The sequence below is a fragment of the Ideonella oryzae genome (assembly GCF_024055665.1).
Taxonomy (GTDB): domain Bacteria; phylum Pseudomonadota; class Gammaproteobacteria; order Burkholderiales; family Burkholderiaceae_C; genus Ideonella; species Ideonella oryzae.
This window is the reverse complement of record NZ_JAMXMC010000005.1, coordinates 113,257-168,125: the sequence shown is the minus strand read 5'-3', so window position 1 is coordinate 168,125 and position 54,869 is coordinate 113,257. Positions and strand designations below refer to the sequence as shown.

General features: G+C 69.9%; 52 protein-coding genes (2 of these 52 only partly in view). 20 read left to right on the top strand and 32 right to left on the bottom strand.

The window, feature by feature from the left end:
• Positions 1-616, bottom strand: partial view of a hypothetical protein gene (locus tag M0L44_RS09615; protein WP_252769506.1) — the 5' portion only. Its footprint begins 590 nt before the window's first position; only the first 616 of its 1,206 coding nucleotides appear in the window; its start codon is at positions 614-616; its stop codon lies beyond the left edge, outside the window.
• Between the two features lie 227 nt (positions 617-843).
• On the opposite strand from M0L44_RS09615, the gene M0L44_RS09610 reads away from it, so the two are divergent.
• Both M0L44_RS09610 and M0L44_RS09605 read left to right on the top strand, forming a co-directional pair.
• Positions 844-1,263, top strand: a complete 420-nt coding sequence (locus M0L44_RS09610; protein ID WP_252769505.1) for a VOC family protein — start codon at positions 844-846, stop codon at positions 1,261-1,263.
• 77 nt (positions 1,264-1,340) lie between these two features.
• A complete protein-coding gene (locus tag M0L44_RS09605; RefSeq protein ID WP_252769504.1) occupies positions 1,341-1,952 on the top strand; it encodes a UPF0149 family protein in 612 nt (203 codons plus the stop codon).
• Positions 1,953-1,985: 33 nt separating this feature from the next.
• On the opposite strand, the gene M0L44_RS09600 is transcribed toward M0L44_RS09605, so the two are convergent.
• Positions 1,986-3,053 (bottom strand): cyanophycinase, encoded by a 1,068-nt coding sequence (locus tag M0L44_RS09600; RefSeq protein WP_252769503.1) that lies wholly within the window; start codon positions 3,051-3,053, stop codon positions 1,986-1,988.
• A gap of 126 nt (positions 3,054-3,179) precedes the next feature.
• Positions 3,180-3,482 (bottom strand): 2Fe-2S iron-sulfur cluster-binding protein, encoded by a 303-nt coding sequence (locus M0L44_RS09595; RefSeq protein ID WP_252769502.1) that lies wholly within the window; start codon positions 3,480-3,482, stop codon positions 3,180-3,182.
• 79 nt (positions 3,483-3,561) lie between these two features.
• Between M0L44_RS09595 and M0L44_RS09590 the strand changes: the two genes are divergently transcribed.
• Complete coding sequence (locus tag M0L44_RS09590) at positions 3,562-5,256, top strand: MBL fold metallo-hydrolase (RefSeq protein WP_252769501.1); 1,695 nt, start codon at positions 3,562-3,564, stop codon at positions 5,254-5,256.
• Positions 5,257-5,358: 102 nt separating this feature from the next.
• Entirely contained in the window at positions 5,359-7,245 is a 1,887-nt protein-coding gene (gene htpG, locus M0L44_RS09585; RefSeq protein ID WP_252769500.1) for a molecular chaperone HtpG, read from the top strand.
• A 21-nt stretch (positions 7,246-7,266) separates the two neighbouring features.
• Here htpG and M0L44_RS09580 read toward each other — a convergent pair whose 3' ends face one another.
• Positions 7,267-7,776: a CZB domain-containing protein gene (locus M0L44_RS09580; RefSeq protein WP_252769499.1), complete on the bottom strand. Its 510-nt coding sequence runs from the start codon at positions 7,774-7,776 to the stop codon at positions 7,267-7,269.
• A gap of 304 nt (positions 7,777-8,080) precedes the next feature.
• Here M0L44_RS09580 and M0L44_RS09575 point away from each other — a divergent pair, with 304 nt between their 5' ends.
• On the top strand, positions 8,081-9,313 hold the full coding sequence (locus tag M0L44_RS09575; RefSeq protein WP_252769498.1) for an outer membrane protein assembly factor BamB family protein: 1,233 nt from the start codon (positions 8,081-8,083) through the stop codon (positions 9,311-9,313).
• A gap of 10 nt (positions 9,314-9,323) precedes the next feature.
• Here the strand turns inward: M0L44_RS09575 and M0L44_RS09570 are convergent, their stop codons facing one another.
• Both M0L44_RS09570 and M0L44_RS09565 read right to left on the bottom strand, forming a co-directional pair.
• On the bottom strand, positions 9,324-10,361 hold the full coding sequence (locus M0L44_RS09570; RefSeq protein ID WP_252769497.1) for a serine/threonine protein kinase: 1,038 nt from the start codon (positions 10,359-10,361) through the stop codon (positions 9,324-9,326).
• A 32-nt stretch (positions 10,362-10,393) separates the two neighbouring features.
• Positions 10,394-11,083: a GNAT family N-acetyltransferase gene (locus tag M0L44_RS09565; RefSeq protein WP_252769496.1), complete on the bottom strand. Its 690-nt coding sequence runs from the start codon at positions 11,081-11,083 to the stop codon at positions 10,394-10,396.
• 337 nt (positions 11,084-11,420) lie between these two features.
• On the opposite strand from M0L44_RS09565, the gene rplM reads away from it, so the two are divergent.
• The 3 genes from rplM (at position 11,421) to erpA (ending at position 12,890) form a co-directional block, all read left to right on the top strand.
• The gene (gene rplM / locus M0L44_RS09560) at positions 11,421-11,849 is read left to right on the top strand and encodes a 50S ribosomal protein L13 (RefSeq protein ID WP_022981447.1); all 429 of its coding nucleotides are present in this window, start codon (positions 11,421-11,423) and stop codon (positions 11,847-11,849) included.
• A 9-nt stretch (positions 11,850-11,858) separates the two neighbouring features.
• Entirely contained in the window at positions 11,859-12,251 is a 393-nt protein-coding gene (rpsI, locus tag M0L44_RS09555) for a 30S ribosomal protein S9 (RefSeq protein ID WP_252769495.1), read from the top strand.
• Between the two features lie 264 nt (positions 12,252-12,515).
• Positions 12,516-12,890, top strand: coding sequence for an iron-sulfur cluster insertion protein ErpA (gene erpA, locus M0L44_RS09550; protein WP_252769494.1), 375 nt, complete (start codon positions 12,516-12,518; stop codon positions 12,888-12,890).
• Positions 12,891-12,945: 55 nt separating this feature from the next.
• Here erpA and M0L44_RS09545 read toward each other — a convergent pair whose 3' ends face one another.
• Positions 12,946-14,067 carry an anhydro-N-acetylmuramic acid kinase gene (locus M0L44_RS09545; RefSeq protein ID WP_252769493.1) on the bottom strand — a complete coding sequence of 374 codons (1,122 nt, stop codon included), beginning with the start codon at positions 14,065-14,067 and terminating at the stop codon, positions 12,946-12,948.
• 16 nt (positions 14,068-14,083) lie between these two features.
• Entirely contained in the window at positions 14,084-15,388 is a 1,305-nt protein-coding gene (locus tag M0L44_RS09540; RefSeq protein WP_252769492.1) for a peptidoglycan DD-metalloendopeptidase family protein, read from the bottom strand.
• Positions 15,389-15,772: 384 nt separating this feature from the next.
• On the opposite strand from M0L44_RS09540, the gene tyrS reads away from it, so the two are divergent.
• The 4 genes from tyrS (at position 15,773) to M0L44_RS09520 (ending at position 18,377) form a co-directional block, all read left to right on the top strand.
• A complete protein-coding gene (tyrS, locus tag M0L44_RS09535; RefSeq protein WP_252769491.1) occupies positions 15,773-17,032 on the top strand; it encodes a tyrosine--tRNA ligase in 1,260 nt (419 codons plus the stop codon).
• Between the two features lie 70 nt (positions 17,033-17,102).
• Positions 17,103-17,522, top strand: a complete 420-nt coding sequence (locus tag M0L44_RS09530) for an FKBP-type peptidyl-prolyl cis-trans isomerase (RefSeq protein ID WP_252769708.1) — start codon at positions 17,103-17,105, stop codon at positions 17,520-17,522.
• Between the two features lie 10 nt (positions 17,523-17,532).
• On the top strand, positions 17,533-17,988 hold the full coding sequence (gene dtd, locus M0L44_RS09525) for a D-aminoacyl-tRNA deacylase (protein ID WP_252769490.1): 456 nt from the start codon (positions 17,533-17,535) through the stop codon (positions 17,986-17,988).
• Between the two features lie 32 nt (positions 17,989-18,020).
• On the top strand, positions 18,021-18,377 hold the full coding sequence (locus M0L44_RS09520) for a cupin domain-containing protein (RefSeq protein WP_252769489.1): 357 nt from the start codon (positions 18,021-18,023) through the stop codon (positions 18,375-18,377).
• On the opposite strand, the gene M0L44_RS09515 is transcribed toward M0L44_RS09520, so the two are convergent.
• From M0L44_RS09515 to mprF, 3 genes are read right to left on the bottom strand one after another with little or no spacing between them, the layout of a single operon-like run.
• Positions 18,378-18,692: a hypothetical protein gene (locus M0L44_RS09515; protein WP_252769488.1), complete on the bottom strand. Its 315-nt coding sequence runs from the start codon at positions 18,690-18,692 to the stop codon at positions 18,378-18,380.
• 15 nt (positions 18,693-18,707) lie between these two features.
• Positions 18,708-20,129, bottom strand: coding sequence for a virulence factor family protein (locus tag M0L44_RS09510; protein ID WP_252769487.1), 1,422 nt, complete (start codon positions 20,127-20,129; stop codon positions 18,708-18,710).
• Positions 20,130-20,143: 14 nt separating this feature from the next.
• Positions 20,144-22,774, bottom strand: a complete 2,631-nt coding sequence (mprF, locus tag M0L44_RS09505) for a bifunctional lysylphosphatidylglycerol flippase/synthetase MprF (protein WP_252769486.1) — start codon at positions 22,772-22,774, stop codon at positions 20,144-20,146.
• 111 nt (positions 22,775-22,885) lie between these two features.
• Here mprF and M0L44_RS09500 point away from each other — a divergent pair, with 111 nt between their 5' ends.
• Positions 22,886-23,575, top strand: coding sequence for a DUF4197 domain-containing protein (locus M0L44_RS09500; RefSeq protein ID WP_435526401.1), 690 nt, complete (start codon positions 22,886-22,888; stop codon positions 23,573-23,575).
• A gap of 38 nt (positions 23,576-23,613) precedes the next feature.
• Here M0L44_RS09500 and yiaY read toward each other — a convergent pair whose 3' ends face one another.
• Together yiaY and M0L44_RS09490 are read right to left on the bottom strand one after the other, a co-directional pair.
• Positions 23,614-24,765 (bottom strand): L-threonine dehydrogenase, encoded by a 1,152-nt coding sequence (gene yiaY / locus M0L44_RS09495; RefSeq protein ID WP_252769484.1) that lies wholly within the window; start codon positions 24,763-24,765, stop codon positions 23,614-23,616.
• A 148-nt stretch (positions 24,766-24,913) separates the two neighbouring features.
• On the bottom strand, positions 24,914-26,428 hold the full coding sequence (locus M0L44_RS09490) for a peptide MFS transporter (protein ID WP_252769483.1): 1,515 nt from the start codon (positions 26,426-26,428) through the stop codon (positions 24,914-24,916).
• 240 nt (positions 26,429-26,668) lie between these two features.
• Here M0L44_RS09490 and M0L44_RS09485 point away from each other — a divergent pair, with 240 nt between their 5' ends.
• Complete coding sequence (locus tag M0L44_RS09485; RefSeq protein ID WP_252769482.1) at positions 26,669-27,205, top strand: hypothetical protein; 537 nt, start codon at positions 26,669-26,671, stop codon at positions 27,203-27,205.
• A gap of 16 nt (positions 27,206-27,221) precedes the next feature.
• Here M0L44_RS09485 and M0L44_RS09480 read toward each other — a convergent pair whose 3' ends face one another.
• From M0L44_RS09480 to M0L44_RS09470, 3 genes are read right to left on the bottom strand one after another with little or no spacing between them, the layout of a single operon-like run.
• Entirely contained in the window at positions 27,222-28,121 is a 900-nt protein-coding gene (locus tag M0L44_RS09480; RefSeq protein WP_252769481.1) for a 5'-nucleotidase, read from the bottom strand.
• Positions 28,122-28,151: 30 nt separating this feature from the next.
• Entirely contained in the window at positions 28,152-29,072 is a 921-nt protein-coding gene (locus M0L44_RS09475; RefSeq protein ID WP_252769480.1) for an SPFH domain-containing protein, read from the bottom strand.
• 31 nt (positions 29,073-29,103) lie between these two features.
• A complete protein-coding gene (locus M0L44_RS09470; protein ID WP_252769479.1) occupies positions 29,104-29,547 on the bottom strand; it encodes an NfeD family protein in 444 nt (147 codons plus the stop codon).
• Positions 29,548-29,684: 137 nt separating this feature from the next.
• Between M0L44_RS09470 and M0L44_RS09465 the strand changes: the two genes are divergently transcribed.
• On the top strand, positions 29,685-30,440 hold the full coding sequence (locus tag M0L44_RS09465) for an MgtC/SapB family protein (RefSeq protein WP_252769478.1): 756 nt from the start codon (positions 29,685-29,687) through the stop codon (positions 30,438-30,440).
• A 37-nt stretch (positions 30,441-30,477) separates the two neighbouring features.
• Here M0L44_RS09465 and M0L44_RS09460 read toward each other — a convergent pair whose 3' ends face one another.
• Positions 30,478-31,476, bottom strand: a complete 999-nt coding sequence (locus tag M0L44_RS09460) for an AAA family ATPase (RefSeq protein WP_252769477.1) — start codon at positions 31,474-31,476, stop codon at positions 30,478-30,480.
• 238 nt (positions 31,477-31,714) lie between these two features.
• Here M0L44_RS09460 and M0L44_RS09455 point away from each other — a divergent pair, with 238 nt between their 5' ends.
• Positions 31,715-33,265, top strand: coding sequence for a methyl-accepting chemotaxis protein (locus M0L44_RS09455; protein ID WP_252769474.1), 1,551 nt, complete (start codon positions 31,715-31,717; stop codon positions 33,263-33,265).
• Between the two features lie 95 nt (positions 33,266-33,360).
• Positions 33,361-34,212 carry a hypothetical protein gene (locus tag M0L44_RS09450; protein ID WP_252769473.1) on the top strand — a complete coding sequence of 284 codons (852 nt, stop codon included), beginning with the start codon at positions 33,361-33,363 and terminating at the stop codon, positions 34,210-34,212.
• Between the two features lie 30 nt (positions 34,213-34,242).
• Here the strand turns inward: M0L44_RS09450 and gspF are convergent, their stop codons facing one another.
• The 11 genes from gspF to gspG all read right to left on the bottom strand — a co-directional run bounded on the left by gspF (position 34,243) and on the right by gspG (position 45,093).
• The gene (gene gspF, locus M0L44_RS09445) at positions 34,243-35,463 is read right to left on the bottom strand and encodes a type II secretion system inner membrane protein GspF (protein ID WP_252769471.1); all 1,221 of its coding nucleotides are present in this window, start codon (positions 35,461-35,463) and stop codon (positions 34,243-34,245) included.
• A 13-nt stretch (positions 35,464-35,476) separates the two neighbouring features.
• Entirely contained in the window at positions 35,477-36,913 is a 1,437-nt protein-coding gene (gene gspE, locus M0L44_RS09440) for a type II secretion system ATPase GspE (protein ID WP_252769469.1), read from the bottom strand.
• Between the two features lie 4 nt (positions 36,914-36,917).
• Complete coding sequence (gspD, locus tag M0L44_RS09435) at positions 36,918-39,212, bottom strand: type II secretion system secretin GspD (protein WP_252769467.1); 2,295 nt, start codon at positions 39,210-39,212, stop codon at positions 36,918-36,920.
• Positions 39,213-39,214: 2 nt separating this feature from the next.
• Complete coding sequence (gene gspN, locus M0L44_RS09430; protein ID WP_252769466.1) at positions 39,215-40,066, bottom strand: type II secretion system protein N; 852 nt, start codon at positions 40,064-40,066, stop codon at positions 39,215-39,217.
• A complete protein-coding gene (locus M0L44_RS09425; RefSeq protein WP_252769464.1) occupies positions 40,063-40,581 on the bottom strand; it encodes a type II secretion system protein M in 519 nt (172 codons plus the stop codon). Before M0L44_RS09425 ends, gspN begins: the two co-directional genes overlap by 4 nt.
• Complete coding sequence (gene gspL, locus M0L44_RS09420; protein ID WP_252769463.1) at positions 40,578-42,011, bottom strand: type II secretion system protein GspL; 1,434 nt, start codon at positions 42,009-42,011, stop codon at positions 40,578-40,580. The genes M0L44_RS09425 and gspL overlap by 4 nt, the downstream gene beginning before the upstream one ends.
• Positions 42,012-42,108: 97 nt before the next feature.
• Positions 42,109-43,065: a type II secretion system minor pseudopilin GspK gene (gene gspK / locus M0L44_RS09415; protein ID WP_252769461.1), complete on the bottom strand. Its 957-nt coding sequence runs from the start codon at positions 43,063-43,065 to the stop codon at positions 42,109-42,111.
• Positions 43,065-43,784, bottom strand: a complete 720-nt coding sequence (locus tag M0L44_RS09410) for a PulJ/GspJ family protein (protein ID WP_252769459.1) — start codon at positions 43,782-43,784, stop codon at positions 43,065-43,067. Before M0L44_RS09410 ends, gspK begins: the two co-directional genes overlap by 1 nt.
• The gene (gene gspI / locus M0L44_RS09405) at positions 43,784-44,164 is read right to left on the bottom strand and encodes a type II secretion system minor pseudopilin GspI (RefSeq protein ID WP_252769457.1); all 381 of its coding nucleotides are present in this window, start codon (positions 44,162-44,164) and stop codon (positions 43,784-43,786) included. The genes M0L44_RS09410 and gspI overlap by 1 nt, the downstream gene beginning before the upstream one ends.
• Positions 44,161-44,619 carry a prepilin-type N-terminal cleavage/methylation domain-containing protein gene (locus M0L44_RS09400; RefSeq protein WP_252769455.1) on the bottom strand — a complete coding sequence of 153 codons (459 nt, stop codon included), beginning with the start codon at positions 44,617-44,619 and terminating at the stop codon, positions 44,161-44,163. Before M0L44_RS09400 ends, gspI begins: the two co-directional genes overlap by 4 nt.
• A gap of 27 nt (positions 44,620-44,646) precedes the next feature.
• Positions 44,647-45,093 carry a type II secretion system major pseudopilin GspG gene (gene gspG / locus M0L44_RS09395; protein WP_290429047.1) on the bottom strand — a complete coding sequence of 149 codons (447 nt, stop codon included), beginning with the start codon at positions 45,091-45,093 and terminating at the stop codon, positions 44,647-44,649.
• Positions 45,094-45,155: 62 nt separating this feature from the next.
• Between gspG and M0L44_RS09390 the strand changes: the two genes are divergently transcribed.
• Positions 45,156-45,737 (top strand): hypothetical protein, encoded by a 582-nt coding sequence (locus tag M0L44_RS09390; RefSeq protein WP_252769453.1) that lies wholly within the window; start codon positions 45,156-45,158, stop codon positions 45,735-45,737.
• Here M0L44_RS09390 and M0L44_RS09385 read toward each other — a convergent pair.
• Positions 45,722-46,459, bottom strand: a complete 738-nt coding sequence (locus tag M0L44_RS09385) for a hypothetical protein (RefSeq protein WP_252769451.1) — start codon at positions 46,457-46,459, stop codon at positions 45,722-45,724. The two genes, M0L44_RS09390 and M0L44_RS09385, sit on opposite strands and share 16 nt — an antisense overlap.
• A gap of 71 nt (positions 46,460-46,530) precedes the next feature.
• Entirely contained in the window at positions 46,531-47,334 is an 804-nt protein-coding gene (locus M0L44_RS09380) for an enoyl-CoA hydratase/isomerase family protein (protein WP_252769450.1), read from the bottom strand.
• Positions 47,335-47,497: 163 nt separating this feature from the next.
• Here M0L44_RS09380 and M0L44_RS09375 point away from each other — a divergent pair, with 163 nt between their 5' ends.
• On the top strand, positions 47,498-49,618 hold the full coding sequence (locus M0L44_RS09375; RefSeq protein WP_252769447.1) for a D-(-)-3-hydroxybutyrate oligomer hydrolase: 2,121 nt from the start codon (positions 47,498-47,500) through the stop codon (positions 49,616-49,618).
• 78 nt (positions 49,619-49,696) lie between these two features.
• Here the strand turns inward: M0L44_RS09375 and M0L44_RS09370 are convergent, their stop codons facing one another.
• Together M0L44_RS09370 and M0L44_RS09365 are read right to left on the bottom strand one after the other, a co-directional pair.
• A complete protein-coding gene (locus M0L44_RS09370) occupies positions 49,697-51,868 on the bottom strand; it encodes a hypothetical protein (protein ID WP_252769446.1) in 2,172 nt (723 codons plus the stop codon).
• A 112-nt stretch (positions 51,869-51,980) separates the two neighbouring features.
• Positions 51,981-52,778, bottom strand: coding sequence for a winged helix-turn-helix domain-containing protein (locus tag M0L44_RS09365; RefSeq protein WP_252769444.1), 798 nt, complete (start codon positions 52,776-52,778; stop codon positions 51,981-51,983).
• A gap of 233 nt (positions 52,779-53,011) precedes the next feature.
• On the opposite strand from M0L44_RS09365, the gene uvrA reads away from it, so the two are divergent.
• Positions 53,012-54,869: the beginning of an excinuclease ABC subunit UvrA gene (gene uvrA, locus M0L44_RS09360; RefSeq protein ID WP_252769442.1), read on the top strand. Its footprint extends 3,815 nt past the window's final position; 1,858 of the gene's 5,673 nt are visible here — the first part of the coding sequence; its start codon is at positions 53,012-53,014; the stop codon falls past the right edge of the window.

The following is a 54,869-nucleotide window of genomic DNA, read 5'->3' as shown; positions in this document are numbered from 1 at the left end:
CATTGGCACCGCGCACGAAACGCACGGACACCGGCTTGGGCGTGGCCTTCATGCCCTTGATCTGCTTCTCGCTGGTGTCGTCGTTCAGGTAGCGCCAGTAGTGGCGGTTGTACTGGTCGACATAGCTGATGCGAGGGGTGGCATCGCCCTCGTCGTCGCTCGCATAGGGGGCGTTGCGCGGCAGGTCCGGGCCCAGCACCGACACCGTGTTGACCGAGCCATCGCCGTTCAGTTGGGCGTAGGCCAGCCGGGCGGACTTGGCGGACGGCGTCTGTCCCGCCACGAACTTGGTGTAGACGATGTGGTCGCCGGTGGACGTGGAAATCCACTCCGGGCCATTGGTGGTGACGCTCATCTCCGCCGGGGTGATGGCGTCGCTGTCGATCAGCTTGTAGGTGGGGTTGAGGATGTTGCCGGTGGCCGGATCCACCTTGCCCACCCACAGGTGGCCCTGGTAATCGCACCAGGTGAACATGCTGCGGGACTGGCTGAACTCCGAGTCGAGCAGATCGACACGGATGTTGGCCAGGATCTCGTTGGGCGCGTAGCCCGTGACGGGCACGGTCGCGGCCTGGGTGTTGGTGATGGCCAGAACGGCCAGACAGGCTCCGGTCATCCCCTTCAGAGGGCCGGAGAAGAAGAAAGGAAATGTGAGTTTCAAGATCTTCGCCTTTGCCCGAGGGCATGAACTTCGGGATACACCTGTCCCTAATTTTCACATTCACCTGTGACAGCCCTATCCCTAAACCGTGATACGACCCGCCCCGGTGGGCTGTGAACTATGCACGGCAAGACCCGTGCCAATTCATGGCAGACGAAAGCCCGTAAAGTGACCGCATGAGCATGAAATACCTTCACACCATGGTGCGCGTCACCGAGGTCGAGCCCTCCCTGCACTTCTGGCGTGATGCGCTGGGCCTGGAAGTGGTGCGCCGGGACGATTACCCCCAGGGGCGCTTCACGCTGATCTACCTGGCTGCCCCGGGCGACCACGCCGCCCAGATCGAGCTGACGCACAACTGGGACCCCGAGGCCTACACCGGTGGCCGCAACTTTGGCCATGTGGCCTACGAAGTGCCAGACATCTACGCCGCCTGCGCCCGGCTGCAGGCCCAGGGTGTCACCATCCTGCGCCCGCCGCGTGACGGGCGCATGGCCTTTGTGCGCTCGCCGGACCAGATTTCGGTCGAACTGCTGCAGGCAGGCAGTGCGCTGCCCCCGGCCGAACCCTGGGCCTCGATGCCCAACACCGGCACCTGGTGAGCGGGGTGGGGGATCCCGCGCGAGAATGGCGCACCGCGTCGGCGACGTGGTGCCTCCGGCCCTGATCCTTCCCCGCCATGAACTACCCTGACTTCAATCCCGCCTCGCCCAACACCCCGCTGAGCGATGCCGAACTCCAGCAACTCGACGAGTTGCTGGCCTCCCTGCCCAGCGAAGCGGCCATGAACATCGAGGGCATGGACGGCTATCTGAGTGGCTTGTGGCTGCTGCCGGGGGTGCTGGAGCGCCTGGGCACGGCCCAGTGGCTGCCCCTGGTGTGGGGCGGTGATGGCGAGGAAGCCGCGCCGTTTCCCAGCCAGCGTCAGCGCAAGAACACCACGGTGCTGGTGCTGCGCCATCTGCAGGCGCTGGCCTGCCAGTGGCGGGACGATCCCGAGCAGTGGGAGCCCATCTTCAGCGTGGCCGAAGGCGACGAACGCGACTGGGTGGATGCCCGGGACTGGTGCACCGGCTTCCTGCAGGCCACCGATCTGGCGGCCGAAGACTGGGAGCCGCTCTGGGACGACCCGGCGATCGGGCCTTTGCTGGTGCCCATCGCGCTGCTGGGCGGCGAAGCGCAAGACGGCAACGAGGCTGCGGACCTGGACGATCCCGAGGTGGTGGATTCACTCAGCCGCAGCGTGCCCGCTGCGGTGCTGGCGCTGCTGGAGCGGCGCAGCGGCGCCTGAGCGCTGCAAGCCGGGTCGCGGCCGGCCGCGGGATCAGAGACCGTCCAGGCGATCCGGCTCGCGCAAGGCCAGCGTGTGGGCCGCAGCGGGTGGTTCGTAGGGGTCCGTGGTGAGGGCGCCCTGGACCACGTCCACCCGGTAGTAGCCGGTCCGAGGGCGTTGGTTGAAGTCGAACTGCTGCCCGGCATCCAGCCGCCAGACCTTGTAGCCGGCATAGCTGACGGGGTCCGCGCCCTGGTGGCAGCTTTCCGAAGGGCGGTCGGCCAGCACCATGTAGGCCGTGTCGCCATGGACGGTGCCCAGGCCGTTGCGGTCAATCACCACGGCCGCCCCCTCGTTGATGCCCAGACCCCACGCCTGGGCCGTGTGGCCCACGGCCAGTTGCCGGCACAGAAAGGCCATCATGCGGCCCATCCGGTCGCGCTTGACGAAGTGGCTGTCGGTCAGCGTGTTGCGCAGGGCAGACCAGTCGAACAAATGCTCGCTGAAGCTGACGTTGTCCCGGTAGGGCTCGGCCAGCGCCGAGGGTGAGGTCACGCTGCCCTGGCAACCGTCGTACACCGCCAGCGAGCCCTGGATGGCCAGACCGGCGCTGCCGCCGCCGGTGCCACCGCCGCGCTGCACCACCTGGCGCACCGCCGCGGGCAGCGGGCTGTCGCGCCAGTGCATGAAGTTGCACTGGTCGCCGCCGCGAAAGTAAACCACCTCGGCCCGCCGGATCGCGTCGAGCACGGCGGGGTCAGCGGCGTCCTGCGGCTGGCGGATCACGATGGTGGTGCAGGAGTTGACCTGGTCCAGCCCCGTGATCGTGCGGCATTCGCCTTCCCAGTCGGGGTAGCTGGCCCCCAGCACCACCACATCCAGCCGATCGCCCGAGACCTGGCGCAGGAAGGCGGCAAACGAGGCGCTGTCCGGCGGACCATCGCCCTTGAGGTAGAGGGCCGGGCCGCGCAGGGCGGCCACCGCGTTTTCCGCAGCGCCGAGCCGGTGCAACACCAGGCTGTCTCCCTCGGCCTGGGCCAGGCCCAGGCTCAGCCATCCGAGGGTGGCGCAAAGCAGTCGGCGCCAGCTGCGGCAGGAAAGGCTCGGCAATCCAGGCATCGTGTCCTCCAGGGGTGGGCAGTCGGCGAGGGGCCCCGGGACACGCCCGGGCCATGGGCGACACCAAGCAAGGATCAGACCTGAATCTGACCGTTCTGCGACAGCCGATGGGGCCGAAAGGACAGTTCAGCGCATCCGGGCGCCGGGCACCAACAAGGTGACGTCCTCCAGGGCTTCGGCCACGCAAGGCAGCACCTCGCCCTCGGCGCGTTCCTCGGCGCTCAGGCCGGGCCAGTCGATGCGGTAGCGAACCGCGCCTGCCAGCAGGTGGCAGCGGCAGGTCCGGCAGGTGCCGTTGCGGCAGGAGCGGGGCAGGCGGATGCCCGCCGCGTCGGCCGCCTCCAGCAGGCTTTGCCCCGCGGGGATGGGCACCACGCGGCCCAGCGGCTCGATGCGCAGGTGCACGACGGGCGGCAGGGCGTCAGACATGCCGGCACTGTAGCCGCCGCGGAACTCCTTAGACTGTGACGTCTGCGTGACCCGACAGAACACGACAAAGGAGACATGGATGAATGCCCCGACGGACACATTGGCGCAATGGCCCCCGGGCGGCCCCTGGCCGGATGACAGCGCGCTGGCCGGCACCCGGCGCGCGGCCAGCGTGCTGCTGCTGCGCGATGCCGAGGGTGGCCCGCAGGTGCTGCTGCTGCGCCGGGCTGTGCGCGATGGCGACATGCGCAGCGGGGTCTGGGTGTTTCCGGGGGGCGTGCTGGATGCGGCCGACCCGGGCTTGCACGACCGCGCGCTGGGCCAGGACGCCCAGTTCAGCCAGCGCATGCAACTGCCCTGTCGCGGCCTGGACTACGCCATCGCCGCGGTGCGTGAGTGTTTCGAGGAAGTGGGGCTGCTGTTGGCCGAGGGGCCGGACGCTGCCCTGCGACAGGCGCCCGTGGTCCGCCCGGGCCTGCAGGACGGCCAGTCCTTTGCCGATTGGGTGCGCCAGGCGGGGTTGATGCTGGCCGTGGACCGGCTGGTCTACCTGGCCCACTGGCTGACGCCTCTGGGTATGAAGCCCCGTTTCGACACCCGTTTCTTCCTGGCTCGGGCGCCGCAGGGGCAAGACGCGCAGGCCGACGCAGGCGAGGCACTGGAGCTGGCCTGGATGACGCCCGACCAGGCTCTGGCGGCGGGCCTGCGCATGCTGCCGGTCACGCGGGCCCTGCTGCAGGGGCTGGCGGCCCATCCCACGGTGGACGCGGCCTTGGAGGCGGCGCGGCAGGCGACGCGCGTTCAGCGCCAGTTCCCGCGCCTGGGCCAGGACGCCCAGGGCAAGCGCCCCGTGCTGCCGCATGAACTGCCTTATGCCGAGATCGGCCGCCTGGACCCGGAGGGTCGCGGCGATGTGTGGATCGCGCTCACGCCAGAGCGCGTCGTCACGCTCTCACCGCGCGTGCAGCGCATCACCTGCGGCAATGGTTCGATGATGACCGGCCCAGGCACCAACACCTACCTGATCGGCTCGCCCGGTCACCACGAGGTGGCGGTGCTGGACCCGGGGCCCGAGGATGCCCACACCGAAGCCCATCTGCAGGCCGTGCTGGCCGCGGCGGGGGCCCGGCGCATCACCCACATCCTGGTGACGCACACCCATCCGGACCATTCACCGGCTGCCCGGCGGCTGCAGGCCCTGACCGGCGCGCGCCTGGTCGGCCTGCCGGCCCGGCACGCCGAGTGGCAGGACACGGCCTTTGAGCCGCATGCGTCGCCCGAGGACGGGCAATGCTGGCCCCTGGGCGAGGACTGCACGCTGCGGGCGGTGCACACGCCCGGACACGCCGCCAACCACGTCTGCTGGTGGCTGCAGGAGGAAGCCCTGCTCTTCACCGGCGACCATGTGATGCAGGGCTCCACCGTGGTGATCAACCCCCCCGACGGCGACATGGCGGCTTACCTGGCCTCGCTGCAGGGGCTGAAATCGCTGCCGTTGCAGTGGCTGGCCCCGGGGCACGGCTTCCTGATCGAGGCGCCGGCGAACGAGTTCCAGCGCCTGATCGACCACCGGCTGGCCCGGGAAGCCAAGGTGCTGGCCGCCCTGCGCGACCGATCCGGACCGGCCCCCCTGGCCGAGTTGCTGCCCCAGGTCTACGGCGATGTGCCCGCGGCGCGGCACGCCGTGGCAGAGCGCTCGCTGCGGGCCCACCTGCTCAAGCTGCAGGCCGAGGGCCTGGCCACCGAAGCCCAGGGGTGCTGGCAGGGCGTTTGAATTCCGGGGCCTCTTGAAAAAACGCGGAGCGCCCCCACATCACGCGTTTGAAGCCCGTGCAGGGCCCCATTCCATTCCCACAGACCCAGAGTTCACGCAACGATGAGCAAGCAAACCCATGCCTTCCAGGCCGAGGTCAAGCAGATCCTCCACCTGGTCACCCACTCGCTGTACTCCAACAAGGAGATCTTCCTGCGGGAGCTGGTGTCCAACGCCTCGGACGCCTGTGACAAGCTGCGCTACGAGGCCCTGGACCATCCCGAGCTGTACGAGGACGCGCCCAACCTCGAGGTGCGGGTGTTCTTCGACGCCGAGGCCAAGACCCTGACCATCCGTGACAACGGCATCGGCATGAGCGCCGAGGAGGCCGCGGCCCATCTGGGCACCATCGCCAAGAGCGGCACCCGCGACTTCATGGCCAAGCTCTCAGGGGACCAGAAGAAGGACGCCAACCTGATCGGCCAGTTCGGCGTGGGCTTCTACTCCGGCTTCATCGTGGCCGACCGCATCACGGTCGAAAGCCGCCGCGCCGGCCTGCCGGCCGACCAGGCCATGCGCTGGAGCAGCGAGGGCACCGGCGAGTACGAGCTGGAAGCCATTGCCCGGGCCGAGCGTGGCACCGACGTCATCCTGCACCTGCGTGACGAGGAAGCCGAGTTCCTCTCCACCTGGCGCCTGAAGGCCATCATCAGCAAGTACAGCGACCACATCTCGCTGCCCATCCTGATGAAGCAGGAGACCTGGGACGCGGAGGCAGCCAAGCAGGTCGTGACCGACGAGTGGGAAACCGTCAACAAGGCCGCGGCCCTGTGGGCCCGTTCCAAGAGCGAGGTCACCGACGCCGAGTACCAGGACTTCTACAAGCAGATCAGCTACGACAGCGAGCCGCCCCTGGCCTACACCCACAACCGGGTGGAGGGCCGCAGCGAGTACACGCAGCTGCTCTACATCCCGAAGAAGGCGCCGATGGACCTGTGGAACCGCGACAAGCGTGGGGGCGTGAAGCTCTACGTCAAGCGGGTCTTCATCATGGACGACGCCGAGGCCCTGATGCCGGCCTACCTGCGCTTCGTCAAGGGCGTGATCGACTCGGCCGACCTGCCGCTCAACGTCAGCCGCGAACTGCTGCAGGAAAGCCGCGACGTGAAGGCCATCCGCGAAGGCTCCACCAAGCGGGTGCTGGGCATGCTGGAGAGCCTGGCCGACAGCGACAGCGCCGAGGACAAGGCCAAGTACGCCGACTTCTGGAAGGAGTTCGGCGCGGTGCTCAAGGAAGGCGTGGGCGAAGACTTCGCCAACCGCGAGCGCCTGTCCAAGCTGCTGCGCTTCGCCTCCACGCACGCCGACGAAGGCGTCTCGCTGGCCGACTACGTGGCCCGCATGAAGGAAGGCCAGGAGGCGATCTACGTCATCACCGCCGACAGCCTGGCTGCCGCCAAGAACAGCCCGCAGCTGGAGATCTTCCGCAAGAAGGGCATCGAGGTGCTGCTGCTGACCGACCGTGTGGACGAGTGGCTGCTGTCGCACCTGCACGAGTTCGAGGGCCGCATGCTGCAGAGCGTGGCCAAGGGCGCCGTGGACCTGGGCCAGCTGCAGGATGAGGAGGAGAAGAAGAAGGCCGAGGAAGTGGCCGAGACCTTCAAGCCTGTGTTGGAGCGCCTGAAGGAGGCCCTGAAGGGCCGCGCCAAGGATGTGCGCGTCACCACCCGGCTGGTCGACTCGCCCGCCTGCGTGGTGGTGGAAGAGGGCGACATGAGCGCCCACCTGGCGCGCCTGCTCAAGCAGGCGGGACAGGCCGCGCCGGACGCCCAGCCCATCCTCGAGGTCAACCCCGAGCACGCGCTGGTCAAACGTCTGGCCGACGACCCCCGTTTCGACGATCTGGCCCAGATCCTGTTCGACCAGGCCCTGCTGGCTGAAGGCGGTCAGCTCGACGACCCGGCGGGCTATGTGCAGCGCGTGACGCGCCTGCTGGCACCGGCGGCCTGAGGCCGCTGGCCGGGCAGCGGATCAGGGCGTGGCCCGTTCGCTGCCCGTGGCATGCAGGAAGAGCTCGGCCAGCTTGCCCTGCACCTGGACCGAGGCGCGATGGTAATCGCTGGCCAGCAACTGGCGAGCGTCCTGGGGGCGGCCCTCCTCGACCGCCCGCAGCACCGCACCCGCCATCAGGTGGAAGCGGGCATGGGCCGTGCGCACCGTGTCGAGCAGGGACTCGCCCTGAAAGCCCTGGCAGCCCGGGCCGTGCAGCCACTGGCCCAGCACGCAGCGGTCGTCCGGGCTGACGTCCGCAGACCGCAACTGCTCCTGCGACTCTCCGTTCACCACGGCCTGCAGCCGTCCCTTCCACGCCTGATGGGCACGGATGGCGGCGGCAAAGTCCAGTCCGCCGATTTCGCCCTGGCCGGCCTCTTCCGGGGGGTGGGTGGCCATCAGGCTGGACGACGTGCCCTCCGCGTCTTCGGGGGCTTCGCTGCGGCTGCGCCCGGCCAAGGCCCGGATCCATGCCGTGAACTTCATCATGTGTCCCCTTGTCGCCTACGGTAGGAGGTATTGCCATTGATCCTAATGCAGATTCTGCAGGCGGTCGATTTGTTCGCGTGGATCGTGAGGCCCTGGCCAATGCCTCGCCAGTCCTCCCGGATTCGACGACCCGGCGGGGCCTTGGGTCGGTCATTGCCGGTCGCGGGCCGTTCTCTGATGCGCTGATGCATCTCCCCTCCAACCACTTTGAGGGTGCGCTGCGATAGCCGCTAACATGAGGCGGCTGGAGATCGAGATGGTCTCTACGCAGATACAACATCTACAACCCCAGGGGAGGTGATTCATGCGCATTCACAATGGGCGGAGCGCAGTCGCGCTCGTTTTTTCCGCGTTCCTGCCAGTGGCTCCGGTTTGGGCTGCGAGCGATTGGGACAACTATCAGGGCAATGCTCAGCACACGGGTTTCGTGGCGCAGTCCTTCAAGCCTGCCAAGTTCCGCCAGGTTTGGCAGTGGACCAGCCCTCACGCCGCTGACGGCGTCATGCGGTTCATTAACCCTGTCACCATGGCTGGTGGCTTGATCGCAGTCACGGACGATGACTATTTCAGTCCGCAGGCGCTTTATGTGCTCGATGAATTGACGGGCCAGGTGCAGTGGGCGCACGAGTTCCCTGCTGACACACCTGCACTGAATCCGCCCACTTTGCACGACGGGCATGTGAGTGTGGCGACCAGTGGGCATGAAGCGACCTACATGCATCAATTCGATGCCCAGTCTGGAGCCTTGCTATGGAAGACGCCGTTTTCCGCCCAATGGGAACACTATCTGGCACCTCTCGTGGGACGGGGAACCGTGAACACCAACGGTGGCTATTACGGGGGCCTCTACACGTTCAAGTCCAAGACGGGGGTGCAGCGCAGCTTCACCTCCTTGCCCCAGGTTGACCTGTACACACCCGCCACCGATGGTGTGAACAACTATGTGTATGCGGGTGACGCCCTCTACATCATCAATCGTGATAGCGGCGCGGTGACCAGTATCGTGGATCCAGCGCCTTCGTACACCGGTGGCTACAGCTATATCGGCGCACCGATCGTGACCCAGAGGCAGCGCGTGCTGGCGCTGAGCGGTGAGAACTTCAGTGGGCGTGCCTCAGCCAGTACGGGCGGCTACTACGACCGTTCTGTGGTCAGCTTCGACTTGCAAGGCAAGACCCTGGAGTGGCGCAGTGCCGACCTTTACACCACGCAGCCGGCGTTGGCAAACGGCTTGGTTTTCGCGGGGAGCCGCACGCCGCTGCGTTTGGCAGCCATGGATGAGACCAGTGGTCGGGTGCAATGGTCTTGGACCCCGACCGACGGGGCAAGTCAGTTCTGCCGCAATGTGATCGCCACTAAGACCCATGTGTTCGTGAGCACGGACAGAGCCGTGCACGCGATTGATCTGAACACCCATCAATCCGTCTGGTCCATTCCCATTCCGGGTGAGCTGGCGCTTTCTGCGACCGGCACGCTGACGATCAATGAGGGTTGCGGGGAGAGCACTGGCCGCATGGTGGCCGTCCGCCTCAAGTGACGCTGGCCCATCAGGCCAACTCCGCCATCCGGTCGATCTGCTCGCGCAGTTCGTTGGCCTGCTGGCTCCAGTAGGACGGGCTAGCGAACCAGGGGAAGGCGATGGGGAAGGCGGGGTCCTCCCAGCGTTCGGCGATCCAGGCGCTGTGGTGGATCATCCGCAGGGTGCGCAGCGGCTCGATGAGCAGCAGCTCGCGGTCATCGAAGTCCATGAAGTCGCGGTAGCCGTCGAGCAGATGGTCCTGCGCGGCCGCCACGGCCGCACGCTCGCCAGGCAGCAGCATCCACAGGTCCTGGACGGCGGGGCCCGTGGCGCAGTCGTCCAGATCCACCAGGTTCGGGCCGCTGAAGGCCCCTTCCTCGCGCCACAGCACATTCCCGGGGTGGCAGTCGCCGTGCAGGCGCAGCAGCCGGGCCGGTGAATGACGGTCCATCACGGCGTCCACCAGCGCCAGAGCCTGGGCGCTCAGCCGCACCCAGGCGTGGTCGATCTCGGGATCGACCCGCCGACTGTCGATCAGGCGTTGGCGAGGCGCGTGCCCGAGCGTCGCGCTGTCGATGCGGCGACGGTGCACAAAGCGGTCGCGCGCACCGATCACATGGAGCCGGCCCAGCAGCCGGCCCAGCCGGCGCAGCACCTCCGGGTCTTCCAGTTCCGGCGCGCGACCCACGCGCCGCTCACTCACCGAGAAGCGGAAGTCCTGGCCCTCATCGGTCGTGACATGGGCCAGCGTGGGGGTGGCAGGGGAGAGCTGCAGCGGACCCGTGCTGTCCAGCGGATGCAGCACCAGCGGCGGCACCACGGGCAGATCCGCCTGCGCCAACTCCGCGGCGAAGGCGTGCTCCTCGGCGATCTGGGCATCGGTCCAGCGGCCGGGGCGGTAGAACTTGGTCACCACCACCCGGCCATCGTCCAGGTGGGCCTGCCAGACACGGTTCTCGTAGGAGTTCAGCTGCAGCAACCGGCCATCGGGCGGCAGGCCGGCCAGATGCAGGGCTTGCAGGACGGTCGCCGGATCGAGTCCGGCAAAGGGTGGCGAAGCGGGCATCGGCGCATGGTACGCCGCGCCCGCCGGCGAACTCACTCGGCGATGGCCGACTCGCGTTCGTCCGACAGCTTGCGCGGGGGCCAGGCCAGATCGGCGCCCATCCACGAACTCAGCAGTTGCATGAACTGGGCCTGGCTCTTGACGCTGTAGTCGAACTCGGCGGCTTGGTCCGACATCAGGGCTTCCAGGCGGGTGCCGAAGCTCTCCGGCGGCAGCTTGAGACGAGCTTCGGAATCCGAGCCTTCGCGCTCCACCGTGGCGCCGGCCTTGCGCGCGATGCGCAGCATGGCGGTGTTCTCGGTCAGGGCGTGGATGATCATCGTGTCCACCCCGCGGATGCGGGCTCGCAGCACGGCGTGGTCAAACAGCCGGGCGCCATAGCCTCGGCCGCGGGCATGGGCGGCCACCGAGACACCGAACTCCGCCAGGTTCGAGTCTGTGCCACCCTCGGCCAGATAGGCCACATGGGTCATCGCGATCAACTCGAGCTTCCAGTTGAACACCCCGGCGATGTCGTCGCGCAAGAAGTTCAGCGACGCGACATAACGCGCGATCTGGGTGTCGCTGGCGGCGTAGCCGAAGCGCAGGTAGCGATCCGACGGCGACAGCGCCAGCAGGTGTGCGAGCACATCGGGCCGGTTGGCCTCGCTCAGTCCGCGGATGGGGATCCAGCGGTTGCGGACGGCGGTGCGGGGGGAGGGCAGGGTGTTCAGGGTTTGCATGGCCATCTTCAGGCGTGACAGGCCTGTGTCAGGTCTAGGGTTTACCCGGACTGTACAGGGTTTCCACGGATTCTGCAGTGCAGTCTGCACGGCTTCTGCCGCTTCAATGACTTGTTTGGCCCGGCCGGGTTGGGCTATACTTTCCGGCTTTCCCGTTATCGGCGGGGAGAGTGGCGCCTGTTTCGAACACCATCCAGCATGGCTTCGACCCGGGTTGCACGGTGGGTCTGAGAGGCTGCCGGGAACGTCGCTGCGAGGCGGTTCCTTTTCCAAGCAGTGCCGAAGACACGTCGCGTGGCCACTCGCACAGCCGTTTCTCCTGTTCTCTGAGACTCTCATGAAGACCTTCAGCGCCAAGCCGGCCGAGGTGGTCCACGAGTGGTTTGTGATTGACGCCACCGACAAGGTGCTCGGACGTGTTGCCAGCGAAGTGGCACTCCGTTTGCGCGGCAAGCACAAGGCCATCTACACCCCTCACGTGGATACCGGCGATTTCATCGTCATCGTCAATGCAGACAAGCTGCGTGTGACGGGCAACAAAGCCAACGACAAGGTGTACTACCGTCACTCCGGCTTCCCGGGTGGCATCTACGGCACCAAGTTCAAGGACATGCAAGCCAAGCATCCGGGCCGCGCCCTGGAAAAGGCCGTCAAGGGCATGCTGCCCAAGGGTCCGCTGGGCTACGCGATGATCAAGAAGCTGAAGGTGTATGCGGGCGACACGCATCCGCACACCGCCCAGCAGCCCAAAGCGCTGGAAATCTAAGGAGCGGTGATGATCGGTAATTGGAACTATGGCACCGGCCGTCGCAAGTCGTCGGTGGCCCGCGTTTTTCTGAAGAAGGGCACCGGCCAGATCGTCGTCAACGGCAAGCCCGTGGGCGAGTACTTCGGCCGTCAGACCTCCATCATGGTGGTCAAGCAGCCCCTGGTGCTGACCGAGAACGTCGAAGCTTTCGACATCAAGGTCAACGTCGCAGGTGGCGGTGAATCCGGCCAGGCCGGCGCCGTGCGCCATGGCATCACCCGTGCCCTGATCGACTACGACGCAGCCCTCAAGCCCGCGCTGAGCAGCGCCGGCTTCGTGACCCGCGACGCCCGTGAAGTCGAGCGTAAGAAGGTCGGTCTGCACGGCGCCCGTCGCAGGAAGCAGTTCAGCAAGCGCTGATCGATCCCCTGGTGGCTGCGCCCGGCGTGGCCACCCTGGATCAAAAGGCCGTTCCAGCCTGTGCGTTGGGCGGCCTTTGTCGTTTCTGGTGGGCCGCGAGTGCGTGGCCCACCAGAAACGGCCAAACCCGCGCCCCTGGCAAGGACATGGGCCGGCATGGGAACATGCAGGCCTGCGCCTTGAAAGCCGCCGCGGCGCCACCACCTGTTCGGTGCCGCGCCGCCGGGTGGCCGGGGCGCCCGCATCACCTCGAAGGACATCCGAATGACCGCCGTCGCCGAGACCCAAGCCCTTGCCAGCACCGAGATGCCGGCCCCCATCATCTTCACCGACAGCGCCGCGGCCAAGGTGGCCGATCTGGTGGCCGAGGAAGGCAACCCGGACCTGAAGCTGCGCGTGTTCGTGCAGGGCGGCGGCTGCTCGGGCTTCCAGTACGGTTTCACTTTCGATGAGATCGTCAATGAGGACGACACGGAGATGAGCAAGAACGGCGTGACCCTGCTGATCGACGCCATGAGCCTGCAATACCTGGTTGGTGCCGAGATCGACTACAAGGAAGACCTGCAAGGCTCGCAGTTCGTGATCAAGAACCCGAACGCCAGCACCACCTGCGGCTGCGGTTCGAGCTTCTCGGTCTGAGCGCCGGCTGCACTTTCGCGCCACAACAGGCCGCCTTCGGGCGGCCTGTGTCGTTTCAGGCGGGATGCAGCGCGCCCAGCACCCGCAGGCCCCGGGCACCCGTGACCTCGGGCCGGTTGCCCGGTTGCCGGTGCAGGAAAGCCCAGGCCAGCCAGGCGAAGGCGGTGGCTTCCACCTGCAGTGGTGGCAGGCCGGCCGCGTCGGTGCTGGCCACGCGCACCTGCGGCAGCAGGGCTTGCAGGCGGTGCATCAGGTCGCGGTTCAGGGCGCCGCCGCCGCAGCAGAGCAGCGTGGCGGTGTCGGGTGCCTGGGTGCGCAGGGCGTCGGCGGCACAGCGGGCCGTGAATTCGGCCAGCGTCGCCTGCACATCCTGCGGCCTCAGTTCGGCCGTCAGACGGGGCATCAGCCAGGCCGGATTGAACAGGTCGCGACCGGTGCTCTTCGGAGGCGCGACGCGCAGAAAGGGTTCGTCGAGCAGGCGTTCCAGCAGCGCCTCGTCCACCTGGCCGCCAGCGCTCCACCGCCCGTCCGCGTCGTAGGCCAGCCCTTGTTCGCGCTGGATCCAGAAGTCCAGCAGGGCGTTGCCGGGGCCGCAGTCGAAGCCGCGCACCGGGGCGGCGTCGCCCGCGGCAGGCAGCAGGGTCAGGTTGGCCATGCCGCCCAGGTTGAGGGCGGCCGCGGCGGTGGTCTGGCCGCCGAAGACCATGGCGTGGAAGGCCGGCACCAGCGGCGCGCCCTGGCCGCCCGCCGCCACGTCACGGCTGCGGAAGTCGCTCACCACGTCGATGCCGCAGCGCTCGGCCAGCAGGGCGGGCTGGTTGAGCTGCAGCGTGTAACCGGTGCCGTCGAACTCGCCGGGCCGGTGGCGCACCGTCTGGCCGTGCGAGCCCACGGCCCGCACCGCCTGCGCCGGCACGTCGCCGATCGTCAGCAGCTCGCTCACCACGTTGGACTGCACCTCGGCCAGGGCATTGCCCGCCAGGGCGCCGCGGTGCAGTTCATCGTGCCCACTCTGGTTGAGCGCGAGCAGCTCGTCGCGCAGCACCGTGGGGAACGGGCGGTGGGCGTGGGCCAGCACGGTGGGGCGCCCCTGCCCGTCGAAGCGGGCCAGCACCCCATCGACGCCGTCCAGCGAGGTGCCGGACATCAGGCCGATCAGCAGCTCGGACGTGCCCATCGGCCCGTTCAGGCGTTCACTCGAAGCGACCGGGCATGCCGCCCAGGTCGGTGGCCAGGTCCAGTTCGGACTTGAGGGTCTGGGCCAGCTGGGCGAAGCGACCGCGCTGCGCGCCATCCAGGCGGAGGGTTTCGGAGGCCTTGGCCACCGCCACCGGGTCCTTCTGCTCGCCGTGCAGGCGGAACTCGAAGTGCAGGTGCGGGCCGGTGGCCCAGCCGGTCATGCCGACGTTGCCGATGGCGTCGCCCGCGCTGACATGCTGGCCCTTGCGCACGCCGATGCGGCTCAGGTGGGCGTACACCGTCATGCGGTCGCCCGAGTGCTGGACCATGATGACGTTGCCGTAGCCGTTCTGCACGCCGGCGAAGGACACCACGCCATCACCCACCGTGCGCACCGCAGTGCCGATGGGGGCCGCGTAGTCCACGCCCAGGTGCTTCTTCCAGATGCCCAGGATGGGGTGGAAGCGCATGGCGAAGCCGGAGCTCACCCGCGAGAAGGCCACCGGACTGGAGATGAAGGCGCGACGCTTGCTCTCGCCGTTGAAGTCGAAATAGCCGCCCTTGCCGACACCGGCATACCAGAGGGCCTGGCGGGCCTGGCCGGCATTGACGAACTCGGCGGCCAGCACCTTGCCGCTGCCCTGGCTCCAGGGCACGGCTTCGCCGTCGGCGGTCAGGGTTTCGAAGACCACGCGGAAGGTGTCGCCCTTGCGCAGGTCGCGGCGGAAGTCGATGTCGTTGCCGAAGATTTCGGCCAGCTGGGTGGCCACGGCATCGGGCAGGCCGGCCGCGTCGGTGGCGGCGAACAGCGAACTCTGGATGGTGCCGCTGGCCAGGCGCGGGGTTGACTCGAGCTGCGCCTGCTCCAGGTGGGAGACGTAGCGGCCATCGTCCTGCCGCTCCACCCGCAGGCGGGCGAAACGGGGGCGCCCGTTCTCGTCATCGGCGGTGGGAAAGCGGGCCACCAGTTCGGTCAGTCGGCCATCGGCGTCCTTGCCGACGGTCACCATCTTGCCCGCGCCACCCTCGAACAACCGGCGACCGATCGGGTCGTTGCGGATCCAGGCGGCAGCGGTGGCGTCTACCACGCCCAGCCGGCGCAGCAGGGTGTCGGCGGTGTCCGCAGGGCGGGTCGTTTCGGTGCGGTGCAACACCAGCGGGGCGCCGGCCAGGGCTTCGAGCTGCGGCGCGATGGCTTCGGGCGTCACGTCCTCGACGATCTGGCGGCGGGGCAACTGGGCTGCATCCGGAGCCAGCGGCGCAATGCCGAAGGCGGTGACGCCGGTGCCAGCGACCAGGGCCAGCACGGCGGCGGCCACGGCGCGGGGGTGTTGTCGGAGGGAGTGGGAGGCCGAGGCGAGGGCGCTTTGCAGCGAGGCCAACGGAAAACGGGAAAACGGGCCCAACAAGCTCAAGGTTCTGCCGGGGCGGGGCCCCGTCCGGAAAGTCAGCGATGTGGTCAGGCGGTGGGTGGCGCTGCTCCCTGAAGCGGCATCAACCCCGTGGCCTGATACGAACCAGCCTGCGCGGACGACGCCGTCCTGGCGCAGGCTGGGGCGACCTCTCCGGCACTCTGTGGACTCCCTCGTAGAATCGGGCGTTTTGCGCCCGGGCTTGGCCACGATGCCGGTCAGCAACCGATCGGTCGAGTATAGCAAGCCGACCTGTGTCCCAAGGGCGATTCACCCCGCTTTGAACCCACCATGTCCGACCTTGATGCAGCCCAGGCCCCGGCCGGCGCCGTGCCCTCCGATCTCCCCTTGAGCGACCGCGTGCAGGAGGCCCTGGCCATCAGCCTGCGCGGCTGCGCCGAGCTGCTGCCGCAGGCCGACTGGGTGAAGAAGCTCCAGCGCTGGGAGGCCACGGGCGTGCCGCTGCGCATCAAGTTCGGCATGGACCCGACCGCGCCGGACCTGCACCTGGGCCACACGGTGGTGCTCAACAAGATGCGCCAGCTGCAGGACCTCGGCCTGGCGGTGATTCCGTTGATCGGCGACTTCACCACCACCATCGGTGACCCGTCGGGCCGCAACAGCACCCGCCCGCCGCTCACCCGCGAGCAGATCGAGGCCAACGCCAAGACCTACTTCGAGCAGATCCGTCTGGTGGTGGACATGGACCGGGCCGAGGTGCGTTGGAACAGCGAGTGGTGCGACCCGCTGGGCGCGCGCGGCATGATCCAGCTGGCGGCCAAGTACACCGTGGCCCGCATGCTCGAGCGCGAGGACTTCACCAAGCGCTTCCAGAGCGGCACCGCCATCTCGGTGCACGAGTTCCTCTACCCGCTGATGCAGGGTTACGACTCGGTGGCGCTCAAGAGCGACCTGGAGCTGGGCGGCACCGACCAGAAGTTCAACCTGCTGATGGGGCGCCACCTGCAGGCCGAGTACGGCCAGGAGCCGCAGTGCATCCTGACCATGCCGCTGCTCGAAGGCCTGGACGGCGTGGACAAGATGTCCAAGTCCAAGGGCAACTACATCGGCATCACCGAGCCGGCCAACACCATGTTCGCCAAGGTCATGTCGGTCAGCGACGAGCTGATGTGGCGCTGGTACACCCTGCTGTCCTTCCGCTCGGAGGCCGAGATCGCCGCGCTGAAGGCCGAGGTCGAGGGCGGGCGCAACCCGCGCGACGCCAAGGTGGCCCTGGCCAAGGAGATCACCGCGCGCTTCCACAGCGCCGCCGCAGCCGAGGCTGCCGAGCAGGACTTCGTCAACCGCAGCAAGGGCGGCATCCCGGACGACATCCCCGAGGTGGCACTCAGCGGTGCCCCGATGGCCATTGGCGCGCTGCTGAAGGCCGCCAACCTGGTGGCCAGCGGCAGCGAAGGCCTGCGCATGGTGGAGCAGGGTGGTGTGCGCATCGACGGCACGGTGGTCAGCGACAAGGGCCTCAAGGTCGAGGCCGCCACCTTCGTGCTGCAGGTGGGCAAGCGCAAGTTCGCCCGCGTGACCCTGGGCTGAGGCCGGTTAACCTTGCGGCCTGCCGCCCGGCGGGTCCGGGCCTTTGGCTCCTGAAAGGAATCTTTCCATGATGCGTCTGTCGTTTGCCGCCGGTGCCCTGGCACTGTCCCTGTCTTCCCTGGCCCTGGCGGCCGACCCGGCCCCCGCCGCGCCGGTCACCACCGCCAGCGGCCTGGTCTTCCAGGACATCAAGGTCGGCACCGGCCTGTCGCCCAAGGCCACCGACACGGTGAAGGTGAACTACCGCGGCACGCTGGCCGACGGCACCGAGTTCGACAGCTCCTACCGCCGCGGCCAGCCGGCCGAGTTCCCGCTCAACCGCGTGATCCCCTGCTGGACCGAGGGCCTGCAGCGCATGAAGGCCGGCGGCAAGGCCAAGCTGACCTGCCCGCCGGCCATCGCCTACGGCAGCCGTGGCGCGGGTGGCGTGATCCCGCCCAATGCCACGCTGACCTTCGAGGTCGAGCTGGTGGCCATCACCAACTTCTGACGGACTGACCATGCTGGCGGTGATCCAGCGGGTGCGTGGCGCCCGGGTGGAGGTGGCTGGCCGGGTCACCGGGGCCATCGAACAGGGCTTGCTGGTGCTGGTCTGCGCCGAGCCCGAGGACACGCCGGCCCAGGCCGACAAGCTGCTGGACAAGCTGCTCAAGCTGCGCATCTTCAGCGACGACGCCGGCAAGATGAACCGCAGCGTGCAGGATCTGGACGGTGCCGGCACTCCCGGCGGCCTGCTGCTCGTCTCGCAGTTCACGCTGGCGGCCGACACCCGGGGCGGCAACCGGCCCAGCTTCACCGGCGCGGCGCCTGCGGCGCTGGGCCAGGCCCTGTATGACCACCTGGTGGCCCAGGCCCGGGTGCGTCACCCGCAGGTGGCCACCGGCGAGTTTGGCGCCGACATGCAGGTGCACCTGGTCAACGACGGCCCGGTCACCATCCCGATGACCGTGCGCTGAGCGCGGCGCCCCCGTCTTCCGAGAGGTCTCCCATGGTTTCCATCGTCCGATTCGACGTGCCGGCCCAGGCGCCGGTGATCGACCAGCCGCGCGAGGAACGCCGCGAGGTGGGCGCCCCGCTGCGCTCGACCTGGACGCTGTATGAAAGCGGCCCCGAGGGCCTGTGCGCCGGCATCTGGGACTGCGAGCCCGGCCGCTGGCGCATCGAATTCGGCCCGGCCGAGCACGAGTACTTCCACGTCATCGAGGGCCAGGCCCGGCTGCACGGCGAGGACGGCACGGTGACCGACATCGGCCCGGGCCAGGCGGTGATGATCCCGCCGAACTTCCGCGGCTCCTTCGAGGTCCTGCAGACGCTGCGCAAGCACTTCGTGATCGTCGAGAAGTGATCACTCCTCGTCGGCGGCGGCCGACAGGCGTTTCTTCACCTCGGCCAGCAGGTCGCGCAGTTGGGCGCTGTCGCGCAGGCTGCGGGGCTGCCATTCGGGCGTGCGGGCCAGCCGCCGGGCCAGCGCCAGGTTCAGGGTCGCGCCGTCGGGCGAGATGGCCACGTCCTTCAGCAGGGCCTGGCCCTGGCGCTCGAAGCGTCCCTCGCGTTCGTTCAGGCCCAGCGCACGCAGTTCGCGACGCAGGCGCTGCAGGGCCTCGTCCGGGCGGAAGGCCGGGGGCTTGAGGAAGTCGGGGTTGAGGTCGAAATCGTCCATGACGCGATCATGCCCTCAGCGGCCTGCGGCCTCCAGGATCTTGCCGGCCAGGGCTTCGTAATCGCCGCCGAAGTGGTGTCCGCCGGTCAGTGGCAGGCGCCGGGCCTGGGCCGGGCTGAGCTCGGGGCACAGCGAGTCCTTTTCGTTCTCGCCATAGACGCACAGCGTGTTGCTGGCCGAGAGCTTGCGGGCCTCGGGGGCGATGGGCCTGTCGCCGCTGGGCCCGATCCAGTTGCTGACATGGAACTCGAACGAGGCCTTCTGCCCCGGCCCCAGCAGGGCCGCCAGCTGGACCCGGGCCCGGGTGCCGGCGGGCAGGCGGTTGAGCGCAAAGGGCAGCACATCCGCCCCTTGCGAGTAGCCGATCAGGATGACCTTGCTGCGGCCCCAGCGGGCGGCGTAGTAGCGGATCACTCGGTCCAGGTCGGTGGCCAGGCCTTCGGGGGTGCGCTCGCTCCAGAAGTAGCGCAGCGAATCCAGCCCGGCCACCGGCACGCCTTGGGCCACCAGGGCCTTGGCAATGCCCTTGTCGATGCTGGCCCAGCCGCCGTCGCCGGAGATGAGCACCGCGAAGGTGGTCTGGCCGCGTCCGGCCGGGGGCGTGCCGGCACCGTCGTCGGACGTGGGCACCTCGACCAGCGGCAGGTCGGACAGCTGGCTGGGGGGCGGCCCCAGCGGCACCTGCCTGACGGCCAGGGCCGCCCAGGCGGCATCGAAGCCCGCGGGCAGACCATTGCCGGCCGCAGGCCCACCAGCGCCCAGCCATTTGGCCTGCGGCACTTTCTGCACGAAGGCCTGGGCCTGGGCGCTGGTGCAGCCCTCCTCCCCGCCGCCCAGGGCCATCCAGTGGCTGGCCAGCGCGGCCGGGGCGGGCTGCAGGTCCACCCCGGGGCCGTCGGCCGCGGTCTGCCATTTCAGGGTTGGGCCCCCGCACATCGGCGGGTCCAGCGGCAGGCGCGGGCAGAAGCCCAGAGACAGGCCACCGGCAAAGGTGCCTGCGGGCGTCTGGGCCAGGGTGGCGTAGGTGACCGCTGCCGCGGGTCCCGTGCCCACCAGCAGGGGCAGCAGGTAGGCGGGCAGCCGGTCCTGGGCCTGGATGCTGCGCGAGAGGTTCTCGAAGGCGCCGCCCGGGTAGGTGCACTTGCCATCCTGGGCCGCCAGGCGCTTGTAGAACGGGGGCAGTGGCACGCTGGCCACCATGGCGCCAGCGGCCACCATCCGGTCGGCCAGGGCCTGCCCGGCGGGGCTGGGGCCCTCGGCCTGGTTCTGCAGCAGCAGCACGAACTGCTGGGGGGGGCCTTCAGGGCGCTGCACCCGCACATTGTTGAACAGGCCATGCGCAACCGTCTGCGGTGGCGGCGCCGCGAAGGCGCCGCCACCGCACAGGAGCAGGCCAGCGGCACACAGGGCCGATCGGCCGGGGGAAGAGAATCGCAATGGGTTCGGGAACATCAGGCGTCGGTCTCGTCGGGGTGGCCGCCAATCAGTCCTGCGATGTCGGCCAGTGCGAACACGGGGGCCAGCCCGCCTGGCGTGGCCAGGTAGCGGGCTTCCCAGCTGGGTTCGAACTTGTCCTTGAAGCTGCGCAGACCGCGGAAGCGGTAGAAGCGGTCCCCGTACTTGTACAGCAGACGGCCCAGCCGTTGCCAGCGCGGTGCCTGGCGCCGCTCGGCCATGCCAGCCAGCGGTGACATGCCCAGGCCGAACCACTGGTAGCCCTCGGCCTGCAGATAGAGCATGACCTTGGCGAAGAGAAAGTCCATGGTGCCGGGCGGCGCCTCGGGGCCGTGGCGCATCAGGTCCACACTGGCCTCCTCGCGGCAGGCCGTCACCTGCAGGTTGGCGAAAGCCACCAGCCGGCCATGCTGGCGCACCAGGGCCACGGGCAGCTGGCGCAGGTAGACCGGATCGAAGCGGCCGACCGAAAAGCCTTTTTCACGGCCCTGCTGCGCCTGCAGCCAGGCGTCGGAAATGGACTTCAGCTCGGGCAGCAGAGCGGGTACGGCGTCGGCCGGGACCACTTCGAAGCTCAGCCCTTCGCGTTCGCCGCGGTTCACGCCGGCGCGCAGATTGGCCCGCTTGCCGCCCTTGAGGCTGAAGTCCGGCAGGCTGACCTGGGCGTACTCGCCGAGCTTGATGGCCTGCAGTCCGCAGTCCAGGTACAGCGGCAGGTGGGCCGGGCGCACCTGGTAGAACGCCGGCCGGCCCCCATGGGCATGGGCCAGTTCGATGAACTGCCAGACCAGGTCGGCCCATTCCCGGCGCTCGCCAAAGGGCCCGAACAGCGACACCCAGGTGCGCCCCTGGCGCCCGTACATCAGGAAGCTGCGACCGGTGGGCGAGAACAGCAGGTGCTTGTCGCCCATCAGCAGGTAGCAGCCTTCCGCCCGCAGGCCGGCCTGCACCATGGCGGCCGCCCGCGCCAGTTCTTCCGGCGTGGGGGGCGTGAGCGTGCTGGCGCGGGGCCGCAGCAGCTGCCACAGCCCCAGCGCCAGCGACAGCAGGGCGATCGCGGTCAGGGCGCGCAGCGAGCGCGGTGCCTGGCCGTCCAGCTCGAACTGCCACCACAGGTGGTTGCTGTAGGCCACCTGCTTGTAGGCGAAGAACAGGATCCACAGACTGGCCAGCAGCACGCCGGCCAGGCCCAGCAGCCATTCGGGCTCCAGGTGCTGGGCGAACAGCGAGGAGGGCCGGTCGAACTGGCGGCGCGAGACCACCAGCAGCACCGCCAGCGTGATGAGCAGGGCCGCCTCGTTCAGCGCGATGCCCTTGGGCCAGGCCAGCACCGCCGCCATCAGCGAGAGCCCCAGGGCGGCCCACCAGGCCGCGTCCAGCCGGTGCAGCAGCCCGCGGGCCACCACCAGCAGGCCCAGGCCGGCCACGCTGCCCAGGAAGTGCGAGGCCTCGATCAGCGGCAGGGGCACGTTCAGCGCGGCCAGCACTTCGCGGGCGTCGCGGGTGAAGGGCGTCACGCCGGAGACCACCAGCCAGAGGCCGGCCACCAGGGTCAGCGCGGCCAGCAGACGCGGGCTTTGCCGCACCGCCGCCCGGCCCATCGGGGCCATGGCTGCCGGGCGCAGTTCGTAGGCCACCAGCAGGCCGCTGGCCAGCACCAGGGGCAGCACGTAGTACAGGCCACGGTAGAGCAGCAGCGCGCCCAGCAGCTGGGCCGTGGGCAGGTGCGGGCCGGCGGCCAGCAGCATCACCGCCTCGAACACGCCCACGCCCCCGGGCACATGGCTGACCAGGGCGGCCGAGATGGCCACTGCGTAGAGCGCCAGGAAGCTCAGCAGGGGCAGCGGGTTCTCGGGCAGCAGGCACCACAGGGCCAGGCCCGAGGCGCTCAGCTCCACCGCCGAGATGGCCAGCTGGGCCAGGGCCAGGCCGGCCGGCGGCAGGCGCAGGCCCACATGCCAGCGTCGCCCCGGGCCCCAGCGCCAGGCCAGCACCCGCTGGCGGTGGCACAGCCCCACAAAGGCCGCCAGGGCCAGCAGCAGGGCCACGGCCAGACCCTGCAGGCTGCCGGCCGACAGGTGCAGCAGGGGGGCGATGGTGGGGGCGCCCCAGAGCAAGCCCAGGGCGCCGAAGGCCAGCATGCCCAGCAGGAAGGCCACAGTGTTGAAGCCGATCACCCGTGCGATCTGGCCAGGCTCCAGCCCGGCCTGGGTGTACAGCCGCATGCGCACCGCGCCACCGGACAGCGGGCCCAGGCCGATGGTGTTGGACAGCGCGTAGGCCACGAAGGCCGTGAGGGCCACCGTGCCCCGCGGCACCCGGGCGCCAATGTAGCGCAGGGCCGAGGCGTCGTACTGGGTGAGGGTGGCGTAGCTGATGGCCGTGGCCAGCAGCGACCACAGCAGCCAGGGCCCCGGGGTCTGGCGCACGGCGGCCATCACTTGGCCGTAGCGCACCTCCTGCAGCAGGTGGGCCAGCGCCGTGCCCACCAGGGCGGTCAGCAGCAGGCCCAGGCCCGCCAGAAGCCAGGGGCGCCAACGCTGCCAGCCATGGCCCCAGCGCGCCAGTGGCACAGGGGCGTCGTCGCAGGGCTCCGGAGCAAGTGAGGCCACGCTGGCTGGGGTCATGGAAGTGAGGCACCGGTTTTACCCCAAGTCACGTCAGGCTGCCGGGAGCGGGTTGCCAGTCTTCGGCGGCTGGCGCACCATCGACCAACACACCACAAAGGGACGAGGACGATGATGACCCCCAACCGACGTGACTGCGGCCGCTGGGCCCTGGGCGGCTTGCTGAGTGTGGCTGCCGGCCTGCCGGCCCGGGCTGCGCTGTTCAGCCCGGCCGACGCCAGCCTGGGCGTCAAGACCGCGCTGGAGCGGGGGGCGGGCAGCGCCGTGGCGCTGCTGGGCCGGCCGGACGGCTTCCTGGGCAACCCCCAAGTGCGCATTCCGCTGCCCGGGGCCCTGAAGGAGGCGGCGCAGATGCTCAAGTTCACCGGCCAGCAGAGGCGGGTGGACGATCTGGTCACCGCGATGAACCGGGCGGCCGAGGCGGCGGTGCCGGAGGCCAAGACCCTGCTGATGCAGGCGGTCAAGACCATGTCGGTGGACGACGCGGTGGGCATCGTCCAGGGCGGCGACACGTCCGTGACCGACTTCTTCGCCAAGAAGACGCGGGCGCCGCTGACCGAGCGCTTCCTGCCCATCGTCACCCAGGAAACCGAGAAGGTGGACCTGGCCAGCAAGTACAACGCCGTGGCGGGCAAGGCCAGCAGCTTCGGTCTGGTGGCCAAGGAAGACGCCAACATCCAGCAGTACGTCACCCGCAAGGCGCTGGACGGGCTCTACCTGATGATCGGCGAGGAAGAGAAGAAGATCCGCCGCGATCCGGTGGGCACCGGCAGCGCGATCCTGCAGAAGGTCTTCGGCTGAAGGCCGGCCGGGCCGGGGCTGTCCCCCGGCCCAGCCCATCACAGCGCCGCGCGGAAGATCGCGCAGACCTCGTCGAAGGTCGGCTGCACCGGGTTGGTCAGGCCGCAGGCGTCCTTCATGGCGTTGGTGGCCAGGATGGGAATGTCGGCCTCCTTGGCGCCCAGGCTGCCCACGCCGGCCGGGATGCCCACGTCGGCGCTGAGCTGGCGGATGGCCGTCAGGCAGGCCTGGGCCGCCTGGGCTTCGGTGAGCAGCGCGGTGTCCACCCCCATGGCCCGGGCCACATCGCCCAGCCGGCCGGCGGCCACGCGGGCGTTGAAGGCCTGCACATGGGGCAGCAGGATGGCGTTGCACACGCCGTGCGGCAGGTCGTAGAAGCCGCCCAGCTGGTGGGCCATGGCATGCACATAGCCCAGCGAGGCGTTGTTGAAGGCCATGCCGGCCAGGAACTGGGCATAGGCCATGGCCTCACGCGCGGCCGCATCCTGGCCGTGCGCCACGGCCGTGCGCAGGTGTTGGCTGATCAGCGTGACGGCCTTGAGGGCGCAGGCGTCGGTGATCGGGTTGGCGGCGGTGGAGACATAGGCCTCGATCGCGTGCGTGAGCGCGTCCATGCCGGTGGCGGCGGTCAGGCTGGCGGGCATGCCCATCATCAACTCGGGGTCGTTGACGGACAGCACCGGCGTGGTGTGCTTGTCCACGATGGCCATCTTCACGTGCCGGCTGTCGTCGGTGATGATGCAGAAGCGCGTCATCTCGCTGGCCGTGCCAGCGGTGGTGTTGATGGCCACCAGTGGCAGCTGCGGCTTGGCGGACTTGTCCAGGCCCTCGTAGTCGGTGATGCGGCCGCCGTTGGCCGCCACCAGGGCGATGCCCTTGGCGCAGTCGTGCGGCGAGCCGCCACCCAGCGAGATCACGAAGTCGCAGGCGTTGGCCTTGAGCAGGGCCAGGCCGGCCTCCACATTGGCCACATTGGGGTTGGGCTTGACGCCATCGAACACCACCGAGGTGACGCCGTGCGCGCCCAGCAGCTCGGTCACCTTCGCCACCAGGCCGGTGCGCACCAGCGGGCCGTCCGTCACCACCAGGGCCTTGCGCCAGCCTTTGGACTGGATGTCGGCGGCGGCGTCCTTCAGGCAGCCGGCGCCCATCAGGTTGACGCTGGGAATGAAGAAGGTGGTGGTGCTCATGGCAGATTCCTCGCAACGGGGTTGGACGCCGACCGGTCCCGTGTGGGGGCCGGCCGGCGGGATGGCGAGCAGTCTGCGAGCGGGGTGCCTGGGCCGCGTTGATGCGCGTCAATGTGGCACTTCGGGCGGTCAGCGGGGGCGCCGGTCCTCAGCGGGTGGCGCGGTGGCTCAACCGGTTCAGCCAGGGCGTGATCAGCAGCAGCAGTACGCCCGCGCCGATGGAGGAGCTGAACAGGAACACGAAGGGCGGGATGCCGCTGCCGGCCAGCAGGCTTTCCAGCGCGCCGGCCAGGTAGTTGGCCACGCCGATGCCGGCCAGCCAGACGCCCATCAGCAGGCCCACCAGCCGGACCGGGGCCACCTGGGACACCATGGCATAGCCAACCGGCGAGAGCATCAGCTCGCCGAGTGTGTGCAGCAGGTAGACGCCGGCCAGCCACAGCGGGCCCACCGTGCCCAGCGCCTCGGCCCGGCTCTGGGCTGCGGCCATCAGCACGAAGCCCAGGCCCAGCACGATCATGCCCAGGCCCATCTTGGCCGGATCCGGCAGGGCGAAGCGGCTCTGGTCCAGGCGCAGCCACAGGGCCGAGAACAGCGGGGCCAGCCCCATGATGGCCAGCGGGTTGATGCTCTGGAACCAGGAGGCCGGGATCTCCCAGCCGGCCAGGTGGCGGTCGGTCTGCTGGTCGGCAAACAGGCTCATTGAGCCGCCGGCCTGCTCGTAGCCCATCCAGAACACGATGACGAACACGGTGGTGATGGCGATCACGAGCATCGCCGACCACTCGGCCCGGGTGAGGGGCTGCGCATCCTGCCCGCGGCTGGGACGCTTGAGGCCGAGGAACACTGCCGCCAGCAGCACCAGGCCGGCCACCAGCTTGGTGCCCGCACCCAGCGATGCCCACAGCGGCGCCAGCAGGTGGCCGGCATCCAGCACCGCCAGCACCAGCGCCAGGCTGCCCACGGTCCACAGGGCGATGCGCGGCAGATCGGCCCAGCCGATGGGCGCCTGGCCTTCGCGCAGGCCGGCCCGGCCCAGCAGGTGCTGGCGCCACAGCAGGGCGATGATGCCGAAGGCCATGCCCACGCCGGCGCTGGCAAAGCCCCAGTGCCAGCCCAGGCGCTCGCCCAGGGTGCCAGCCACCAGGGGCGCGAGGAAGGCGCCCACGTTCACGCCCATGTAGAAGATGGTGTAGCCGCCGGCGCAGCGCGGGTCGCCCGGCTCGTACAGCATGCCCACCATCGAGGTGCTGTTGGGCTTGAAGAAGCCATTGCCGACGATCAGCAGGCCCAAGGCCACGTGCAGCAGCGGCTCGAAGGCCATGGCGAAGTGGCCCAGCATCATCACCACGCCACCGATGACCACGGCCAGACGGGTACCGATCCAGCGGTCGGCCAGGTAGCCGCCCAGCAGCGGTGTGAGGTAGACCAGGCCGGTGTAGAGCCCGTAGAGCTGCAGCGCGTCGGTGCGCGCGTAGCCCAGGGCGTTGACCAGGTAGAGCACCAGCAGGGCGCGCATGCCGTAGTAGCTGAAGCGCTCCCACATCTCGGCCATGAAGATGACCTTCAGTCCGGGCGGGTGTCGGGTGACGGTGGCGGAGGAGGCCGAATCCGAGGCGGTCGTGCCGCCGGCCAGATGGGGAGAAGACGCAGAGGAAGACATCCGGTGTGTGTGGTGTCGGGACAGGGGCGCCCTGGCGCCGGGTGGGCGCGGGGCGAAACCGCGTATTTTCGCTGCCCGGCAATGCCAGGCGCGGGGCGGGTGTTCCCGCGCGCCGTCCATGCCGCCGGATGGACGTTCCATGTCCTGCTGCCGTCATTTCGTCGCAGCGGGCTGGCCCGCCGGGCCGTGGGCCGCGAGCATGTGCTCAGGACAGGACATCCCGAGCAAGGAGCGTGTGCGATGACGAAGCCAGGATGGCGCCAGCCGGCCTGCAAGGCCCTGCTGGTGGTGGGCGGGCTGGTGGCCGGCAGCCTGGCGGGCACAGCCGCCCAGGCGGGCTGGAGCGCCGGCGTGACGGTGGAGCCCGAGGTGACGGTGGCCCAGGTGGGCCTGCCGGCCTACCCGGGCGCGCAGCGTTTCCGAGACCCGGACGGCGACGACAGTGCGGTGGACCTCAAGCTCTGGGGCGGCTCGCTGGGCCTGCGGGTGGTGGCGCTGAAGTACGCCAGCCGCGACAGCCTGCCCCAGGTGGCGGCTTTCTACCGCCAGGCCCTGGCCAAGCTGGGCCCGGTGCTGGACTGCACTGCGGGCAGCACCCAGCGCAGCAGCCGCACCGCCACCGGCCTGAGCTGCCAGGACGACCACCCCGAGCCGGGCCATGTGCTGCTCAAGGCGGGCAGCGCTTCGCAGCAGACCGTGGTGGGGGTGGAGCCGGGGCCGGATGGCACGGTGCGCTTCGACCTGGTGCGCATCGAGGCGCGCGGCTTCACGCCCTGAGGCCGAGGCCGGCGCCTCAGCGCCCGTTCATCGTGCCCGCGTCCACATGGCCGGCGGGCACATGCGAGGCCGCGTTCTCCACATGGCGGGTCTGGTCGTCGAAGAAGAAGTCGGGCTCGAACTCGGCCAGGAAGGGGCCCTTGTCCCAGCCGCCGAGGAACATGGCCTCGTCCACCGGCACCTGCCAGGCCATCAGGGTGCGGATGGCGCGTTCATGCGCCGGCGCGCCGCGGGCGGTGACCAGTGCGGTGCGCAGGCCCATGCCGGTTTCGGGCGTGCTCTGGCGCAGCCGGGTCAGCGCATCCAGCAGGGGCTTGAAGGGGCCGGGCGGCAGGGGCCGGGCGGCGCGCTCGATCTCGTGCTGCTGGAAGGCTTCCAGGCCGTCGCGCTGGAAGACCTGCTCGGCCTCGTCGGAGAACAGCACGGCGTCGCCGTCAAAGGCGATGCGCAGCTCGTTGGGGTGGGCGTCGGAGGCCCGGCTGGCATGCGGCAGCACCCGTGCGGCCGGCACGCCCGCGGCCAGGGCCGAGCGTGCATCGGCCTCGTTGGCCGACAGGAAGAGGTGGGCCTGCAGCGGCCGCAGGTAGCGCCAGGGGCTCTCGCCACGGGTGAAGACGCCGCGCTCCAGCGTCAGCCCGTGCGACTGGGCCGAGCGGAACACCCGCATGCCCGAGACCGGGTCGTTGCGCGAGAGGATGACCACCGCCACCCGGGGCCGGTCGCGGTTGAAGGCCAGCAGCTTGTTCACCAGCGAGAAGGCCACGCCGGGCGCGGCGGGCTCGTCCAGGCGCTGCATCTGCAAGGCCATGTAGGCCTGGTCGTCGCCAGTCTCGAACAGGCGGTTCTCCTCCTCGAAGTCGAACAGGGCGCGCGAGGAGATGGCGACCATCAGTCGGTCGTTGGGCAAGGCGGCCATGGTGTGCTTGAGCGGGGCTTCAGGGGGAGATCAGCGCGGGCCGGGCGTGCTGCCGCCCTTCATCAGCGCCATCGCGGTGCCGATCAGGCCGGCCACCTCGCCCATGTGGCCCGGCACGATCATGCTGTTGTTCTTCTGGGCCAGCTGGGCATAAGCCTCCACCGCCTTCTCGGCCACCTTGAGCTGCACCGCCTGCTCGCCGCCCGGGGCCTGGATGGCCTGGGCCACCTGGCGGATGGCCAGCGCGGTGGCTTCGGCCACGGCGACGATGGCGGCGGCCTGGCCCTGGGCGTTGTTGATCTCGGCCTGGCGCTGGCCCTCGGAGCGAGCGATGAAGGCCTCGCGCTCGCCGGTGGCGATGTTGATCTGCTCCTGCTTGCGGCCCTCGGAGGCGGCGATCAGCGCGCGCTTCTCGCGCTCGGCCGTGATCTGGGCCTGCATGGACCGCAGGATCTCGGCCGGCGGGGTCAGGTCCTTGATCTCGTAGCGCAGCACCTTGACGCCCCAGTTGGCGGCGGCCTCGTCCAGCGCGCTGACCACCGCGCCGTTGATCTGGTCGCGTTCCTCGAAGGTCTTGTCCAGCTCCATCTTGCCGATCACCGAACGCAGCAGCGTCTGCGCCAGCTGGGTGATGGCGAACACGTAGTTGCTGGAGCCGTAGCTGGCCCGCATCGGGTCGGTCACCTGGAAGTAGATGATGCCGTCCACCTGCAGCTGGGTGTTGTCCTTGGTGATGCAGACCTGGCTGGGCACGTCCAGCGGCACTTCCTTGAGCGAATGCTTGTAGGCCACCCGTTCGATGAAGGGGGTGACGAGGGCCAGGCCGGGTGTCAGCGTGCGGTCGTACTTGCCCAGGCGCTCGACCACCCAGGCGTTCTGCTGGGGCACGATCTTGACGGCTTGGCTGACGAAGATGGCCGCGACGACCAGCAGCACGAGGGCGATTTCCATGGGGAGGTCCTTGTGTGGAAGGGGAGAGGAATCAGGCCGCGGGGTGCAGCGGCACCAGCACCAGGCCGGTGGCCTCCACCGCGCTGATGCGGTGCGGGCCGGGTTGGCCGGCCTGGCCATGTTCGAGGCGGGCGTTCCACTGCGTGCCCCGGTGGTCGACCCGGGTGGTGCCATCGGGGTTCCAGTGCCGGACCTGCACCGTGGCGCCGATGTCCAGGTGCAGGTCGCGGTTCTGCGCCGCGGGGGCGCCCTGCGGGTGGCGGCGGCGCCGCCAGTGCAGCAGGGCCGTGGCGCCGCCGCCCACCACCGCCGCGGTCACCACCTGGGCGGTGGACCCCAGCCCCGCGTGGGCTGCCAGCGCGGCCGCGGCCGTGCCGACGGCCAGCATCAACAGGTAGAAGGTGCCGCTGGCCAGTTCCAGCGCCACCAGCACGCCGGTGGCGACCCACCAGCCGGTCGAGGCCGTGAAATCCATGGTGTTGCATCCTCGCGGTGAACCGGGCCCCAGTGTAGGGCCGCGGTCCGGTGGGGAGCTGGACCGGCTTCCCCGCGCTGTTTCCGGGACCGGGTGCACCGGATTCGGGCACCCTGTCTGACCGCGGAGATCTCACCATGCCCCAAGACTGGCACCTTCTGTTGGCGTCCTACTGGTCCGGCCCCCGGCTGGACATCAACCTGCTCGTGTTTCTGAACCTGGCCGGCGCGCTGGCGCTGGGGGCCCTGGTCGGCTACGAGCGCTCCTTCCGCGGCCGGGCGGCCGGCATGCGCACCTACGGTCTGGTCTGCATGGCCTCGGCCGCGCTGACGGTGATGACCGGCTATCCGGGCGCCTGGTATGGCGGCTTCGACGGCACGGCGGCCCTGCACGCCGGCGACCCGACCCGGGTGATCCAGGGCATCGTCACCGGCATCGGCTTCCTCGGTGCCGGGGTCATCATGAAAGACGGGCTGACGATCAGCGGCCTGACCACCGCGGCGTCCATCTGGGCGGCCTCGGCCATCGGGGTGCTGCTGGGCGTGGGTCTCTATGCCGCGGCCATCCTGCTGGCGCTGCTGTGCGCGGGCACCATGATGTGGGGCGCCAAGGTGGAGGCCTGGCTGCCTTCGCACCATGCGCTGGCTGTCACGGTGCAGCTCTCAGCGGGCGCCGCGTTGGACGCCACGGCGCTGGATGCCTTCTTGCGCGGACTGGGCTACCAGCTGGCGCCGGGCTCGCTGTCGCTGCGCTGCGAGGCCGGCCTGACCGAATGGCGCTTCGTGGCCGTGATCCAGCGGCGCAGCGAGGCCGCGCCGCTGGACGCCCTGGCCCAGGCCCTGGGCCGGCAGGCCTGGGTGGGCGGCTACACGCTGGCGCCCGCCCGCAACTGAGGCGGGGCAGGTCAACGTGCCTGCCGCCCTCGGCCCTTCAGTGCACGAAGCCCATTGTGGTCTTGCGGCTGCTGCCGGCCGCGGGCAGGTCCTTGAGCAGCAGGGTGCCGCGGCCGTCCAGCCGGGCGTTGCCGAAGGCCGTCATCCAGGCCCGGCGCATCTCGCGCGGGGCCACCTCGGCCAGGCGGTCCAGCACCGCGTCCGATGGGCTTTCGTCGAAGCGCTCGCCCCAGGCGTGGGCGGCGCGGATGGACTGGTAGAGCCGCCGGGCGATGGCGCGGGCGGCCTCCAGGTCGGGCATCTGCACCTCGTAGACGTTCATCCGGTTCAGGATGGGCTCGGGAATGCTGCGCTCGTCGTTGGCGGTGGCCACCCAGATGACCTGGCTGGCGTCGATCGGCACTTCGGCGAACTCGTCGGTGAAGCTGTGGGCGGTGTCGTGCTCCAGCAGGCTGTAGAGCGCGCCCAGCGGGTCGTAGGCATGCTCGCCGCGGGCCTTGTCGATCTCGTCGACCACCATCACCGGGTTGGCGTACTGGCCGTCCACCAGGGTTTCAAAGACCTTGCCGGGCCGCGCGCCCTTCCACTGGCTGGAAGCGCCCGAGAGCACCCAGCCGGCGGTCAGCGCACTCATGCTGATGAAGCCCATGCCGGTGCCCAGCAGCTGGGCCACCTCGCGGGCGAAATGGGTCTTGCCCACGCCGGGCGGGCCCAGCAGCAGCATGGGGGTGATCTCCAGCGCGTCGCGGCTGTCCTCCACCAGGGCGATCTGGCGCTTGAGGTCGTCCAGCGCCTCGTGGAAGTTGGGCAACTCGTCGTAGAGGTGGTCCATGGCCGGCAGGCCGGCGGGCTTGACCTGGAAGCGCTCGGGACCTTTCTCGAGCATGCGCTCGTAGGTGCTGCGCAGGTGTTCATGTTCCCGGTCGGGCAGCTTGGCCAGGCGCTGCTCCACCTCGTTGACGCGGTAGACGCTGCGCATGCGGGCGATCGGGATCGATCCACCCTGAACGGTCATGAGCTCGTGAGATGTGGACATGCAACCTCCATCCAATCAGGCACCGGCCGCCCCGGTGCCTTCATTGCAGCAAAGCACGTTCCGCCCCAAGCTGCGATCAGCGGCCGGATGCGGGCTCAGTTGCCGCTTTAGCAAAACCCGGGCCCGGGTGTCGTCGGGCCATTTCCCGGTTTTTCCACCGATCGGGACCCGATGGCCTGTGAAGAATGGTGTGTTCTGCCTTCGTGCGTTTCGTCCCATTCCTTCCAGGAGACTCTCCATGTGGCTTCAGAACGTGACCATCGGCCGCCGCTTGGCGCTGGTCCTGTCCGTCATCCTCGGCCTGTCGCTGCTCAGCGGCATTGCCAGCGTCCTGATGCTGCGGGACTTGGGCCGGGAGGTCGGCACCATGGTGGACGACCAGCTGAAGGTGGAGCGCGCCGGTGAGGCTTGGCTGAACAACACCTCCGCGGGGGTGCAGCGCGCTGCGGCCATCGCCAAGAGCAGCGACCCCAGCCTGGTGGCCTACTTCGCCCCAGCCAGCGCCAAGGCCATCGCCGAAACCAACGATCTCCAGAAGGTGATTGAGGTCGCCATGGACACCGAGGAGGAGAAGACCGCGTTCTCCAAGGTGACCGAGCTGCGCAAGGCCTACCTGGCTGCGCGTGAGCAGGTCAGCCAGCTGAAGAAGGCCGGCGACGTCGAGGCCGCGGCCAAGCTGTTCAGCGAGCAGTTCGAGCCCACCTCGACGGCCTATCTGGCCGGGGTGCAGAGCCTGGTCGGCCTGCAGCGGCAGACCTTCGACGCCTCGGCCGCGCATGTGCAGGCGCTGCGTGTGCGGGCCACCGCCGTGCTGGTGGTGATGGGGCTGCTGTCTGTCGTGATCGGCTCGGCCCTGGCCTGGCAGCTGACCCGCAGCATCACCGTGCCGCTGCGCGAGGCCGAGGTGGCCGCGCAGGCCGTGGCCCGGATGGACCTGAGCCAGGCGGCCCGCCGCCATTACGCCCGTGACGAGACGGGCCAGCTGATGCAGGCCATCGACGCGATGCGCGAAGCCTTGCGCAAGACGGTGCACGAGGTGCGCCGCGCGGTGGACAGCATCTCGACCGCCAGCACCCAGATCGCCACCGGCAACCAGGACCTGAGCGCCCGCACCGAACAGACCGCCTCCAACCTGGAGGAGACCGCCTCGGCGATGGAGCAGCTCACCAGCACGGTGCGCAACAGCGCCGACGCCGCGGCCCAGGCCAACCAGCTGGCCACTTCGGCGGCCGACGTGGCCCAGCGTGGTGGCGCGGTGGTGGGCGAGGTGGTGGCCACGATGACCGATATCCACCAGTCCAGCCAGAAGATCGCGGACATCATTGGCGTGATCGACGGCATCGCTTTCCAGACCAACATCCTGGCGCTGAACGCGGCGGTGGAAGCCGCCCGTGCCGGTGAGCAGGGCCGTGGCTTTGCGGTGGTGGCCGGTGAGGTGCGCAGTCTGGCCGGCCGCAGCGCCGAGGCGGCCCGCGAGATCAAGGCGCTCATCGGCGCCAGCGTGGAGCGGGTGGAGGCTGGCTCGCGCCTGGTCGGCGATGCCGGCAGCACCATGTCCGAGATCGTGGCCAGCGTGCAGCGCGTGACCGACATCATCGGCGAGATCAGCTCGGCCACCCGCGAGCAGAGCCAGGGCATCGGCCAGGTCAACCTGGCGGTGACGGACCTGGACCGCATGACCCAGCAGAACGCGGCCCTGGTCGAGCAGTCGACCGCCGCTGCCGAAAGCCTGAAGGACCAGGCCGGCCGCCTGAGCGGCATGGTGTCGACCTTCCGCCTGGAGGCCTGAGCGCGGGTCTGCAACGCCTCGGATGCCACGATCAGCCGCCCCCCGGGGCGGCTTTTTCATGGAGCGGCACGGGGGGCGATTTCCAAGAATGGCGCATGCCCCGGCTGCGCCTTCCCTCCAACCGCTGGCTGATGTTGCTGGCCGCCACGGCGGCCACCCTGCTGGTCCTGCAGGCCCTGCTGTTGCAGCGGCTGGCGCAGGCGCGTCCGTCGGCGCAGGCCCGGCTGGCGGCCGCCGTCCAGGTGGCTGAGGGCGTGGCCCAGTGGCAGGCGGCCGCGCCTGCCGGCCTGATGCGCGAAGCCGTGGCCGCCCTGAGCGCGGATCCCGATCTGGCCCGCACGCTGATTCAGTCCAGCCGCGCGCACCAGCGCTTGCCGGCAGGGGTGCAGGCCCAACTCGACTTCGAGGAGCAGGCCTGGCAGGCCGAGACGCTCCAGGCTCAGGCGCAGTACCGGGCGGCCTGGCAAGCCTTGCGCCTGGCGCGCCAGGCGGGCGAGGCAGCCCCAGCGCTGGCCGCACGCTACACGACGGGGCTGGACAGCGCGGCCACCGCCTTTCTCGCCCGATTGAACGCGTGGCATGCCGCCGAGCAGGCCCGTCTCGCCGAGGTCCGGGCCGCGGCCCAGGGGGTCGACCGGGCCTGGCGTCGCGGGTGGGTGCTGGGCCTGATCTGGGCTGGCCTGCTGGCGCTCTCGCTCTCGGCTTTGCTGCTGCGCGGCGCACCGCAGCAGGCATGGCGCCGGCTCCGTCAGCCTCGCCGCCTGGCCGCTGGAGGGGCCGTCGCCCCAGTGGGCCAGCCGCCCAAGGCGCTGCTGATCGGCCGTTGGGCGGCCCTGGTCTCGGTCCAGTTTTTCCTGCTGGCCGACCAGCTTTGCCGCAGCACCGACCAGTGGGCCGATGGTCTGCAGTGGCTCGGCGCACTGCTGGAACGGCTCACCCTGCGCTGAGCACACCGGCCTGGCGGGCTGGTGGCGGTCTCACTTGACCCAGGTGTTGAGCTGGATGATGGGCAGCAGCACGGCCAGCACGATCAGCATCACCACGCCGCCCATGGCAACGATGAGCAGCGGCTCCAGCAACGTGGCCACGGCCAGCGCGCGGCGCTGCACCTCGCTGCCCAGCTGCCGGGCGGCACGGTCCAGCATCACCGGCAGCTGGCCGGTCTGCTCGCCCAGTCGGGCGAACATGGCCAGCAGGCCGGGAAAGCGCTTCTTGGCCGCCAGGGCTGAGGCCAGCGGCGCGCCTTCGCGCACCTGCACCAGGGCGTCCATCGCATCGGCGCGCATGGCGTGGTTGCCCAGCGTCTCCGCGGCGGCCTGCAGGGCCTTCAGGATGGGCACGCCCGCGCTGGCGAGCATGGCCAGCGTGCCGGCGAAGCGCGCGGCGTTGTAGCCGCGCGAGAGCCGGCCCACCAGCGGCACCGTCAGGATGCCGGCATCGAAGCGCTCCCGGAAGGCCGGGTTGCGCAGGGCCACCATCAGGCCACCCAGGCCCGCGGCGATCAGCACCAGCACCAGCAGGCCCCAGTGCCGCACGAAGCTGCTGATGGCCAGCATGGCCACCGTCAGGCCCGGCAGCGCATGCTTGCCGTTGGCGAAGACCGAGGCCACCTGCGGCACCACATAGCTGACCAGGAAGGTCACGATGACCACCGCGATCAGCGAGACGATGGCCGGGTAGAGCATGGCGCCGATCAGCTTGGCGCGCAGGGCTTGACGCTCTTCCAGGTCGTTGGCCAGCCGGTCCAGCACCGGGCCCAGTGCGCCGCTGGCCTCGCCGGCGGCCACCACGGCGCGGTAGACGTCGTCGAACTCGCGCGGCGCGGTGGACAGGGCGCGGGCAAAGGGGCTGCCGGCGTTGACCTCGCTGCGCAGGTGGGCGATGAGCTCGCGCTGGCGTGGCTCCTCGGCTTCGTCGGACAGGGCGGTCAGCGCCCGCTCCAGCGGCAGGCCGGAGCTGACCAGCCCGGCCAGCTGCCGGGTCCAGACGGTCAGGCCGCTGCTGGTGAAGGCCCGGCGGCCGCGCGGCATCATGGACCGGCCGCCGCCCGCCTCGGCCATGGCCACCGCGGTGACGGCCAGCGGCACCAGGCCCTGGCCCCGCACCAGGGCGCGTGCGGCCTTGGCGTTGTCGGCCTCGACCAGGCCGTGCACCGTCTTGCCGGCGTCGTTGAGGGCCTCGTACTTGAATGCGGACATGGTGGGGTGGGGCTCAGTCGCGGGTCACGCGCAGCACTTCTTCCAGCGAGGTGATGCCCTGGGCCACCAGGCGCTCGCCGTCCTCGCGCATCGAGCGCAGGCCATGGCCGCGCGCAGCCTCGACGATCGCGCTCTCGGCGGCCTGGTTGTGGATCAGGGCCTGCACCGCCGGGTTCACCACCATCAGTTCGTAGACGCCGGTGCGGCCCTTGTAGCCGCTGCCACCGCATTCGGGGCAGCCCACGGCCACCCAGCGCGGCTGGCCATCGGGGCCGGGCTCGCCGGGCTTCTTGCAGTGGGTGCAGAGCTTGCGCACCAGGCGCTGGGCCTGCACGCCCAGCAGGCTGGAGCTGAGCAGGAAGGGCTCCACGCCCATGTCGATCAGGCGGGTGACGGCCGAGGGCGCGTCGTTGGTGTGCAGCGTGGCCAGCACCAGGTGGCCGGTCAGCGAGGCCTGGATGGCGATCTGCGCGGTCTCGAAGTCGCGGATTTCGCCGATCATGATCACGTCCGGGTCCTGGCGCAGGATGGCGCGCAGGGCCTTGGCGAAGGTGAGGTCGATCTTGGCGTTGACCTGGGTCTGGCCGATGCCCGGCAGCTCGTACTCGACCGGGTCCTCCACCGTCAGGATGTTGGTGGTGGCGGTGTCCAGCCGGCCCAGGCTGGCGTACAGCGTGGTGGTCTTGCCGGAGCCGGTCGGGCCGGTCACCAGCACGATGCCGTGGGGCTGGTGCACCAGGTGGTCGAAGGCGTTGAGCACCGCACCGTCCATGCCCAGGCCTTCCAGCGTGAACTTGGATTCGGTTTTGTCGAGCAGCCGCAGCACCGCGCGTTCGCCATGGGCGCTGGGCAGGGTCGAGACCCGCACGTCGATGGCCTTGCCACCGATGCGCAGGCTGATGCGGCCGTCCTGCGGCAGGCGCTTCTCGGCGATGTCGAGCTCGGCCATGATCTTCAGCCGGCTGATCAGCGCGGCGTGCAGGGCCTTGTTGGGCTGCACCACCTCGCGCAGCGTGCCGTCCACCCGGAAGCGCACCGAGCTGCTGCGCTCGTAGGGCTCGATGTGGATGTCGCTCGCGCCGTCCTTGGCCGCCTGCGTCAGCAGGGCGTTGAGCATGCGGATGATGGGCGCGTCGTTGGCGGCCTCCAGCAGGTCTTCCACCGCCGGCAGCTCCTGCATCATGCGGGAGAGGTCCACCGCGCTCTCAACCTCGCCAATCACCGAGGCCGCGCTGCCCTCGCCGCCGGCATAGGCCTCGGCCAGGCGGCGGGCCAGGGCCTCGGCCGGCAGGGTCTCGAGCTGGTCCACCGCATACAGGCGCAGCACCTCGCCCAAGGCGCTGCGCGGGCTGCTGTCGGCGCAGTGCAGCACCAGGCGCTGGCCGTCGTCTTCCAGCAGCAGGGTGTTGGCCTTGGCGAAGGCGTAGGGCAGGGGGTGTCGCTGGCCCATGGTGTCAATTCGTGGTGGCAGGGGCCGAGGCGCTGTCGGCAGGGGCCTGCGGCGCGTCGAAGGGCTGGGTGACCAGCGGGGCCGCCGGCACCTTCTGACCGGGCTGGCGGGCCGGCAGCACCGGGGCGCTGTCCACCGGCAGCAGGATGTCCTTCTCGGGCTGGGCGTTCTGCTGCACGGCGCGGATGGCGTCGTAGCGGTCCACCACCAGCTTGTCCATCGAGGCGTTGTCCCGGATGATGACCGGGCGCAGGAACAGCATCAGGTCGGTCTTGGTGCGGGTGCGGTTGTCGCTGCTGAACAGCCTGCCCACCAGCGGGATGCTGCCCAGCAGCGGCACCTTGTTGTCGGCATCGCCGTACTCGTCCTTGAGCAGGCCGCCGAGCACCATGGTCTGGCCATCGTCCACCACCACGGAGGTCTCGATCGAGCTCTTGTCGGTGATGGAGCTGCCGTCCGAGCGCAGGGTGGAGTTCTCCTGGTAGACCGTCATGCGGATGGTGCCGCCCTCGCCGATCTGGCTCTTGATGCGCAGCACGATGCCCACATCCTTGCGCTCGACCGTCTGGAACGGGTTGACCGAGTTGCTGCTGCCGCCGGTGTTGGTGTAGCTGCCGGTGACGAAGGGCACGTTGGAGCCGATGACGATCTTGGCTTCCTCGTTGTCCAGCGCGACCAGGTTCGGCGTGGACAGCACGTTGGCGCCGGTCTGGGTCTGCAGGAAGTTGGCCAGGGCGCCCAGCGTGAAGGCGCCGTTGATCTTGTTCAGGATGCCGATGTTGATGCCCTGGTTCAGGGACGCGGCGGTGCTGGCGCTGCTGGAACTGCTGGAACTGGTGCTGGTGCCCGTGAACTGGGCCAGGGTCAGGTTGGCAATGTTGCCGGTGCTGCCGTAGTTGGTGCCGACGTACCCGATGGTGTTGTTGCTGGTGCTGCCCAGGATGCCTTGCCACTGCACGCCGAACTGGGCTGCCTTGGCGGCATCCACCTTGACGATCATGGTTTCGACATAGACCTGCGCGCGGCGGGTGTCGAGCTGGTCGATCACCTGGCGCATCTGGCGATAGACCGGTTCCGGGGCCGAGATGATCAGCGAGTTGGTGGCCGGGTCGGCCTGGATCTGCCCGCCGGTGGAGACCGAGGCGGTGGCGCTGACCGGGGTGGTCGAGGCGCTGGACAGCGCGCTGGTGGCGCCACTGCCGTTGCTGTTGCCCAAGCTGCCTGGGTTGGTGGCCGTGGCGGTGGGGCGCGTGCTGCTGCCACCCGCACCGGTGAGCCCACCGGTGCCGGCCGTGCTGCCGCCGGATCCGCTGGCCGCGGCTGCGCCGCTGGCCATCGCGGCGCGCAGCACCTCGGCCAGGCGCACCGCGTCGGCGTTCTTCAGGTAGACCACCCAGATGTTGCCGGCCGGGCCGCCGCCGGGCACGGGGCGGTCCAGTTTGTCGATCAAGGCCTTGGTGGCCGCCATGCGGGTGGGGTTGGCGGCGCGGATCACCAGCGCGTTGGTGCGCGGCTCCACCATGATGGTGGTGGCGCTGCCACTCTGGCCCACGGCCGCGGCGCCGGGCGCATTGCTGGCGGCCACGTCGCTGAGCTTCTGGATCAGCGGCGCCAGGTCCGAGGCCATGGCGTAGCGCACCGGCACGATCTCGATCTCCGAGGCGGCGGGCTGGTCCAGGGCGGCGATGATCTTGCCCAGGCGCTGCAGGTTGTCCGCGTAGTCGGTGATGACCAGGGTGCCGTTGCTGGGGTTGGCGTTGATGGTGTTGTTGGCGCTGATCAGCGGACGCAGCACCGCCACCAGGTTGTTCGGGTTCTCGTGGTTCAGACGGAAGATCTGGGTGACCACCTGGTCGCCATGGGCCGTGGGCGTGCCCACGGTCACGGTGCCGGCCTGCAGCTTGGCCTCGGCCTCGGGAACGACCTTGAGCAAGCCGGCGTTCTCGACCACGGTGAAGCCCAGGCCGCGCAGGGCGGCCAGGTAGCTGCGCCAGGCCTCCAGCGGGGGCTGCGGCTTCTCGCTGGTGACGGTGATCTTGCCGCGCACCCGCGGGTCGACCACGATCTGGCGGTCCAGCATGGTGCCGATGGCGCGCGAGACGGCGTCCACGTCGGCATCGACGAAGTTCAGCGTCACCGGGGCGCGGGCCCGGGTGGCGGGCATCGGCGGATCGTCACCCGCGGCGCGGCCCGACAGCGGTGCGGCCAGGCTCAGCGACAGGATGAAGGCCAGGGGCTTCAGGCGGGGCTGCGGTGCGGCCACAGGGCCGCGCGGTGCGTGGTGGTTCAAAGAGCTCATGTTCACCCGATGGAAATGATGGACCGCGCCCCCTGGCGCCGGCCGATGATGTTCAGCAGATTGTTCAGGACCGGTTCCTGACCCGCCGCGGCCTGGGCCTGGCCCTGGAAGTGCAACTGACCCTGGCGCCATTCGCCCTGCCCCTGCAATTGCAGCGCCCCTTCCAGGGTCTGCAGGCTGACCCGGGCCGGTCCGCCGGGCTGGCCAAAGAGTTGCAGCCGGTAGCTGCCCAGGCTGTCCAGCGGCACCAGCCGCGAGGAGGCCTGCAGCAGCTCCGCTTGGGCCTGCCCCTGCAGGGACCAGCCGTTCGGGCCGGACAGCAGGGTCAGACCGTGGCTGCTCAGGCGCAGCTGGCCATCCGGGCGCAGCGTGTTCCATGGTGCGCCCAGGCCGATCAGCCAGCTCGCCGGCCACTGGCCCAGCAGATCGCCGCTGGCGGTCTCGATGGCCACCTGCTGCTGGCGCCAGCCGGCCTGCCAGCGCAGCGTGAAGGGGCTGGCGGCGCAGCAGGGCTGCGACAGGGTCAGGCTCAACCCGTTCCAGTGCATGCCCACCCGCCAGTGCAGCCGGGAGGGCAGCACCGAGGCATCCTGGCTGCCCGGGCCACCGGTGAGCACCGGCAGCGCACTGCCGTTCCACCAGGGGCCTTCGGCCTCGGCCAGCTGCAGCCGGCCTTCGGTGGCGCGGGACACCAGACCGGCCAGCCAGGCGGCCGGCACGGTCATCGGCAGGGCCAGCAGCAGCCCCAGGGCCGCCCCCGCCCAGGCCCAGGCACGCGTGCGGGCCTCCGGCCGGGCCTCGGGGGCACGGCGCGGGGCGCCAAAGCGGGGACGAAAGGCGGGGGGCGTGCTCACGGCTGTCCCGGCAGGGAAACGACGACACGGCCGCTGAAGTGGCCGGTGCCATCGCGCTGCAGCTGCAGCTCGATCGGGCGGGTGCGGGCGCCCTGGCGGGCTTCGCCCAGCCAGGTGCGCAACTGATCGGGGGAGGCGGCCTTGAGGGTCAGGGTGGCCCGGTCGCCCACGATGGCCAGCTGGCCGGCCGCACCCAGGCGCTGGGTGGCCGCCTGCAGGGCCTCGGTGGCCTGCGCGGCGGTGATGGGGCTCTGACCCTTGAGCTGCTGGGCCTCGCTGGCCAGGCGCTGCATCTGCAGCCACTGGGCTTCCAGGACTTCGGCCTGCGGTGGCACCTCGCGCCAGGTCTTCCAGACCGGGCGGATGAAGATCGCCCACAGCAGCAGGACGCCCAGGGCGGCCAGCATCGCGCTCACGAGGGTGCGCTCGCGCGGGTTGAGCGTCTGCCAGCGGGCCTGCAGAGGCACCAGTGCGGATGCCAGGGACGGGCGGGCGGTGGTGCTGCGGTCGTTCATCGGGTGGCCTCGTCCGAAGGGGCGGTCGGGTTGGCCGGGGCGCGGCCCAGCGGACGGGCAGGGACGTTGGCTGGCGGCGGGCCGGAGACATCCACCTCCTCCTCGTCGCTCTGGGGCGGCACGGCCGCGGGTCGGGCACCGGGCGCCGTCGTCGGTGTGGGCCGCGGGCCGGCGGCCGGAGGCGTCTGCGCGGCCGAGGGCGGAGGCATCGCGCCCGGGCGGGCCTTCACGATGCTGGGGCCGTTGGCCGAGGGCTCGGCATCCAGGCCCAGGGGCAGCAGGCGGCTGCGGAAGCCGTCCACCTCCGGTGGCGACCAGCCGGGGCTGGTCAGTGTCAGGCGGCCCGGTTCGAAGTGCAGGGCGCTGGCCGGGCCACGGCCGGAAGGCCAGGCGACTTCGGCGGCCGCCAGCAGGGGTTCCAGATCGGTCTCGCCCGGTTTGCCGGCCGTGGTGCGCAGCAGGTCGATTTCCTTTTGCATCTGCACCGGCGCATCGATCACGGCCCGCACCTGCGGGAAGGTGGTCTGCAGCAGGGCCGTCATGCTTTGCTGGCGCAGGGCCAGGGCATGGCGCTGCTGCCAGGCCCAGACATTGGCGCCCACCAGCTGTACCAGCAGCAAGGCGGCCAGGCCGATGCGGGCCGGACGCCAGCGCGGGCTGCGCCACAGCGGCAGCAGCTTTTCGCGCAGGGCGCGGTGGCCGCGGCGCTGGGCGGCCAGGTCGAACTGGCGCAGGTTCCATTCGCCGGCGGCGGCCTGCATCAGCCATTCGCCCAGGGACAGGGCGGCCACCGGGGCGCCCGCCAGCTCGGCGGCCTGGGCGGCAGTGTCCGGCGCGGCGGTCCAGTGCACGCTGTCTTCAGCCGGTACGGTCTGCAGCAGGCTGCGTGCGCCCGTCAGCGGCACGCACACCGCGCCCTGGGCATCGCGCCAGGCCAGCTGGGGGTGTTCCGGGTCGCCCCAGACATGGGCGGCGGTCACGCCGTCTGGACGCCAGCCGGGCACCACCCGGTCCAGGGTCTGGCCGCTGGGTTCGAGCCGGGCGATCTGGCCGCGCAACCAGCCGCGGTTGACCGCCGCCACCCACACCGTTTCGCCGCCGCGCGCCTGGGGGGGCAGGGCCAGATGGAGGTCGGCCTCGTCATCCAGCAGGGCCTCTTCCAGCAGCCCGGCCAAGGCCTGGCGCAGGCGCAGGCCAGAGGCCTTGGGCAGCGTGATGCGGTGCCAGCTGATGTCGCCCGGGGCCAGCACGGCCACCCGCTGGGTGGCGGCAGGCAGCTCGGCCAGCGGGGCCCGGCCGCTGCGGGTCAGGTGGATGCCATCCTGGCTGAAGGCGAAGTCCAGCTCCTCGGCGGACGGCACGTCGGCGGTGTCGGCACCTGGGGCGGACAGCCGGGGGGAGGCTGGCAACTGGACGATCAGAAGGGACATGGGGTGAAGGCGACAGGGCAGGAAGGCCGGACGGGCGGGGCCAGCGTCCTATTGTGGCTTGGTCCGGGTGGGGCTTGGATGCATCGCTTGGGGGGTTTTACACGGGGACGCGCTCGCGCCAGAGCACGCGCACGTTCAGCCCACGGCGCTGCACGAGCGAGACTTCGCGCAGCACCGAGTCCTCGTAGCGCAGCTGGCCCGTCACCAGGAAGTAGCTGCTCTGGGTCCCCACGTTCTGGCCGCTGAGCTTGACCTTTCCGCCCAGCAGGCTTTGAGCGGTGCTGATCTGGTCGAAGCCTTTCTTGAGGGTCTGTCGCTGCTGCACCAGGCGCTGGGCACTGGCACGGTCCAGGCCGTCGATGGCGGCCATGAGGACCTCGGGCGGGGCAGTGTTGATGTTGACCGGCGTGCGTTGCGGCAGGATGACGACATAGGGTTCGAGCTTGGCCAGGGTCGCCTGGTCCAGGCCCAGCCAGCGCAGCTGGGCCACGCGCTGCACCCGCACCGGTGCACCGGCCTGGACCTTCTGGCCCTCGTCGGCCAGGTCCTGGGCGTCGCTGGCGGCCTGCATGGCCTCGCCGATCTGGGTGGCCACGCCGGCCGGCAGGCCCAGCAGGTCGCACAGCCGGGCAAAGATGACCAGTTCGGCCTGGTACATCTTGGTGTCGTCGGTGGCCAGGTTCTGCAGGTTGTAGCGGGCTTGGGCGTCGGCGATGTCTCCCGAGAGGAAGGCGTCGATGTCGGTGTCGGTGTTGTCCTTGTCGGTGGACAGGAAGGTGGACAGGCGGATCTCGGCCAGACCGGTGGCCCAGGGCTCGGTCAGGGCATCGGTGCCGCCTTCGCGGGCATCCTCGCGCAGGATCAGCCGAGCCCAGTCCAGCGCGCCGTCCAGCAGCCAGGACGACTGCACTCGGGCGCGCTCGGCGCTTTCCACCTCGATGGCCCGCCACTGCTGCCACACCATGCCGGCGGCCAGCGTGGCCACCAGGGTCACGATGACCATGGCCAGCAGCAGGGCCGCACCTCGCTGGGGATGGCGGGTGGGGCGGCGCATCAGTGGTCTCCTGCCAGCTGCACGTCGCGGGTCAGCGTGCCGGCCGGCAGCCGCAGCACCAGCCGCACGCCCTGGGGCAGCTGGTCGGCGTCTTCGTCGTTGGAGGTGTCGGGCGGGGTGGGCGTGCCCTCGCCCTCGCCCCCGGTGCCCGGATTCGTTGGCGGCGGGGCGACGGGGGCCGCCGCGTTGCTGCGCCCCGCGCTGGACTGCGCATTGCTCCAGGTGTTGTCGCCCTCGCGGTAGTAGTAGACCTGCCACTCGGAGAGCTGCCCCAGCATGGGCAGTGCGCTCTCGCGGATGCCCGACCACTGCTGGCTGCGCAGCCACCACTCCTGCAGGTCGGTCACCCGGCTGGAGGGGGGTGAGGCCCAGCGGTAGAGGGTGTCCCCCTGCAGCATCCAGACCACCAGCACGAGGCCGTCCTTGGCGCGGCGGGTCAGGCGCAGGGCCGCACCGTCGTACTTGAGGGCCGGCACGCCGGGCGTGCGCTGCAGCTGGGCCAGATCCTGCTCCCACTGGTTGACGGTGGTCGACAGCACCAGGATCTGCTGGGCGTTGCCCTGTGCACCGTCACGGGAGCGCACCAGGGCGTCGATGCCGCGCCAGGCCATCATGGCCAGCACGGCCATGATGAACAGGGCCACCAGCACCTCGACCAGCGTGAAGCCGCGCAGGCGAGGGCGAGGGTGGATCAGGGCAGGGTGGGAGCAGGGGCGCATCAGTAGCGTGACAGGACGGTGGACAGGGTCACCAGGTTGACTCCTGCTTCGTCGGTGATCACCACATCCGCACGGCGGAAGTTGGGGTTCAGGGTGGCCTGCACCTTCACTGTGTTCGTGAAGGTGCGGCCCAGTTCCTCGCATTCACCGCTGCTGGTGCCGATGTCCGGGTATTGCTTGGCGAGCTTGATGCTGGTCAGCACATTGGTGGCGCACCATTGGCTCAGCGTCACGTCGGACAGGCGTTGGGCGTTGCCCAGCAGAGAGCCGGCGGCCCGGCTGCCGGCCGCCAGCGCGATGGCCACGATGGCCACCGCCACCAGCACCTCGACCAGGGTGAAGCCGCGTCCGGTGGCATGAAGAGGGCGGCGCGGGTTCACGGGGTGGGCTTCCCTTCTGGCTCGGCCAGCGGCGCAAAGGCGCTCAAGCCATCGGTGGCCAGCACCACGCGGCGCTCGCCCAGGCTCAGCACCACCCGTTGGGCGCCGATGACGGGCTCCGGCCCCAGTACCAGCGAAGGTGCTCCGATGACCTCGGCATGGGTGTCCTCGTCCAGCCAGCGGTCGGGCAGGTGGACGGTGTCGGGCAGGCCGACGAAGCGGAAACCGGGCTGGTCGGGCAGGGGTTGCCAGTCCACCTCCACACCCATCGCGCGGGAGCGGGCGCGGGCCCCTTCGAGCAGGGCCGACAGACGGACAGCTTCTTCATCCAACCGGGCTGCGGCGCTGTCACGCAGCGACAGCGAGGCCATGCCCACCACCACAGCCAGCAGGGCCACCACCACCATCAGCTCCAGCAGCGTGAAACCCCGTTGCCGGCGTTGAGCGTGGGCCATGGACCGATGCCGACGGATGACGATCGCTTACTGCCAGGAGCCGATGTCGGCGTTCACACCTTCGCCACCGGGCTGACCATCGGCGCCCAGGCTGAACACGTCGATCTCGCCCTTCACGCCCGGGTTGGCGTATTGGTAAGCCCGGCCCCAGGGGTCGTTGGGCAGTTTTTCCACATAGGGGCGCCAATTGGACGGCACCGGGCTGGTGGTCGGCTTGCGGATCAGGGCATCCAGACCCTGCTCGCCGGTGGGGTAGCGCTGGTTGTCCAGCTTGTAGAGCTTGAGCGCCTGCATCAGATTGCCGATGTCGGTGCGCGCCGCCGTCACGCGGGCGTCATCGGCACGGTCGAGCACGTTGGGCACAATCAGGGCAGCCAGCACGCCGATGATCACCAGCACGACCATCAGTTCGATCAGTGTGAAACCGGCCTGGCGCAGCCGCTTCATCGGCTGCTGGGGAAATGTCACAGACATGGTGGTCAACGTGGCCGGAAACGGCCAGGGTTCTCAGTGTGGGCATGCATCATAATCGTCCGATGGCGTCGCGTTTATTAACGTTCGTGGTGTGGGCCCTGGTGGCCATGAGTGGTCTGTTCTGGGGGCTCAAGCTCTTCGTGCGTGCGCAGGGTCTGCCTGCCACGGCCCAGGCCGCAACGGCGGGCGTGCCGCAGGGCGGTAGCCTGGCCCGCGTGCTGGGCACGGTGGCGGTGGCGGACGACCAGGAAGAGGATGCCGGTGACGGCCGCTTCCAGTTGCTGGGTATCGTGGCGCCGGGCGGCAAGGCTTCGGACAGCCCGCAGGGCGTGGCGCTGATCTCCGTGGGCGGGCAGCCGGCCCGGCCCTGGCGCACCGGGGCTGTGATCGAGGGCGACACCGTGCTGCTGTCGGTCAGCAAGCGCTCGGTCGAACTCGGACCCAAGGGCGGTCCGGCCAGCACCTCGCTGAGCCTGCCCGACCCGAACACCGTGCAGCGTTCCGCCGTGCCGAACGGGGCGGCAGTCCGCACGCCACGGGTGGGCCTGCCGGGGCAGCCCCAGGTGCTGGGCCAGGGCCTGCGTCAGGAGTCGGCCGGCCAGACGCCGCCGCCCAACCCTCAGGACGGTCAGGAAGAAGAGTGAGCCTCTGCCGCCTGGCAGGGCGGTGGCATCTCCGGCACGAAATCCCAGCCGAAGGGGCCGTCCCTCAGCTGGGCGCTGCCGTCTCCGGTCGGACAGGTCGGGGTGGCTGATCTTTGCCACTGCAGGTGGACCGCAGCACCGTCGCTGCGCCAGCGGTGGAAGTTCAGATGCAGCCCCGCCGGGGCCTCGTAGCGGAACACCACGCTCCAGCGGTTGCCGGAGCGTTGCAGCAAGGTCAGTGTCGAGCCGTCGTGGTCCGGCTGTCCGGGCCGGATGGCGACCAGCAGATGCCCGTCGGGGGCTGGTCGTGGCGGGGCATCCAGCCCGAGGCTCTGGCCCGATGCCGCATTGACCAACAGCAGTGCGGGACTGTCGGCAGGGGACAGGCGGGCCACCAGCCAGGTGCCGCTGCGGCCCACCGGTCCCAGTGCCCGGTAATGCGACTGGGCACTGTCCTCCAGCCGGATCTCCGACGCCCCGGGCGCCTGCAGCCGCAGCAAGGCTCCCTGCCGGATCGCCCAGGGGGCTTTGCGTGCATGGGGCGCCTGCAAGGCTTCGGTCTCCAGGGTCGCCAGGCAGCGTTCCGGGTTGGTGTCCCGCTGGCAACGGGCCCAGCCGTCGGCAGGGTCGGCCGGTGAGGCTGCGCCACTGGCCCCAGCTGCCAGGGCCAGGCTCCAGCCGGCCCATGCGCTTGCCGCGTTCTTGATGCCCAGGCGCCGCATGTCAGTCCTCCTGTGCCCGATTCTGCACGGCCCGGGCGGTCTCGCAAGCCGGGGCCGGGGCCGCGCCGGTTTCAGCGGGCCGGGTCGTCCGGGTCCAGGAAGCGGGCGGGGCGCTTCTCGTTGAAGGCGGCCAGGCCCTCTCGGTGTTCGGCCGAAGGGGCATAGGCGTAGTGCGGCTCGCGGTCGGCGCGCTGGCTGGCCGGGCCCTGGGTGAAGTGGCGCAGGGCCTGCTTGTTCAGACGCATGGCCTGGGGGGACAGCTCGGCGATGCGCTGGGCGGTGCGCCAGGCGTCGGCGGCCACCTCGGCATCGGGCAGCACCCGGGTGACCAGGCCCCGCAGCCGGGCCTCCTCGGCACTGAGCACGCGGGCTTCCAGCAGCAGTTCGCGCAGCACCGTCTCGCCCACCACGCGGGCGACGATCTCGATCTCACGCGGTGCCATCGGGAAGCCCAGCTTGGCGATGGGCACGCCGAAGCGGCTGCCCTGGCCGCACAGGCGCAGGTCGCAGCAGGCGGCGATCTCCAGCCCCCCGCCGATGCAGGCGCCCTCGATCTGCGCGATGAGCGGCACGTCGCAGGCCAGCATGGCTTCCAGCGCCGGGGCCACGATCTCCTCGTGGAAGTCGGCCAGCGTGGCCGGGTCGAAGCGGAAGCGCGGGAATTCCTCGATGTCGCCCCCGGCGACGAAGCTGCCGCCTTCGCCCTGCACGATGAGAGCCCGCGGCGGGCGGGGCTGGGTGCGGATGGCGTCGAAACCGGCCCGCAGGTCGCGCCACATGGCGATGTCCAGCGCGTTGAGCTTGCCGGGGTGGCTGATGATCACCCGGGCAATGCCTTGGGCATCGGCCGGATGGAAGTGGATGTGTCCGGGCATGGGGAAGCGGCGATGGGGGGCGGCGCTGACAGGGCCGCGATGCCGCATTTCACCACGCGGGGCCACGGCATCGGGACTATCCCGCGGAGGACGCCACAAGCCGGGGGCACCCGCTCAGAATCGCTCGGCCTCCAGCCAGGAGGCGATCACAGGGAGCGACACGATGAACAATGGAACGAACGGCCGCGGTTGGCTGCGGCCACTGGTGCTGGGCTGCGCCTGCGTGGCCACGCTGGGCACGGCATGGGCGGGCGATGCGGCCTTGCCACCCGGGGTGCGCGGGCCGGTGACGGTGCGGGTGACCGATGGGGTCAGCGACGACCTCCTGACAGCCGGCCTGGGCAAGACAGGGCTGATGGGGGCCACGCCGGCCTACGTCGATCCCGCCCACCCGACGGCCAGCGAGCTGCGGCGCAACGCCATCTACACCAACTACCGGGCCCTGGTGGACATCACGCCGCTGGGCGGCATGGGGGTCTTCTACGGGCCCAACATCGACATCCACGGCCAGGACACCCTGGGCGAGGGCAAGATCGCTGGCACGGAAACCACGGCCTGGGCCGACGACGGCAGCGGGCGCCGCAATGTGACGCTGATGGTGCAGCTGCCGGTGGGCTTCGACCCGGACCATGCCTGCATCGTCACCGCCACCTCCTCGGGTTCACGCGGCATCTACGGGGCCATCGCCACCGCCGGCGAGTGGGGCCTCAAGCACGGCTGCGCGGTGGCCTACACCGACAAGGGCTCGGGCAACGGCTACCACGACCTGATGACCGGGGTGGTCACCTCCCGCGAGGGCCTGCCGATGGACGCTGCCACGGCGGGCACCGAGGCCTTGTTCCGGGTGCGCGCCCCGGCCGACCGGGTGGCCGCCTTCAACGCGGCCCTGCCCAACCGCATGGCCTACGAGCATGCCCACTCGCGACAGAACCCGGAGAAGGACTGGGGCCAGAACACGCTCAGCGCCGTCCGCTTCGCGCTGTACGTGCTCAACCAGCAGTACGCCGGCAGCCGCCACTTCACCCCGGCCAACACCCTGGTCATCGCTTCCAGCGTGTCCAACGGCGGCGGTGCGGCGCTGGCCGCGGCCGAGCAGGACACCGAGGGCCTGATCGACGCGGTGGCGGTCAGCGAACCCAACGCCCAGCCCCGGCCGACCCCGGGTGTGCAGATCCGCCAGGGCAGCGCGACCGTGCCGGTGACCGGCCTGCCGCTGATCGACTACTTCACGCTGGCGGCGCTCTACCAGCCCTGTGCCCTGCTGTCCTCGCGCACAGGGCTGTCGATGGACCCGGCCTTCTGGCCGGCGGCCTACACCACGTCGGCCCAGCAGCGCTGCACCGGCCTGGCCGAGCGTGGGCTGATCACGGGCGACACCGTGGCCGCCCAGGCCGACAGTGCCTGGGACGTGCTGCTGGCCCATGGCTGGACACCGGAGAGCGCCTTCCTGCAGCAGTCGCATTTCCGCCTGGCCACCAACGCGATCGCGGTGACCTACGCCAATGCGCTGGGGCGCTTTGGTGCGCTGGACGACCTGTGCGGCTACAGCTTCGCCAACACCGATGCCAGCGGCCTGCCCATTGCCCAGTCACCGACAACCCAGGCCGGGTTGTTCGCCAGCGGCAATGGCATTCCGCCGACCTCGGGGGTGAACGTCGTCTACGACGGTTCGGTGGGCGGACCGCGGCTGGACTTCCTGTCCACCTCGCCCAGCACCGGCCGGGCTGACTTCGGCCTGGATGGGGCGCTGTGTCTGCGCGCGCTGGCCACCGGGCAGGACGCGGTGCGTGGCGCGGCGCTCACTGGGGAGGCGGCGAGCGCGGCCGCACGGGTGAAGGCCGGCGTGGCCCAGGTGCAGCTCGGTGCCCGTCTGCACGGCAAGCCCACGGTGATCGTGGCGGGCCGCAGCGATTCCCTGCTGCCGGTCAACCATGCGGCCCGGGCCTATTTCGCCCGCAACCAGCGGGTCGAGCCCGGCAGTCCCACGCGCTACATCGAGGTGACCAACGGCCAGCACTTCGATGCCTTCATGTCCTATGGACCGGCCCTGGGCTACGACACCCGCTTCATTCCGCTGCATGTGTACTTCAACGCGACGTTGGACGCGGTCTGGGCCCACCTGACCACCGGCGCCCCGCTGCCGGGCAGCCAGGTGGTGCACACCGTGCCGCGTGCCAGCAGCAGCACGGCGCTGTCTGTCCAGAACGTGCCGCCGATTGCCGCTTCCCCGGCACCCGCGGCTCAGATCGTCTTTGACGGCCGGACCTTGGTGGTGCCGGACTGATTCTGCAGCGCACACAAAGAGAAAGGGGGGGGACCGCAAGGTCCACCCCCTTCTTTGCGTTGGCAGGGCCGATCTGAGTCAGGGGGCCCGCACGGTGATGTGCAAGGTCACCTTGGCGGTGGAGTCGGACGCCGACGTGATCGTGTAGACCGCAGTCTGATCCGCCCCTGTGCCGTTGGTCAGCGACACCGTGTAGGCGCTGCTGGTCTTGGTGACGGAGGACTCCGTCAGACCGTTGAGCGTGCTGGTGACCACGATATTGCCGTTGTTGTCGCTGGCCATGGCCACCACGTCGCCGGACGAGACCACGATCGTCCGATCGTCACCCGCCGCATAAGGGCTGGTGGGAAGGGCCAGGCCATTGATGCTCACGTCAACGGCGAAGTCCTTGGGCACGATGTCGAACTTCAGCGTCAGGCCACCGGTGGTGGCGCCCTGCGGGGTGATATTCAGCACGGCCTCGGTGGCGCTGCTGCTGACCAGCATGGCGTTCCAGCTGTGGTTGTCGCTGTTCACATAGCGGGCCAGGCCATCGCCCAGGTCGGCCGTGACGTTGATCGGCAGCGTGGGCGAGCCGACGGCGACCCGGTAGCCGGTCGGGATGCTGTAGGTCTTGACGTCTCCGGCGGTGGCGGTGTCCGTCTGCACCACGGTGCTGCCGTCGCTGGTCAGGATCTGCAGATTGACCGTCAGTGCAATCTGGTCGAGCACCACATTGATGGTCACCGCCTGGCTGCTGTCCGAGGCCGACTTGGCGGTCAACGTGAGCACCGTCGGCGCGGTGCTGCTGAGCGTGGCCGACCAGGTGTTGGCGGTCTTGGTGTAGCCGCTCTTGGTGGCGGTGCCCAGGGATTCGTCTACCTGGAAGGACACATTGCTGTTCAGGGTCAGCGACTGGCCCGAGCTCATGTTGACGGTGGTGGCCTGGCCGGCCAGCAGCGGTGTGGCGGTGACCGAGACACCATTGACCAGCACGCCGACCTGCAGCGGTGCCGCGGCCACATGCACCACGAAGGTGGCGACCCGCGTGCTGTCACCCTGGGCGGTGGCGGTCAGGGTGACCGTGGTCGCCGTGCCAGCACTCAGGGAGGCCTGCCATTCGGTGCTGGACTTGCTGATGTTGCTGGCGCTGGCCGCCCCCAACGCGGAGGCGAAGTTGACCTTGATGGTGCTGTCCAGTGTCAGCTGCTGGCCCGAGTTGAGGTTGAGCTGGTAGGTTTGGCCGGCGGTCACCGGGCTGTTGGTCACCAGCACGCCGTCCACAGAGGCCGTGACCGCCAGCGGCTTGGGATCGATCACCACATGGATGGTGGCCATCAGGCTGTTGTCGGCATTGGACTTGACCACCAGCGTGGCCTCGGACGAGCTGGCGCTGGCCAGGTTGGCCGACCAGTCGGTGGACGTCTTGGTGTAGGCCGACTTGCTGGCGGAGCCCAGGCTCTCATCCACGACCATGGCCACCGTGCTGTGCAGGGCGACCTGCTGGCCGGAGCTGATGGTGACGGTATAGCTCTCGCCGGCGAGCACCGGCGCGGCGTTCTGGGTGACGCCATCGACCTTCACGCCGACCTGCAGGGGGGTGGCGGCGATCAGCACATGGATCTGGGCGCTGCGGCTGCTGTCGCCGTCCACGGCGGCGGTGAAGGTGACCTCGGTGTCCACGGCGCTGGTCAGGGTACCCTGCCAACCCGTCTTGGACACCAACCGGTTGGCCACACGGGCGTCGCCGAAGTCGCTGGTGAGATCCAGGTTCACGTTGGACTGCAGGGCCACAGTCTGGCCCGACTGGATGCTGAGCGAGTAGTTGCCGCCGCTGCCGACTGCGGTGGCGGTCTGGGTCACGCCGTCCACCACCACATTGATGGCCAGGGGGGTGGGTGTGACGTGCAGCACCACGGTGCGGGTCTGGTCGGGGTAGTCGCGCGAGGTCACCAGCAGGGTGACGTCGTCTTCCACGGCGCTGTTGACCAGGCCGACCCAGGAGGTGCTGGTCTTGGTCAGCGAGGTGAGGGTGGCCTGCCCGGGGGATTCGACGACCGCCACATCCAGGCTGCTGTCCATCGCGACCGTCTGGCCGGACTGGATCTGCAGCGTGGTGGTGCCGCCGCTGGTGGTGCCTGCCGCGGTGCTGCCATCGACCGACAGGCTCAGCGACAGGGTCGGGTTCTCGGCACGACCGCCCCCGCAACCCGCCAGCAAGCCCAGCAACAACAGGCCCGCCAGGCCCCCTCGCAACAGTCGCAACAACATGGGTCTTCCCGCACTGATCCGCAGAACCCGTCGGCAAGTCGCCAACGGTCGTGTTCGGAGGACATGAGCCTCCGGCGCGCAGTGTAGGGGGAGACCCCAGGCTTGGGACTCCCTATGTCGTCGGACGAGGTGTCGCCAGGCTGTCCTCGGGCGTCAGCCCGGGGCCAGGTCCCGACGGGTCCGCCAGGGCATGGAACAGGTAGCCGATGCCGCGCACGGTGTGGATCAGGCGGGGCGAGCGGGGGTCGTCGTCCAGCTTGTGACGCAATCGGGACACCAGCAGGTCGATGCTGCGGTCCAGCTGCTGGACGCCCAGGCCGCGGGACATGTCCAGCAGCTGCTGTCGGTTCAGGGTGCTGCGCGGGTGTTCCAGAAAGGCCTGCAGCAACGCGCATTCCGCCTCGGACAGGGGCACCTGCAGCCCGGTGGGGGCCACCAGCGTGCGGCTGTCGGGCTCCAGTTCCCAGTCACCGAAGCGCACAGCCGACGCCGAGGGAATGGCCGTGGGGCGGGCACGGCGCAGGAGAGCATGCACCCGGGCCCGCAGCTCCCCGGGGTGGAAGGGCTTGTCCAGCACCGCATCGGCCCCCAGTTCCAGGGCCACGGCCCGGTCAGCCGCATGGCTGGCGGTCAGCAGGACCAGCACCGGGGGCGCGCCACCGCTGTCCCTCAGCAGCCGCAGCTGTACCCAGGGGTCCGGCCCCCGACGCAGCCGGGTTTCCGGTGTCGCCACCAGCAGGTCGAAGCCCCGCCGTCCGCACTGCGCAATGGTGCCGATGTCATCGCTCACTTCGACCTGGTGCCCCCGCTGCAGCAGCGTGCGGGAGATCGCCTCCTGCGCTTCAGGGTCGGTGTCGACCACCAGGATGCGGGCGGGACGCTGGGGCGATGGGGTGTGGTCGGACATCATGAGCCAAGGATGGGGAAAACCTGGATACGAAGCCTAAGGCCTGCCTCGGGGGCTTGCCGAGGGATCTGGGGGTACGTACGGCCGCGTTTTACACGTCCTTTACATTGCGACACCTGGGCGGGCCCCGCCGGCACCGGACTGGCAATGACCAGGCGCTCACCGGGTGGGCCTGCCCCGTGTCAACATAGACGGTTGATCCCTGTCCACGGCCCTTCCTCCACGCCCTGCCTGCCATGTCTTCCGGTCTGATCCACATCCGCGGCGCCCGCCAGCACAACCTCAAGAACCTGGACCTGGACATCCGCACCGGCGAGATGACGGTGGTCACCGGCCCCAGCGGTTCGGGCAAATCCAGCCTGGTGTTCGACACCCTCTACGCCGAGGGCCAGCGGCGCTATGTCGAGACCTTCTCGGCCTACGCCCGCCAGTTCCTGGACCGCATGGACCGCCCGGCGGTGGACAAGGTCGAGGGCGTGCCCCCGGCCATCGCCATCGACCAGACCAACCCGGTGCGCACCAGCCGTTCCACGGTGGGCACGATGACCGAGCTGAACGACCACCTGAAGCTCTTGTTCGCCCGAGCCGCCCAGCTGTTCGACCGCCAGACCGCGTTGCCGGTGCGGCACGACAACCCCGACACCATTTACGCCGACCTGCAGGCCCGGGCCGCGGCGGCGGGTGATCCGAGGTTGGTGCTCACTTTCCCCGTGGAGTTGCCCGCCAACACGACCGCCGAACAGCTGGAGCAGTGGCTGGCGGCCAGCGGCTTCAGCCGGGTGCAGGCCGAGCGCGTGGTGGGTGAGAAGAAGCTGCTCGACGTGGTGGCCGACCGGCTGCGCCTGGGCAACGCCGAGCGTGCCCGGGTGATGGAGGCCATCGAGCTGTCGCTCAAGCGTGGGCAAGGGCGACTGACCGTCTATGCCCTGCAGGAGGGGGGTGAGCCTTCACTCTGGAAGTACAGCACCGGCCTGCATTGTCCGGAAAGCGACCTGCGCTACAGCGAGCCCCAGCCGGCCCTCTTCAGCTTCAACTCCGCCTATGGCGCCTGCGAGACCTGCCGCGGTTTCGGCCGGGTGATCGGGGTGGACTTCGGCCTGGTCATTCCGGACGAGAAGAAGACCCTGCGCAACGGCGCCATCAAGCCGATGCAGACCCCGGCCTGGAAAGAATGCCAGGACGACCTGGTCAAGTACGCGGGCGACGCCGGCATCCCGCGCGACACCGCCTGGAACCAGCTCACCCCGGCCCAGCGCGAGTGGGTGATCGAGGGCTCGCCGAATTGGGCGGGCAACTGGCACAAGCAGTGGTACGGCGTGCGCCGCTTCTTCGAGTACCTGGAGAGCAAGTCCTACAAGATGCACATCCGGGTGCTCTTGTCCAAGTACCGCAGCTACACCCCCTGCGCCGTCTGCGGCGGCGCCCGGCTGAAGCTCGAGGCCCTGCTCTGGCGCGTGGGCTCCAAGCCTGATGCCGACGCGGTGCTGGCACCGGAAAAGCGCTTCCTGCCCCAGGGCGTGGGCTGGAGCCGGGCCCAGCTGGAGGGCCTGCCCGGCCTGTCCCTGCATGACCTGATGCTGCTGCCGCTGGAGCGCCTGCGCCGCTTCTTCGACCAGCTGACCCTGCCGGACGCGCTGCGCGACGAGGCCTTCAAGCTGCTGCTCGAAGAGGTGCAGCACCGCCTGAAGTACCTGTGCGACGTGGGCCTGGGCTACCTGACCCTGGACCGCCAGAGCCGCACCCTGTCCGGCGGCGAGGTCCAGCGCATCAACCTGACGACCGCGCTGGGCACCTCGCTGGTCAACACCCTGTTCGTGCTGGACGAGCCCTCCATCGGCCTGCACCCGCGCGACATGAACCGCATCGTCCAGGCCATGCACCGCCTGCGCGACGCCGGCAACACCCTGGTGGTGGTGGAGCACGACCCGGCGGTGATGCTGGCGGCCGATCGCCTGATCGACATGGGCCCCGGCCCCGGCGAGAAGGGGGGGCAGATCGTCTTCGACGGTGCGCCCGAGCAGGCCCGCGAGGCCGACACCCTGACCGGTGCCTACCTGGGCGCGCGCAAGTCGGTGGGCATGGGCTTCCGGCGCT

Excerpts from the sequence above, each read along its gene's own strand:
- M0L44_RS09610 (WP_252769505.1), top strand. The coding sequence starts at position 844 with ATGAAATACCTTCACACCATGGTGCGCGTCACCGAGGTCGAGCCCTCC.
- M0L44_RS09605 (WP_252769504.1), top strand. The coding sequence starts at position 1,341 with ATGAACTACCCTGACTTCAATCCCGCCTCGCCCAACACCCCGCTGAGC.
- M0L44_RS09600 (WP_252769503.1), bottom strand. The coding sequence starts at position 3,053 with ATGCCTGGATTGCCGAGCCTTTCCTGCCGCAGCTGGCGCCGACTGCTT.
- M0L44_RS09595 (WP_252769502.1), bottom strand. The coding sequence starts at position 3,482 with ATGTCTGACGCCCTGCCGCCCGTCGTGCACCTGCGCATCGAGCCGCTG.
- M0L44_RS09590 (WP_252769501.1), top strand. The coding sequence starts at position 3,562 with ATGAATGCCCCGACGGACACATTGGCGCAATGGCCCCCGGGCGGCCCC.
- htpG (WP_252769500.1), top strand. The coding sequence starts at position 5,359 with ATGAGCAAGCAAACCCATGCCTTCCAGGCCGAGGTCAAGCAGATCCTC.
- M0L44_RS09580 (WP_252769499.1), bottom strand. The coding sequence starts at position 7,776 with ATGATGAAGTTCACGGCATGGATCCGGGCCTTGGCCGGGCGCAGCCGC.
- M0L44_RS09575 (WP_252769498.1), top strand. The coding sequence starts at position 8,081 with ATGCGCATTCACAATGGGCGGAGCGCAGTCGCGCTCGTTTTTTCCGCG.
- M0L44_RS09570 (WP_252769497.1), bottom strand. The coding sequence starts at position 10,361 with ATGCCCGCTTCGCCACCCTTTGCCGGACTCGATCCGGCGACCGTCCTG.
- M0L44_RS09565 (WP_252769496.1), bottom strand. The coding sequence starts at position 11,083 with ATGCAAACCCTGAACACCCTGCCCTCCCCCCGCACCGCCGTCCGCAAC.
- rplM (WP_022981447.1), top strand. The coding sequence starts at position 11,421 with ATGAAGACCTTCAGCGCCAAGCCGGCCGAGGTGGTCCACGAGTGGTTT.
- rpsI (WP_252769495.1), top strand. The coding sequence starts at position 11,859 with ATGATCGGTAATTGGAACTATGGCACCGGCCGTCGCAAGTCGTCGGTG.
- erpA (WP_252769494.1), top strand. The coding sequence starts at position 12,516 with ATGACCGCCGTCGCCGAGACCCAAGCCCTTGCCAGCACCGAGATGCCG.
- M0L44_RS09545 (WP_252769493.1), bottom strand. The coding sequence starts at position 14,067 with ATGGGCACGTCCGAGCTGCTGATCGGCCTGATGTCCGGCACCTCGCTG.
- tyrS (WP_252769491.1), top strand. The coding sequence starts at position 15,773 with ATGTCCGACCTTGATGCAGCCCAGGCCCCGGCCGGCGCCGTGCCCTCC.
- M0L44_RS09530 (WP_252769708.1), top strand. The coding sequence starts at position 17,103 with ATGCGTCTGTCGTTTGCCGCCGGTGCCCTGGCACTGTCCCTGTCTTCC.
- dtd (WP_252769490.1), top strand. The coding sequence starts at position 17,533 with ATGCTGGCGGTGATCCAGCGGGTGCGTGGCGCCCGGGTGGAGGTGGCT.
- M0L44_RS09520 (WP_252769489.1), top strand. The coding sequence starts at position 18,021 with ATGGTTTCCATCGTCCGATTCGACGTGCCGGCCCAGGCGCCGGTGATC.
- M0L44_RS09515 (WP_252769488.1), bottom strand. The coding sequence starts at position 18,692 with ATGGACGATTTCGACCTCAACCCCGACTTCCTCAAGCCCCCGGCCTTC.
- mprF (WP_252769486.1), bottom strand. The coding sequence starts at position 22,774 with ATGACCCCAGCCAGCGTGGCCTCACTTGCTCCGGAGCCCTGCGACGAC.
- M0L44_RS09500 (WP_435526401.1), top strand. The coding sequence starts at position 22,886 with ATGATGACCCCCAACCGACGTGACTGCGGCCGCTGGGCCCTGGGCGGC.
- yiaY (WP_252769484.1), bottom strand. The coding sequence starts at position 24,765 with ATGAGCACCACCACCTTCTTCATTCCCAGCGTCAACCTGATGGGCGCC.
- M0L44_RS09490 (WP_252769483.1), bottom strand. The coding sequence starts at position 26,428 with ATGTCTTCCTCTGCGTCTTCTCCCCATCTGGCCGGCGGCACGACCGCC.
- M0L44_RS09485 (WP_252769482.1), top strand. The coding sequence starts at position 26,669 with ATGACGAAGCCAGGATGGCGCCAGCCGGCCTGCAAGGCCCTGCTGGTG.
- M0L44_RS09480 (WP_252769481.1), bottom strand. The coding sequence starts at position 28,121 with ATGGCCGCCTTGCCCAACGACCGACTGATGGTCGCCATCTCCTCGCGC.
- M0L44_RS09475 (WP_252769480.1), bottom strand. The coding sequence starts at position 29,072 with ATGGAAATCGCCCTCGTGCTGCTGGTCGTCGCGGCCATCTTCGTCAGC.
- M0L44_RS09470 (WP_252769479.1), bottom strand. The coding sequence starts at position 29,547 with ATGGATTTCACGGCCTCGACCGGCTGGTGGGTCGCCACCGGCGTGCTG.
- M0L44_RS09465 (WP_252769478.1), top strand. The coding sequence starts at position 29,685 with ATGCCCCAAGACTGGCACCTTCTGTTGGCGTCCTACTGGTCCGGCCCC.
- M0L44_RS09460 (WP_252769477.1), bottom strand. The coding sequence starts at position 31,476 with ATGTCCACATCTCACGAGCTCATGACCGTTCAGGGTGGATCGATCCCG.
- M0L44_RS09455 (WP_252769474.1), top strand. The coding sequence starts at position 31,715 with ATGTGGCTTCAGAACGTGACCATCGGCCGCCGCTTGGCGCTGGTCCTG.
- M0L44_RS09450 (WP_252769473.1), top strand. The coding sequence starts at position 33,361 with ATGCCCCGGCTGCGCCTTCCCTCCAACCGCTGGCTGATGTTGCTGGCC.
- gspF (WP_252769471.1), bottom strand. The coding sequence starts at position 35,463 with ATGTCCGCATTCAAGTACGAGGCCCTCAACGACGCCGGCAAGACGGTG.
- gspE (WP_252769469.1), bottom strand. The coding sequence starts at position 36,913 with ATGGGCCAGCGACACCCCCTGCCCTACGCCTTCGCCAAGGCCAACACC.
- gspD (WP_252769467.1), bottom strand. The coding sequence starts at position 39,212 with ATGAGCTCTTTGAACCACCACGCACCGCGCGGCCCTGTGGCCGCACCG.
- M0L44_RS09425 (WP_252769464.1), bottom strand. The coding sequence starts at position 40,581 with ATGAACGACCGCAGCACCACCGCCCGCCCGTCCCTGGCATCCGCACTG.
- gspL (WP_252769463.1), bottom strand. The coding sequence starts at position 42,011 with ATGTCCCTTCTGATCGTCCAGTTGCCAGCCTCCCCCCGGCTGTCCGCC.
- gspK (WP_252769461.1), bottom strand. The coding sequence starts at position 43,065 with ATGCGCCGCCCCACCCGCCATCCCCAGCGAGGTGCGGCCCTGCTGCTG.
- M0L44_RS09410 (WP_252769459.1), bottom strand. The coding sequence starts at position 43,784 with ATGCGCCCCTGCTCCCACCCTGCCCTGATCCACCCTCGCCCTCGCCTG.
- M0L44_RS09400 (WP_252769455.1), bottom strand. The coding sequence starts at position 44,619 with ATGGCCCACGCTCAACGCCGGCAACGGGGTTTCACGCTGCTGGAGCTG.
- gspG (WP_290429047.1), bottom strand. The coding sequence starts at position 45,093 with ATGTCTGTGACATTTCCCCAGCAGCCGATGAAGCGGCTGCGCCAGGCC.
- M0L44_RS09390 (WP_252769453.1), top strand. The coding sequence starts at position 45,156 with ATGGCGTCGCGTTTATTAACGTTCGTGGTGTGGGCCCTGGTGGCCATG.
- M0L44_RS09385 (WP_252769451.1), bottom strand. The coding sequence starts at position 46,459 with ATGCGGCGCCTGGGCATCAAGAACGCGGCAAGCGCATGGGCCGGCTGG.
- M0L44_RS09380 (WP_252769450.1), bottom strand. The coding sequence starts at position 47,334 with ATGCCCGGACACATCCACTTCCATCCGGCCGATGCCCAAGGCATTGCC.
- M0L44_RS09375 (WP_252769447.1), top strand. The coding sequence starts at position 47,498 with ATGAACAATGGAACGAACGGCCGCGGTTGGCTGCGGCCACTGGTGCTG.
- M0L44_RS09370 (WP_252769446.1), bottom strand. The coding sequence starts at position 51,868 with ATGTTGTTGCGACTGTTGCGAGGGGGCCTGGCGGGCCTGTTGTTGCTG.
- M0L44_RS09365 (WP_252769444.1), bottom strand. The coding sequence starts at position 52,778 with ATGATGTCCGACCACACCCCATCGCCCCAGCGTCCCGCCCGCATCCTG.